The 56,690-nt window shown below is 69.4% G+C and carries 50 protein-coding genes and 5 tRNA genes (1 of these 55 running past the window's edge); 34 read left to right on the forward strand and 21 right to left on the reverse strand.

The features are described 5' to 3' along the window. The 3 genes from ACFPZ3_RS36795 to ACFPZ3_RS36805 form a co-directional block, all read left to right on the forward strand. Positions 1-1,699: ATP-binding cassette domain-containing protein (locus ACFPZ3_RS36795; RefSeq protein ID WP_379518938.1), on the forward strand; the 1,699-nt coding region annotated here is incomplete at its 5' end. Beyond that, positions 1,696-3,390: an ATP-binding cassette domain-containing protein gene (locus ACFPZ3_RS36800; RefSeq protein ID WP_379518939.1), complete on the forward strand. Its 1,695-nt coding sequence runs from the start codon at positions 1,696-1,698 to the stop codon at positions 3,388-3,390. The genes ACFPZ3_RS36795 and ACFPZ3_RS36800, both read left to right, overlap by 4 nt. After that, a complete protein-coding gene (locus ACFPZ3_RS36805) occupies positions 3,387-5,378 on the forward strand; it encodes a prolyl oligopeptidase family serine peptidase (protein ID WP_379518940.1) in 1,992 nt (663 codons plus the stop codon). Before ACFPZ3_RS36800 ends, ACFPZ3_RS36805 begins: the two co-directional genes overlap by 4 nt. Here ACFPZ3_RS36805 and ACFPZ3_RS36810 read toward each other — a convergent pair. Then, positions 5,364-5,972, reverse strand: coding sequence for a response regulator transcription factor (locus ACFPZ3_RS36810; RefSeq protein WP_379518941.1), 609 nt, complete (start codon positions 5,970-5,972; stop codon positions 5,364-5,366). The genes ACFPZ3_RS36805 and ACFPZ3_RS36810 overlap by 15 nt on opposite strands. A gap of 167 nt (positions 5,973-6,139) precedes the next feature. Here ACFPZ3_RS36810 and ACFPZ3_RS36815 point away from each other — a divergent pair, with 167 nt between their 5' ends. Beyond that, positions 6,140-6,628 carry a carboxymuconolactone decarboxylase family protein gene (locus ACFPZ3_RS36815; RefSeq protein WP_379518942.1) on the forward strand — a complete coding sequence of 163 codons (489 nt, stop codon included), beginning with the start codon at positions 6,140-6,142 and terminating at the stop codon, positions 6,626-6,628. Here the strand turns inward: ACFPZ3_RS36815 and ACFPZ3_RS36820 are convergent. Both ACFPZ3_RS36820 and ACFPZ3_RS36825 read right to left on the reverse strand, forming a co-directional pair. Then, positions 6,597-7,643 (reverse strand): zinc-dependent alcohol dehydrogenase family protein, encoded by a 1,047-nt coding sequence (locus ACFPZ3_RS36820; protein WP_379518943.1) that lies wholly within the window; start codon positions 7,641-7,643, stop codon positions 6,597-6,599. The two genes, ACFPZ3_RS36815 and ACFPZ3_RS36820, sit on opposite strands and share 32 nt — an antisense overlap. A gap of 1 nt (position 7,644) precedes the next feature. Continuing rightward, positions 7,645-8,475 carry a helix-turn-helix transcriptional regulator gene (locus ACFPZ3_RS36825; protein WP_379518944.1) on the reverse strand — a complete coding sequence of 277 codons (831 nt, stop codon included), beginning with the start codon at positions 8,473-8,475 and terminating at the stop codon, positions 7,645-7,647. Positions 8,476-8,576: 101 nt separating this feature from the next. Between ACFPZ3_RS36825 and ACFPZ3_RS36830 the strand changes: the two genes are divergently transcribed. From ACFPZ3_RS36830 to ACFPZ3_RS36840, 3 genes are all read left to right on the forward strand, one after another. After that, complete coding sequence (locus ACFPZ3_RS36830) at positions 8,577-9,287, forward strand: SDR family oxidoreductase (RefSeq protein ID WP_379518945.1); 711 nt, start codon at positions 8,577-8,579, stop codon at positions 9,285-9,287. 35 nt (positions 9,288-9,322) lie between these two features. Continuing rightward, complete coding sequence (locus ACFPZ3_RS36835; protein ID WP_379518946.1) at positions 9,323-10,720, forward strand: glutamate-cysteine ligase family protein; 1,398 nt, start codon at positions 9,323-9,325, stop codon at positions 10,718-10,720. Positions 10,721-10,898: 178 nt separating this feature from the next. Beyond that, the gene (locus ACFPZ3_RS36840; RefSeq protein WP_379518947.1) at positions 10,899-11,813 is read left to right on the forward strand and encodes a hypothetical protein; all 915 of its coding nucleotides are present in this window, start codon (positions 10,899-10,901) and stop codon (positions 11,811-11,813) included. On the opposite strand, the gene ACFPZ3_RS36845 is transcribed toward ACFPZ3_RS36840, so the two are convergent. Further along, entirely contained in the window at positions 11,803-12,552 is a 750-nt protein-coding gene (locus ACFPZ3_RS36845) for a PaaX family transcriptional regulator C-terminal domain-containing protein (RefSeq protein WP_379518948.1), read from the reverse strand. The two genes, ACFPZ3_RS36840 and ACFPZ3_RS36845, sit on opposite strands and share 11 nt — an antisense overlap. A 4-nt stretch (positions 12,553-12,556) precedes the next feature. Between ACFPZ3_RS36845 and ACFPZ3_RS36850 the strand changes: the two genes are divergently transcribed. The 3 genes from ACFPZ3_RS36850 (at position 12,557) to ligD (ending at position 16,359) form a co-directional block, all read left to right on the forward strand. Continuing rightward, positions 12,557-14,212 (forward strand): acyl-CoA dehydrogenase family protein, encoded by a 1,656-nt coding sequence (locus ACFPZ3_RS36850; RefSeq protein ID WP_379518949.1) that lies wholly within the window; start codon positions 12,557-12,559, stop codon positions 14,210-14,212. Positions 14,213-14,326: 114 nt separating this feature from the next. Next, a complete protein-coding gene (locus tag ACFPZ3_RS36855) occupies positions 14,327-15,076 on the forward strand; it encodes a crotonase/enoyl-CoA hydratase family protein (protein ID WP_379518950.1) in 750 nt (249 codons plus the stop codon). Positions 15,077-15,153: 77 nt separating this feature from the next. Further along, positions 15,154-16,359, forward strand: a complete 1,206-nt coding sequence (gene ligD / locus ACFPZ3_RS36860; RefSeq protein WP_379518951.1) for a non-homologous end-joining DNA ligase — start codon at positions 15,154-15,156, stop codon at positions 16,357-16,359. A 34-nt stretch (positions 16,360-16,393) separates the two neighbouring features. Here the strand turns inward: ligD and ACFPZ3_RS36865 are convergent, their stop codons facing one another. Beyond that, positions 16,394-17,812 (reverse strand): NAD(P)/FAD-dependent oxidoreductase, encoded by a 1,419-nt coding sequence (locus ACFPZ3_RS36865; protein ID WP_379519029.1) that lies wholly within the window; start codon positions 17,810-17,812, stop codon positions 16,394-16,396. 72 nt (positions 17,813-17,884) lie between these two features. After that, positions 17,885-18,778 carry an SDR family oxidoreductase gene (locus tag ACFPZ3_RS36870; protein ID WP_379518952.1) on the reverse strand — a complete coding sequence of 298 codons (894 nt, stop codon included), beginning with the start codon at positions 18,776-18,778 and terminating at the stop codon, positions 17,885-17,887. 87 nt (positions 18,779-18,865) lie between these two features. Here ACFPZ3_RS36870 and ACFPZ3_RS36875 point away from each other — a divergent pair, with 87 nt between their 5' ends. Beyond that, positions 18,866-20,632 carry a thiamine pyrophosphate-dependent enzyme gene (locus tag ACFPZ3_RS36875; protein ID WP_379518953.1) on the forward strand — a complete coding sequence of 589 codons (1,767 nt, stop codon included), beginning with the start codon at positions 18,866-18,868 and terminating at the stop codon, positions 20,630-20,632. A gap of 77 nt (positions 20,633-20,709) precedes the next feature. Here ACFPZ3_RS36875 and ACFPZ3_RS36880 read toward each other — a convergent pair whose 3' ends face one another. Next, positions 20,710-21,453 (reverse strand): IclR family transcriptional regulator, encoded by a 744-nt coding sequence (locus ACFPZ3_RS36880; RefSeq protein WP_379518954.1) that lies wholly within the window; start codon positions 21,451-21,453, stop codon positions 20,710-20,712. A 79-nt stretch (positions 21,454-21,532) separates the two neighbouring features. Between ACFPZ3_RS36880 and ACFPZ3_RS36885 the strand changes: the two genes are divergently transcribed. Further along, positions 21,533-22,690, forward strand: a complete 1,158-nt coding sequence (locus tag ACFPZ3_RS36885) for a 4-hydroxybenzoate 3-monooxygenase (protein ID WP_379518955.1) — start codon at positions 21,533-21,535, stop codon at positions 22,688-22,690. Between the two features lie 27 nt (positions 22,691-22,717). Continuing rightward, a complete protein-coding gene (locus tag ACFPZ3_RS36890) occupies positions 22,718-23,029 on the forward strand; it encodes a DUF6401 family natural product biosynthesis protein (protein WP_379518956.1) in 312 nt (103 codons plus the stop codon). A 98-nt stretch (positions 23,030-23,127) separates the two neighbouring features. On the opposite strand, the gene ACFPZ3_RS36895 is transcribed toward ACFPZ3_RS36890, so the two are convergent. Beyond that, positions 23,128-23,916 carry a mechanosensitive ion channel family protein gene (locus ACFPZ3_RS36895; protein ID WP_379518957.1) on the reverse strand — a complete coding sequence of 263 codons (789 nt, stop codon included), beginning with the start codon at positions 23,914-23,916 and terminating at the stop codon, positions 23,128-23,130. A 136-nt stretch (positions 23,917-24,052) separates the two neighbouring features. On the opposite strand from ACFPZ3_RS36895, the gene ACFPZ3_RS36900 reads away from it, so the two are divergent. Further along, positions 24,053-24,436, forward strand: coding sequence for a VOC family protein (locus ACFPZ3_RS36900; RefSeq protein ID WP_379518958.1), 384 nt, complete (start codon positions 24,053-24,055; stop codon positions 24,434-24,436). Positions 24,437-24,438: 2 nt separating this feature from the next. Here the strand turns inward: ACFPZ3_RS36900 and ACFPZ3_RS36905 are convergent, their stop codons facing one another. Then, entirely contained in the window at positions 24,439-26,547 is a 2,109-nt protein-coding gene (locus tag ACFPZ3_RS36905; RefSeq protein ID WP_379518959.1) for an AAA family ATPase, read from the reverse strand. A gap of 530 nt (positions 26,548-27,077) precedes the next feature. Here ACFPZ3_RS36905 and ACFPZ3_RS36910 point away from each other — a divergent pair. Beyond that, positions 27,078-27,704, forward strand: a complete 627-nt coding sequence (locus ACFPZ3_RS36910; RefSeq protein WP_379518960.1) for a GNAT family N-acetyltransferase — start codon at positions 27,078-27,080, stop codon at positions 27,702-27,704. Here the strand turns inward: ACFPZ3_RS36910 and ACFPZ3_RS36915 are convergent. After that, a complete protein-coding gene (locus ACFPZ3_RS36915) occupies positions 27,701-28,231 on the reverse strand; it encodes a hypothetical protein (protein WP_379518961.1) in 531 nt (176 codons plus the stop codon). The two genes, ACFPZ3_RS36910 and ACFPZ3_RS36915, sit on opposite strands and share 4 nt — an antisense overlap. Positions 28,232-28,459: 228 nt before the next feature. Here ACFPZ3_RS36915 and ACFPZ3_RS36920 point away from each other — a divergent pair, with 228 nt between their 5' ends. Then, positions 28,460-28,972 carry a S24/S26 family peptidase gene (locus ACFPZ3_RS36920; protein ID WP_379518962.1) on the forward strand — a complete coding sequence of 171 codons (513 nt, stop codon included), beginning with the start codon at positions 28,460-28,462 and terminating at the stop codon, positions 28,970-28,972. Between the two features lie 356 nt (positions 28,973-29,328). Here ACFPZ3_RS36920 and ACFPZ3_RS36925 read toward each other — a convergent pair. From ACFPZ3_RS36925 to ACFPZ3_RS36950, 6 genes are all read right to left on the reverse strand, one after another. After that, a tRNA-Val gene (locus ACFPZ3_RS36925) sits at positions 29,329-29,400 on the reverse strand. A 19-nt stretch (positions 29,401-29,419) separates the two neighbouring features. Then, a tRNA-Gly gene (locus ACFPZ3_RS36930) sits at positions 29,420-29,491 on the reverse strand. 50 nt (positions 29,492-29,541) lie between these two features. Further along, positions 29,542-29,612 (reverse strand) — tRNA-Cys (locus ACFPZ3_RS36935). 15 nt (positions 29,613-29,627) lie between these two features. Beyond that, positions 29,628-29,699, reverse strand: a tRNA-Gly gene (locus ACFPZ3_RS36940). A 93-nt stretch (positions 29,700-29,792) separates the two neighbouring features. After that, complete coding sequence (locus ACFPZ3_RS36945; RefSeq protein ID WP_379518963.1) at positions 29,793-31,874, reverse strand: N-acetylmuramoyl-L-alanine amidase; 2,082 nt, start codon at positions 31,872-31,874, stop codon at positions 29,793-29,795. A 64-nt stretch (positions 31,875-31,938) separates the two neighbouring features. Next, entirely contained in the window at positions 31,939-32,547 is a 609-nt protein-coding gene (locus ACFPZ3_RS36950; protein WP_379518964.1) for a TetR/AcrR family transcriptional regulator, read from the reverse strand. Between the two features lie 58 nt (positions 32,548-32,605). On the opposite strand from ACFPZ3_RS36950, the gene ACFPZ3_RS36955 reads away from it, so the two are divergent. The 11 genes from ACFPZ3_RS36955 to ACFPZ3_RS37005 all read left to right on the forward strand — a co-directional run bounded on the left by ACFPZ3_RS36955 (position 32,606) and on the right by ACFPZ3_RS37005 (position 41,710). Then, a complete protein-coding gene (locus ACFPZ3_RS36955) occupies positions 32,606-33,412 on the forward strand; it encodes an ABC transporter ATP-binding protein (protein ID WP_379518965.1) in 807 nt (268 codons plus the stop codon). Next, the gene (locus tag ACFPZ3_RS36960; RefSeq protein WP_379518966.1) at positions 33,402-34,142 is read left to right on the forward strand and encodes an ABC transporter permease; all 741 of its coding nucleotides are present in this window, start codon (positions 33,402-33,404) and stop codon (positions 34,140-34,142) included. The genes ACFPZ3_RS36955 and ACFPZ3_RS36960 overlap by 11 nt, the downstream gene beginning before the upstream one ends. Positions 34,143-34,211: 69 nt before the next feature. Continuing rightward, positions 34,212-34,487 (forward strand): hypothetical protein, encoded by a 276-nt coding sequence (locus ACFPZ3_RS36965; RefSeq protein WP_379518967.1) that lies wholly within the window; start codon positions 34,212-34,214, stop codon positions 34,485-34,487. A gap of 12 nt (positions 34,488-34,499) precedes the next feature. Beyond that, a complete protein-coding gene (glmS, locus tag ACFPZ3_RS36970) occupies positions 34,500-36,320 on the forward strand; it encodes a glutamine--fructose-6-phosphate transaminase (isomerizing) (RefSeq protein ID WP_379518968.1) in 1,821 nt (606 codons plus the stop codon). Positions 36,321-36,380: 60 nt separating this feature from the next. Next, a complete protein-coding gene (locus ACFPZ3_RS36975; protein WP_379518969.1) occupies positions 36,381-37,139 on the forward strand; it encodes an SAM-dependent methyltransferase in 759 nt (252 codons plus the stop codon). Positions 37,140-37,217: 78 nt separating this feature from the next. Then, positions 37,218-37,607, forward strand: a complete 390-nt coding sequence (locus ACFPZ3_RS36980) for a hypothetical protein (RefSeq protein ID WP_379518970.1) — start codon at positions 37,218-37,220, stop codon at positions 37,605-37,607. Positions 37,608-37,694: 87 nt separating this feature from the next. Next, positions 37,695-38,648: a Bug family tripartite tricarboxylate transporter substrate binding protein gene (locus ACFPZ3_RS36985; RefSeq protein WP_379518971.1), complete on the forward strand. Its 954-nt coding sequence runs from the start codon at positions 37,695-37,697 to the stop codon at positions 38,646-38,648. 130 nt (positions 38,649-38,778) lie between these two features. Next, positions 38,779-39,852 (forward strand): mechanosensitive ion channel family protein, encoded by a 1,074-nt coding sequence (locus ACFPZ3_RS36990; RefSeq protein ID WP_379518972.1) that lies wholly within the window; start codon positions 38,779-38,781, stop codon positions 39,850-39,852. Between the two features lie 163 nt (positions 39,853-40,015). After that, positions 40,016-40,091: transfer RNA gene (locus ACFPZ3_RS36995), tRNA-Pro, on the forward strand. 390 nt (positions 40,092-40,481) lie between these two features. Further along, a complete protein-coding gene (locus ACFPZ3_RS37000) occupies positions 40,482-40,754 on the forward strand; it encodes a DUF2637 domain-containing protein (RefSeq protein ID WP_379518973.1) in 273 nt (90 codons plus the stop codon). 206 nt (positions 40,755-40,960) lie between these two features. Next, the gene (locus ACFPZ3_RS37005; RefSeq protein ID WP_379518974.1) at positions 40,961-41,710 is read left to right on the forward strand and encodes a DUF4190 domain-containing protein; all 750 of its coding nucleotides are present in this window, start codon (positions 40,961-40,963) and stop codon (positions 41,708-41,710) included. Positions 41,711-41,949: 239 nt separating this feature from the next. Here the strand turns inward: ACFPZ3_RS37005 and ACFPZ3_RS37010 are convergent, their stop codons facing one another. After that, positions 41,950-42,237 carry an ASCH domain-containing protein gene (locus tag ACFPZ3_RS37010; protein WP_379518975.1) on the reverse strand — a complete coding sequence of 96 codons (288 nt, stop codon included), beginning with the start codon at positions 42,235-42,237 and terminating at the stop codon, positions 41,950-41,952. Positions 42,238-43,237: 1,000 nt separating this feature from the next. Here ACFPZ3_RS37010 and ACFPZ3_RS37015 point away from each other — a divergent pair. Next, complete coding sequence (locus tag ACFPZ3_RS37015; RefSeq protein ID WP_379518976.1) at positions 43,238-43,639, forward strand: hypothetical protein; 402 nt, start codon at positions 43,238-43,240, stop codon at positions 43,637-43,639. Positions 43,640-43,809: 170 nt separating this feature from the next. Here the strand turns inward: ACFPZ3_RS37015 and ACFPZ3_RS37020 are convergent, their stop codons facing one another. The 3 genes from ACFPZ3_RS37020 to ACFPZ3_RS37030 all read right to left on the reverse strand — a co-directional run bounded on the left by ACFPZ3_RS37020 (position 43,810) and on the right by ACFPZ3_RS37030 (position 45,905). After that, positions 43,810-44,052 (reverse strand): transposase, encoded by a 243-nt coding sequence (locus ACFPZ3_RS37020; protein WP_379518977.1) that lies wholly within the window; start codon positions 44,050-44,052, stop codon positions 43,810-43,812. A 101-nt stretch (positions 44,053-44,153) separates the two neighbouring features. Then, complete coding sequence (locus ACFPZ3_RS70260) at positions 44,154-44,327, reverse strand: transposase (RefSeq protein WP_417629170.1); 174 nt, start codon at positions 44,325-44,327, stop codon at positions 44,154-44,156. Between the two features lie 345 nt (positions 44,328-44,672). Next, positions 44,673-45,905, reverse strand: a complete 1,233-nt coding sequence (locus tag ACFPZ3_RS37030) for a hypothetical protein (RefSeq protein ID WP_379518978.1) — start codon at positions 45,903-45,905, stop codon at positions 44,673-44,675. Between the two features lie 463 nt (positions 45,906-46,368). On the opposite strand from ACFPZ3_RS37030, the gene ACFPZ3_RS37035 reads away from it, so the two are divergent. From ACFPZ3_RS37035 to ACFPZ3_RS37060, 6 genes are all read left to right on the forward strand, one after another. Then, positions 46,369-47,844 carry a UDP-N-acetylmuramoyl-L-alanyl-D-glutamate--2,6-diaminopimelate ligase gene (locus ACFPZ3_RS37035; protein WP_379518979.1) on the forward strand — a complete coding sequence of 492 codons (1,476 nt, stop codon included), beginning with the start codon at positions 46,369-46,371 and terminating at the stop codon, positions 47,842-47,844. 72 nt (positions 47,845-47,916) lie between these two features. Then, positions 47,917-49,311: a UDP-N-acetylmuramoyl-L-alanine--D-glutamate ligase gene (murD, locus tag ACFPZ3_RS37040; RefSeq protein ID WP_379518980.1), complete on the forward strand. Its 1,395-nt coding sequence runs from the start codon at positions 47,917-47,919 to the stop codon at positions 49,309-49,311. Positions 49,312-49,316: 5 nt separating this feature from the next. Beyond that, positions 49,317-50,441, forward strand: coding sequence for an alanine racemase (gene alr, locus ACFPZ3_RS37045; RefSeq protein ID WP_379518981.1), 1,125 nt, complete (start codon positions 49,317-49,319; stop codon positions 50,439-50,441). After that, positions 50,438-52,810, forward strand: coding sequence for a PEP/pyruvate-binding domain-containing protein (locus ACFPZ3_RS37050; protein ID WP_379518982.1), 2,373 nt, complete (start codon positions 50,438-50,440; stop codon positions 52,808-52,810). The genes alr and ACFPZ3_RS37050 overlap by 4 nt, the downstream gene beginning before the upstream one ends. Beyond that, entirely contained in the window at positions 52,807-53,064 is a 258-nt protein-coding gene (locus ACFPZ3_RS37055) for a serine hydrolase (RefSeq protein ID WP_379518983.1), read from the forward strand. Before ACFPZ3_RS37050 ends, ACFPZ3_RS37055 begins: the two co-directional genes overlap by 4 nt. 49 nt (positions 53,065-53,113) lie before the next feature. Further along, positions 53,114-53,845, forward strand: a complete 732-nt coding sequence (locus ACFPZ3_RS37060) for a serine hydrolase domain-containing protein (protein WP_379518984.1) — start codon at positions 53,114-53,116, stop codon at positions 53,843-53,845. Positions 53,846-55,982: 2,137 nt separating this feature from the next. On the opposite strand, the gene ACFPZ3_RS37065 is transcribed toward ACFPZ3_RS37060, so the two are convergent. Further along, positions 55,983-56,690, reverse strand: partial view of a helix-turn-helix domain-containing protein gene (locus ACFPZ3_RS37065; protein WP_379518985.1) — the 3' portion only. It continues 516 nt past the right edge of the window; the window shows 708 of its 1,224 coding nt (coding positions 517-1,224); the start codon falls outside the window, past its right edge; its stop codon occupies positions 55,983-55,985.

The following is a 56,690-nucleotide window of genomic DNA, read 5'->3' on the forward strand; positions in this document are numbered from 1 at the left end:
GCGGGGCCTCCCCATCAGCTACGCGAGGAGGCGCGGCGTGCTGGCAGGTGACCGGCTGGTGATCGGCACGGTACGGCGCGGTGGCCCCTGGCCCGCCGCGCTGGCCGTCACGGCAGTCGTGGGAGCGGCCGGCGAGCTGGCCATCCCCTACCTCATCGGCCGCACGGTCGACGCCCTCGTCGCGCGCCAGGCGGGCGGCCAGATGGACGGCACGCCCTGGCTCGCACTCTGCGCCTGCGCGATCGCCGCCGTGATGCTCTGCGAGAGCCTCGGTGTGTGGGCGCGCGGCGCCAGCGGCGCCTACGCCGCCGCCACCCTGCGCTCCGGCCTGCTGCGCCACGTACTCGGCACCGGTCACGCGGCCACCCGCCGCTTCCCCGCAGGCGAACTCGTCACCCGGGCCGGCCTGAACGCCGAGGAGGTAGGCCGCGCGCCGGAGACCGTGACCAGCGCGCTCGCCCTTCTCGTGCCCACGGCGGGCGCGCTGGTCGCGCTCACCCTCATCGCCCCCGTCCTGACGTTGACGCTCGCGGCCGGAATCGTGGTCATCCTGTTCGTCCTGCGGGCCTTCCTGCGCACGACGACCGTTCTCGCCGGCGGCTACCAGGAGGTGCAGGGCGAGATCGCGGCCCGGCTCGTGGACGCGATGGACGGCGCGCGCACGATCGCCGCCGCCGGCACCTCCGCCCAGGAGGCGCGGCGCGTGCTCACACCGCTGCCCTGGCTGCGCGCGCACGGGATGGATCTGTGGCGGGCCAACGCCTCCGCCGCGGTCCGGTCGGGGGTCGTGGTGCCGCTGCTGGAGGTCGCCGTGCTCGCCGCGGGCGGCTTCATGCTCGCCGCCGGCGACCTCACGATCGGGGAGTTGTACGCCGCCGCCCGCTACGCCGTGCTCGGGGCGGCGCTCAGCACGTCGCTCGGCCACATCGGCGGCCTGGCCAGGGCGCGGGCCGCCGCCGCCCGGGTGTCCGAGGTCCTCGACCTGACGCCCGTCACGCACGGCGCCCGCACACTCCCGCCCGGGACTGGGACCGTCGAGTTCAGGGACGTCGCCGCGAACGGCCTCACCGTCGGCGACCTCACCCTCCCAGGAGGCTCGGTGACCGCCGTGGTGGGGCGCTCCGGGGCGGGGAAGTCGCTGCTCGCGGCGCTGGCGGGGCGGCTGGCCGACCCCGAGCGAGGGAGCGTGCTGCTCGACGGGGTCCCGCTGGGGGAGTTGTCGTGGGAGGAGCTTCGGCGGGCCATCGGGTACGCGTTCGAACGCCCCGTCCTGGTCGGCGAGACGATCGGCGACGCCATCGGCGGCTCATCGGCGGAGGCGGCCAGGGCGGCGTGCGCGGACGCGTTCATCCGGCGGCTTCCGCTCGGCTACGCGACCCCGCTGCCCGACGCGCCCATGTCGGGTGGTGAGCGGCAGCGGATCGGCTTGGCCAGGGCGTTCGCGCAGGGAGAACGGCTGCTGGTGCTCGACGACGCCACCTCCAGCCTGGACACCGTGACAGAACGCCAGGTCGGCCAGGCTCTTACCACGGACCCCCGGGGCCGTACCCGGCTGATCGCGGCCCACCGGCTCGCCACGGCCGCCCGCGCGGACCGCGTCATCTGGCTCGACGACGGGACCCTGCGCGCGTGCGCACCCCATCACGTGTTGTGGCAGGACCCGGGCTACCGGGCGGTCTTCCAGGGGGACGCGACATGAACGCACCGAAGGAACGACGGACCGGGTTCTGGCAGGCTCTGCGGCGGGAGCCGCGGCAGCTCGTCAGGATCGGGTTGTGGTCGGTGCTGGAGTCGGCGCCCGCGTTCCTCATCGGGCACGCCGTCGCCCGGGCCATCGAGGACGGGTTCGCCGCGGCCGTGCCGCTGGTCGGGGTCGCGTGGCTGGCGGCCCTCGGCGTGACCTGGCTGGCGGGGGCCGTGGCCGCGCGGCAGGTCGTGCTGGCCGTGGCCGCGGTGGCGGAGCCGTTCAGGGACGATCTCCTGACGCACGTCGTCGAGGGCGCCCTGCGGCGGGAGCCGGGCACGCGCCGCGACAGCGCCGCGGTGGCCAGGGCAGGGCTGCAGGTCGAGCTGGCCAGGGACGCCTTCGCGGCCGTGGTCACCACCGTGCGGGGGTTCGTGTTCACCGTGGTCAGCGTCGTCCTGGGGCTGCTCACCCTGGCTCCCGACACGCTCGTGCTGGTGCTGCCGCCGTTCCTGGCCGGGCTCGGGCTGTTCCTGGCCTCGCTGCCCGCGCTGGCGCGGCGGCAACGCGCGTTCCTGCTGGCCGACGAGCACCTGGCCGAGGCGATGACCGAGACGGCGGGCGGTCTGCGCGACATCGAGGCGTGCGGCCTGCGGGAACGCGTGGAAGCTCACCTGGATCGCGACGTCCGGGCGCAGGCCGCCGCCGCCCGCGGCCTCGCCGGGGTCACCGCCGCCCGCACCGCCGCGCTCGCCGCCGGCGGCTGGCTTCCCGTCATCCTCGTCCTGGCCGGTACGCCCTGGTTGCTCGGCAGAGGCGTCGGCCCCGGCGTGATCGTCGGCACGCTCGCCTACGTCACCCAGTCCCTGGCTCCCGCGCTCGGCGGCCTCGTCCAGGGGCTCGGTGTCAGCGGCATCAGGCTCGCCGCCTCGCTGAACCGCATCCGCGCCATGGCCCCGCCCGCCCCACCGGCCCGCTCCCTGATCAGCCCCTTCACGACCGACGTACGGCTCGACGCCGTCACCTTCTCCTACGGCCCCCGCTCCGAGCCCGTCATCGAGGGCCTCGACCTGGCCATCCCCGAAGGCGATCACCTGGCCGTCGTGGGACCCAGCGGAGCGGGCAAGTCCACGCTCGCGTCCCTGATCAGCGGCCTGCTGCCGCCAGGCGGGGGAGAGGTGCTGATCGGCGGAGTGCCCGCCGACCAGGTCGATCCCGCCGCCCGCGTGCTGATCCCCCAGGAGGCGTACGTCTTCCGCGGCACGCTCATGGAGAACCTCGCCTACCACGTGAGCGGCGCTCACGAGGAGGGCATCGAGGCGGCGGTCGAGGCGGTCGGGGCCGCCGATCTGGTGGCCGGGCTGGGCGGATACGAGGCGGTGGTCGAGCCGGGCGCCCTGTCGGCCGGGCAACGGCAGCTCATCGCCCTCGTACGCGCCTACCTGGCCCCCGCCCCCCTCGTCATCCTCGACGAGGCCACCTGCCACCTCGACCCCGCCGCCGAGGCCAGGGCGGAGGAGGCGTTCGCGCGCCGCGACGGCACGCTCATCGTGATCGCCCACCGCCTGACCTCCGCCCTGCGTGCCCGCCGCATCCTGCTCATGGACGGCGCGCGGATCACGATCGGCACCCACGAGGAGCTGATCAAGCTCTCTCCCCTGTACGCCGACCTGGCCGGCCACTGGCACCCGGAGCCCGTGTCATGAAATTTCCAGACAGCTATCCGCCCGCCGACCGCCTCCCCCTCACCGACCACCACCACGGCCACGAGATCGACGACCCGTACCGCTGGCTGGAGGACCCCGCTGACTCCCGCACGCAAGCCTGGCTGACGGCCCAGGACGGTCTGTGGCGCGACAGCGCCGCCCGGCTGCCCCAGCGCGAGCGCTTCCTGGCCCGGCTGACCGAGCTCAGCGAGACGGGCCTGGTCACCCCGCCGGTGTGGCGCGGCCACAAGCGCTTCCACCTGCGGCAATCCACCTCCCAGGAACACCCGGTGCTCTACTGCGACGACCACGTCGTGCTGGACCCCACGGAACTCGACCCCACCGGGCTGACGACGCTGGACGACTGGCAGCCCGACCTGGAGGGGCGCCGGCTGGCCTACCAGCTCTCACGCAGCGGCGACGAGCGGGCCGACCTGTATGTCAGGGACCTCGACACCGGCACAGTCGTCGACGGGCCCATCGGCGGCTGCCGCTACTCGGCGGTCGCCTGGCTGCCGGGCGGCGAGGCGTTCTACTACGTACGTTTCCGGCAGGGCGTCCACCTGCACCGGATCGGCGCCCCGGGCTCCGACGTCCCCGTGTTCACCAGGGGCCCGATCTCGTACGGCGTGCAGATCAGCGCCGACGGCCGCTGGCTGACGATCTCCGCGGGCACCGCCTCGGGCAGTTCGCTCTGGCTGGCCGATCTGTCCCAGGGGGATCCGGCCGACCCGCGGCCCCGTCCCGTACAGGAGGGGTCGCACGCCCGCACGGTCGGCGCGGTGGCCTGCGACGGCCGCCTCTACCTCCTCACCGACCGCGACGCCCCCAGGCGCAGGCTCTGCGTGGCCGACCCGGAAGCCCCCACCGCCTGGCGCGAGCTGATCCCCGAGGACCGGGAGGCGGTGCTGGGCGCGTTCACCGTGCTCGACGGGGACCGGCTGCTGGTGTCCAGGACGCGGCACGCGGTCGGCGAGATCGCCGTGCACCACGCCCGTACAGGGGAGCGGCTGGGCACCGTGCCGCTGCCCGGCAGCGGCTCGATCGCCTCGCTCACCTCGCGCCCCGAGGGCGGCCCTGAGGCGTGGTTCGCCTACACCGACGCCGTCACCCCCGCCGAGATCTGGCGCTACGACGCCCGCACCGACGCCACCACCCTCTGGCTCTCCGCCCCCGGCCGCGTCTCGCTGCCCTCCGTGAGCAGCCACCACATCGAGTACGCCTCCGCCGACGGCACCCTCATCCGCATGGTCGTCGTCGCGCGCCCATGGCAGGGCGGCCCCCGCCCGGCGATACTCAGCGGGTACGGCGGCTTCGGCATCCCCCTCATGCCCGGCTACGCCGCCGACTCCCTGGCCTGGGTCGAGGCGGGCGGCGTGCTGGCCATCGCCAACCTGCGCGGCGGCGGCGAGGAGGGCGAGGCGTGGCACCGCGACGGCATGCTGGAACGCAAGCAGAACGTGTTCGACGACTTCGTGGCCGCCGCCGAGAAGCTGATCGCCGACGGCTGGACGACCCCGGAGCAACTAGGCATCTGGGGCGAGTCGAACGGCGGCCTGCTCGTCGGCGCGGTCCTCACCCAGCGGCCCGGCCTGTTCGCCGCGGCCGTGTGCTCGGCCGGGCTGCTCGACATGGCCCGCTACCACCTCAGCGGCCTCGGCCCCTCCTGGACCGGCGAGTACGGCGACCCCGACGACCCGGAACAGCTCGGCTGGCTGCTCGGTTACTCGCCCTACCACCACGCCGGCAAGGGCACCGACTACCCGGCCACGCTGTTCACCGTCTCGGCGGCCGACACGCGCGTGGATCCGATGCACGCCCGCAAGATGTGCGCCGCCCTGCAGTGGGCGACCGGCGGTGACCGGCCGATCCTGCTCAGGCACGAGCGGGACGTGGGACACGGCGCGCGTGCGGTCAGCCGGTCCGTCGGCCTTGCCGCCGACGTCCTGGCCTTCCTGGCCGCCCACACGGGCTCAGATCCAGCCTGATTCCCTGGCGATGCGGACGGCGTCGAGCTTGCTGCGCGCCCCCAGCTTGGCCGTGGACTTGGACAGGTAGTTCCGTACCGTGCCCTCGGCCAGGTACAACAAGGCCGCGATCTCCCCGATCGACGCGCCGTCCGCCGCCGCGCCGATCACGTCCAGCTCGCGCGGTGTCAGCGGCGCCTCGGCCGGCCGCATGGCCGCGATCGCCAGCTCGGAGTCGATGACCCGCTCGCCCTCGGCCACCCTGCGGATCCCGTCCGCCAGCCGTCCCGGGTGGGCGTCCTTGGCCATGAATCCGCGTACGTGCACGTCGAGCGCCTTCTTCAGCAGCCCGGGGGTGCCGACGCCGGTCAGGATGAGCACCCCGCACTCGGGTAACTCCTTGTGTAACTCGCCGGCGGCGGCGAGCCCGTCCTTGCCGGGGAGGGCGATGTCGATCACCGCGACGTCGGGGCGGCAGGCGCTGGCCGCTGCCAGGATGCGGTCGCCCCTTTCGACCTCGGCCACGACTTCGATGTCGTCTTCATACGCCAGCAGCGCCACGAGCGCCCCCCGTACCAGGTTCATGTCCTCAGCGAGCAACGTTCGAATCACCATGCGTCCTTGCGGTCGACCAGGCTTGCAACGTCTGCGGGCTCCCTCATATTGCCGTATTGACCCGAACGTGAAAAGTGCTTCGAACGAAGCGTCAAGAGTTTCTTGAGTCCGGCTCACACTAAGGACTGCCCTGTAAGGACTCGCCCATGTGAGGGATCCTGATGACCATGAACCCCCGCGTGCAGCCCTTGCCCCCCGAAGAGTGGGACGACTTCACGAAGGCCAATCCGTACAACGTGTTCGCCACCCTGGCCCGCCACCCCGGCCTGTACCGGGCGTGGCTGCGTTTCGGCGGCGCGCTGCTGGACGGCACGCTGCCCGCCCGCGACCGGGAGCTGGCCATCCTGCGCACCGCCTACCACTGCGACAGCCCCTACGAGTGGGCCCAGCACGCCCGCCTCGCGCACGAGGCGGGCCTCACCGGCCAGGAGATCGAGTCCGTGCGCCACCCGGACGCCCTCTGGTCGGTGGAGGACCAGCTCGTGCTCCAGGTAGCCGACGACCTGCACTACGCCGGCGACCTGACCGACGCGACGTGGGCAGCGCTGTGCGACCGCTACGACGAGGCGCGCAGGATCGAGCTGGTCATGCTCGTGGCCCACTACGGCATGCTGGCGATGGTGCTCAGAACGCTCCGGGTCCAGATCGAGGAGTGATCATCGTGACGCCCGGCACCGAGCCGATCGAGGCCAGCGCCTTACCCGCGTCCCCGAGCCCGATCGTGCGGGTGACGAGCTGGTCGGGGTGCAGGATCCCGGCCCTGATCAGCTCCAGCATCGGCGGGTAGGCATGCGCGGCCATGCCGTGGCTGCCCAGCAGCCGCAGCTCGTAGCCGATCACCCGGTCCATCGGCACCGGCGTCGCCGCGCCCGGCAGCAGCCCGACCTGGACGTGGCGGCCCCGGCGGCGCAGGCTCTCGATGGAGGCGGCGCACGTCTGGGCGCTGCCCAGCGCGTCGATCGACACGTGCGCGCCACCCCTGGTCAGCTCCCTGACCTGGGCCGCCGCGTCACCGGCAGAGCCGTTGACGAAGTGTGTGGCCCCCGCCTGCTCGGCCAGGTGCAGGGCGTCGCTGCTGATGTCCACGGCCACGACCCTGGCGCCGGCCGCGGTCGCGATCATCACGGCCGACAGGCCCACGCCGCCGCACCCGTGCACCGCCACCCACTCCCCGGGGCGTACCTCGCCCACCTGCGACACGGCGCGGAAGGCGGTGGCGAAGCGGCAGCCGAGCCCGGCCGCGGTGGCGTAGGCCATGTCCTCGGGCACGTCGACCAGGTTGACGTCGGCGTGGTCGATGGCGACGTAGTCGGCGAAGGAGCCCCAGTGGGTGAAGCCCGGCTGCGTCTGCCGCTCGCAGACCTGCTGGTCGCCTGCGGCGCACGCGGCGCACGTGCCGCAGGCGCAGATGAACGGCACGGTCACGCGCGCCCCCGGCCGCCAGCCGCGCACGTCGGAGCCGACCGCCTCGACCACGCCCGCCAGCTCGTGGCCCGGCACGTGGGGCAGGACCTTGATGTCGGGGTCGTGGCCCTGCCAGGCGTGCCAGTCGGAGCGGCACAGGCCCGTCGCCTCGACTCTGATCACCGCTCCGTGCGGGGCAGGGGAAGGGTCGGGCAGCTCGCGCACGTCGAGCTCTCCACCGAAGATGTCAAAGGCAACCGCTCGCATCTCATGAGCTTAGGGTCAATTGCCGCAGCTCGCGCAAGGCTTGGTGTGAGCGTGAACCAGGTTCGGTCGTGTAGAGCACCAAACGGAGGTCATCACGGTCGGGCACCGGCATGACCTGGCAGATCGTGTCGATCACGCCGACCACCGGGTGGATGATGCTCTTACGCTGCTCCCGGCGTATCTGGACCTCGTGCCTGGCCCACAACTCGGCGAACTCGGGGCTGAGCGCGATCATCTCGGCCACCAGCTCCTGGAGGGCGCGGTCCTCGGGGTAGCGGCCCGCCGCGGCGCGCAGGTCGGCGACCGAGGCGCGGGCGAAACGGCCCTTCTCCTCGTCGCCGAGGTGCTCGGCGATGTCGGGCGACATGAAGACCCAGCGGATGACATTGAGGGCGTCGGGCGGCTGGGCGCTCAGATCGCCCATGATCGCGCTGGCCAGAGGATTCCAGGCGCGGATGTCGTAGCGGGCGTCCAGGACGTACGCGGGGACCTCCTCCAGGAACGAGATCAGGTGCAGCAGGCTGCCCGGCACGTCGTCCCTGATCCGCGGCGGGTCCAGCGGCTGGCCCCCCAGGTGGAACAGGTGCGTGCGCTCGTCCTGGTTCAGGATGAGCGCCCTGGCCAGCGCGTTCAGCACCTGCCTCGACGGGTGCGGGCCCCGGCCCTGCTCAAGCCGGATGTAGTAGTCGATCGACATGCCCGCGAGCTGCGCCACCTCCTGCCTGCGCAGGCCCGGCGTGCGGCGCCGGTCGCCGCTGGGCAGGCCCACCTCCGGCGGGGTGACGCGGGCGCGCCTGACGCGGAGGAATTCGGCTAGTTCGTCGCGGTTCATGCCTCCATCTTCGGCGATGTCCCGGCGCCGTGGGTGGTACCGCTGATCCCAGCCTCTTCAGGTCTCTCCCGCCCCCCTCCGGCCTGCGCGAACGTGGAGACATGACGAAGATCGCCCTCATCACGGGTGCCAACAAGGGAATCGGCTACGAGATCGCGCGCCTGCTGGCCGGGCAGGGCGTCACCACGATCGTGGGAGCGCGCGACGAGGAGCGCGGCCGGGCTGCCGCCGGACGGCTGGGGCAGCCGTACGTGCGGCTCGACGTGACCGACGAGGAGAGCGCGTCCACCGCCGCGAAGTGGATCGACGCCGAGTACGGCCGGCTCGACATCCTGGTCAACAACGCCGGCATCAGCGGCGAGATGACAGACCTGCGGCCCAGCGGCGTCACGGCCGCGCGGGTCAGGGAGCTCTACGAGACGAACGTGTTCGGCGTCGTCACCGTGACCAACGCCATGTTGCCGCTGCTGCGCCGCGCCGAGTCCGGCCGGATCGTCAACATGTCGAGCGAGCTCGGCTCGCTGGCCATGGCGATCGACCCGGAAAGCCCCTTCAAGCAGTTCAACCACCTGCCCTACAACTCCTCCAAGGCCGCGCTCAACATGATCACCATCTGCTACGCCAAGGAGCTGATGGACACCCCGATCAAGGTGAACGCCGCCAACCCCGGCTACTGCGCCACCGATCTCAACGGGCACACCGGGTACCGCACGGCCGAGCAGGGGGCGGCGATCGCCGTACGGCTCGCGACGGTGGGCGAGGACGGTCCGACCGGGGCCTACCTGGAGGATGCCGGCCCTCTTCCCTGGTGAGGTGTCAAGACCTGCAAATAGGACAGAAGTTGGTGATGGGACGAGATCTGGATAAAGAGCGATTTACCGAAGCGGAGTTCGCGCGCTTCGGGGAACGCATCCAGGAGCAGCTCGCGGTGTTGCGCGAGCTGCTCGAAACCCCCGGCTTCGGCCAGGGCCCGGTCACGATCGGGGCCGAACTGGAGCTGTTCCTGATCGATGAGGAGGGGCGGCCCCTGCCGCACAACAGCCAGGTGCAGGAGACCCTGGACGACCCCCGGGTCGTGCTGGAGCTGGGCCGCTACAACATAGAGGTGAACCTGACCCCCACGCCCCTGGAGGGCAACCCTTTCGAGGTGCTGAGCTCGGAGGTGCAGGAGACGTTCACCAAGGTCGACGAGGCGGTGGAGGGCGGGGGCGCGCTGCCCATCGGCATCCTGCCCACGCTCGACACCGAGGACTTCACGATCGGCGCCATGAGCGACCAGAACCGTTACCGGGCCATGAGCAGGGGCATCAGGCGGCTCCGGCTGGAGCCGTTCCTGGTCAAGATCGACGACCTGGAGCTGTCGGTGGAGGACGTGATCCTCGAAAGCGCCAACACCTCCTGGCAGGTGCACATCCGCACCCCGCCCGAGCGCTTCGCCCGGTTGTTCAACGCCGCCCAGCTCGCCATCGGCCCGGTGCTCGCCGTGTGCGGCAACTCCCCGTTCTTCCTGGACAGGCAGTTGTGGGAGGAGACGCGGATCGCGCTGATGGAGGAGGCCGCCGACGACCGGGACGTGCAGCGGCGCGAGCGCAGGGACGGGCGGGTGACCTTCGGCTCCGACTGGGTGCGCGAGGGCGCCCACGAGCTGTTCGAGCGGTACGTACGCGACTACGACCCGATCGTGCCCGACCTCACCGAGGGGGCGAAGCGGCACGAGGTGCCGGAGCTGCGGCTGCACCAGGGCACCATCTGGCAGTGGAACCGCCCCGTCTACGACCCGGCCGACGGCGGCCACCTGCGGATCGAGATGCGCGCCCTGCCCGCCGGCCCCTCGTGCGCGGACATGGCGGCCAACACGGCCTTCCTGCTCGGGCTGACGTTGTCGCAGGCGGAGCGGGATCTGACCGGCTACAGGTTCGCGGAGGCCTACCAGAATTTCTACCGCGCGGCCATGCACGGGCTGGACGCCAAGCTCTCCTGGCCCGGCAGGGACGGCGAGCACGGGGCCGCCGAGCTGGTGCTCACCCTGCTGCCCGAAGCCAGGGAAGGGCTGCTCAAGGCCGGGGTGACGCCGCACGACGCGGACCGCGCGCTGGACGTCATCGAGCAGCGGACGCGGCTGCGGCGTACCGGCTCGGTGTGGCAGCGCGAGGCGCTGGCGCGCTTCGGCGGCGACCGGAGGCGGCTCGTGCGGGCCTACCGCGAGCTGGCGCTTTCGGGGACGCCCGTGCATTTGTGGAAGTAATTCGGCAACCTCAGCCGTCCTCCGTCCGTCAAACTGGTCAAGAGACGGAAAAGGTGAGGAAAAAATGGCGGCATCGGGCATGGTTCCCACCGATAAAGCGCCTTTTGCGCTGAAGCGGGCAACGGGAGACCTGACGGAGGGAGCGGCCAAACTGGCGGGCGAGGTCGGGAGCACGGCCGTGGAAGCCGTGCTCGCCAACGCCAACCGGACCGCGAAGAGGAAGGGCGCGGCCGGAACGATGGGCAGGATGAGCCCCAAACCGGCCGAGTGGTATGCCTTCGACGACAAGGACCAGGCCACCACCGACTGGTATCCGCAGGGCCTGACCGGCAGCGACGACTCGGGGAACATCGGGATCCCGGCGTTCCTGGTGAGCTGGTATTTCCGGCCTGAAGCCGGCGAGCGGGGGATCAGGGTGTCGTTCCTGAGCCCTCAGTCGCTCAAGTACCAGCACGCGCTGCTGGTCGTGGCCAAGCCGGACGGCTCCTACGGGCCGATCGACATCCACGCGGGCGGCATCGCCTGCTTCGGCGACCTGCTCTACGTCGCCGACACCGTACGCGGCCTGCGGGTCTTCGACCTGAACAACCTGCTCGACCTGCGTACCGTACAGAACGACCTGGGGGAGTCCGGCAGGATCGGCCGCCACGGCGGCAAGCTGCACGCCTTCGGCTACCGCTACATCGTCCCCCAGACCGACTTCTGGAAGGTGGCGCAGGCGGGGCCGCACTTCTCGTTCGTCTCGATCGACCGAGGCGGGGCCACGCCGCGGCTGATCACGGGCGAATACCGGGAGAGCGACCCCGGCGGGTGGGTGGCGCGCTGGGGCCTGGACCTGCGGGGCGGCGAGCCCGAGGACGCCTTCGTCCTGGGGCACCCCAAGATCCAGGGGGCGGCCTCGCGCGGCGGGAAGTGGTATCTGAGCCAGGCGGCCGACTCCGTCACCAACGGCAAGCTGCTGGTCCACGAGGGTGAGACGCTGAAGACCCGGCCGTTCCCGATCGGGCCGGAGGATCTGAGCGTGCAGGGCGGCAGGTTGTGGAGCGTCACCGAGTTCAAGAACAAGCGGACGATCTTCGGCGTCAGCCTCTGAGGTGCCGCTGGAGGACTTCCCTGTACCTGCGGTCGAAGTCGTCGTAACGGGCCCGTAGCCGCGCGCCCGGCCAGTCCCGCGGCAGCAGCTCCTCCGGGAGCAGCGGGTCGGCCAGCAGGTGGCGCAGCACGGCGGCGGAGACGAGGAAGCCCTCGGCCAGCCCTTCCGCGCGGTCGAGGGCCCGCTCCAGCGCGTGCGCCTCGGCCGCCCAGCCGTCGAGGTCCCACAGCAGGGGAGTGGGGTCGTCGTGCGGGCGGCCGTCGATCAGCGTGCACTGTGCCGTGACGACCTCCGGCCAGGCCCGCACCAGGTTCGCCGGGCGCAGCCAGGTGCCCTCGCGCAACTCGGCCAGGCGGAGCGTGAGCATCGTGTGCCGCAGCGTGGCCCGGTCGGCGGCCGCGCGCCGCTCGGCGGTGACCACGGCCACCTCCCAGGCGCCGTCCCACGGCCTGGTGTGCGGGTCGCGGCTCTCGTCCTGCCTGGCCTGGCGCTCGACGAGCCGCTCCGACAACGTGTACTGCCCGTTCACCTGCAGCAGGTCGCCGGCCGCCACCATGCGTGACAGCGCCACTCTGACGGTGCCCTCCGCGATGCCGAACAGGGCCCCGATGCTGACCAGGTGGCGGGCCGCGAGGCGGGGCGGATGGCTGCCGAGGAGCGCGCTCAAGACGGCCGACCGCGCGCTCAATGTCCTGCTATTACGCTCTTCCGTCACATGTCGAGTATATGTAACACTCACGAGTATGGACCGGTATCTCATAGAACCGTTCGACCGCAGCGACCGTTACGCCACCGAGCGCTACCAGGGCGCGGCCGGGCGGAACTGGTGGCACTGCGACCCCACGCTGCGCCTGCTCATGCGGCGGCACCTGGGGGAGGGCCTCGCCTGGGCGGAGCCGCACCTGGACCGGCTGGGCGAGGTGACGGGCGGGCTCGTCGCCGCGTGCGCCGAGGAGACCGACCGGAACCCGCCGCGGCTGGAGAAGTACGACAAGTGGGGCAGAGACGTCAGCCAGGTCATCATGCCGCCGTCGTTCCACACCGCCCGGCGGGCGCTCATGGACAACAACTTCACCTCTCCGTCCTTCGCCGAACAGGCCCGCGCGCACGGGGCGAATCCGGCCGTGCTGGGCGCCGCGTGGACATACCTGCTCGACCAGGCCGACGTCGGGATGGGCTGCGCGCTCGGCACGGGCGGGGACATGGTGGTCTCCCTCGCCGAGAAGCACGCGCCCGCGGACGTACGCGAACGGGTACGGGAGATCTTCGCCGACGGCTTCTATTCGGGCGAGGCCGCCCAGCTGTTCACCGAGCGGACGGGCGGCTCCGACCTGGCGGCGCTCGAAGCGTCGGCGGAGCCCGCGGGTGACGCGTGGTCGTTGTCCGGGTTCAAGTGGTTCGCCTCGAACGCCAACGGCTCGGCCTTCGTGGTGCTGGCCAGGCTGCCGGAAGGGGCCGTGGCGCCGTTCCTGGTGTTGTGGGAGCGGCGGGACGGCAACCGCAACGGGGTGCGCATCCGCCGCCTCAAGGACAAGCTCGGCACCAGGTCCGTCGCCTCGGCCGAGGTGGAATTCACCGAGGCCGAGGCGTTCCTGCTGGCCGGGCAGGGCTCAGGCTCGGGACTCGGCACGATGATGAAGCTCACCAACGCCTCCCGGCTCGGCGTCGCCATGATGGGCGTCGGCGTGGCCAGGCGCGCGCTGGTGGAGGCCGTCTGCTACGCCAGGGCACGCGAGGCGTTCGGCCGGCCGCTCATCGAAGCGCCGCTGATGCGCCGCAAGCTCGCCGAGCTGATCGTGGAGGTCGAGGCCGCGCAGGCCATGGTGTTCGACGGCTACGCCGGACACCGGCTGCGCCTCGGGCCCGCCCTCACCAAGCTGCGCGCCTCCCGGCTCGGAGTGACCGCCGCCAGCGACGCGATCGAGGTGCACGGCGGCAACGGCTACATCGAGCAGTGGCCGGTCGCCCGGCTGCTGCGCGACGCCCAGGTCAACCCGATCTGGGAGGGCGGCGACAACATCCTCTGCCTGGACGTGCGGCGGGCCATGCTCCGCGAGCAGGCCCATGTCCCCTTCCTCGACCACCTGCGTGCCCTGGCCACCTCCGACCTGGTCCGCACCCGCGTCGACGACCTGACCAAGGCGATCGCCGCCTGGTCCGCCCTGGACCACCCGGTGGCCGAGGAGCGGCTGTATCCGCTGGCCCAGTTCATGGCCGACGTCTACGCCGCCGCGCTCCTGGAGGACCAGGCCACGTGGGGGCTGGACGACGGCCGCAAGGCGCTCGTGGCCCGCCTGTACGTCGAGGCGCACCTCGTCGACCAGGGCCCGCTGCGCGGCATCGACCGTACGGCGGAGACGCCGTTCGACGAGCTGCTGGAGGGCGCCGTCGCCTTCTGAACCCGGGGGTTCCAAGCAGGCGTGAAGGCGGGTCGCTGGCCGAGGCCGGGGCGGGAGCGTACGCTCAGGCACGTTCCCCGAGGAGAATCCGCACTTCCCCCCGAGGAGGGTCGCATGACCGTACGCGTGGAGCGCCAGGGCCCCGTCACCACTGTGGTGATCAGCAGGCCGGAGGCGCGCAACGCGGTCGATCGCAAGACCGCCGACGCGCTGGCGGAGGCGTTCCGTGACTTCGAGGCCTCCGACGCCGCCGTGGCGGTGTTGTGGGGCGAGGGCGGCACGTTCTGCGCCGGGGCCGACCTCAAGGCGCTCGACAACCACGTCGGCGAGGAGGGCGACGGGCCGATGGGCCCCACCCGCCTGCGCCTGGCCAAGCCGGTCATCGCCGCCGTCTCCGGGCACGCCGTGGCGGGCGGGCTGGAGCTCGCCCTCTGGTGCGACCTGCGGGTGGCCGAGGAGGACGCGGTGTTCGGGGTGTTCTGCCGGAGGTGGGGCGTGCCGCTGATCGACGGCGGCACGGTACGCCTGCCGCGGCTCATCGGCTCCTCCCGCGCCATGGACATGATCCTCACCGGCCGGCCCGTGGAGGGGCCGGAGGCGTACGCGTGGGGGCTGGCCAACCGGCTCGTCCCCACCGGCGAGGCCAGGCGGCACGCCGAGTCCCTGGCCGGGGAGATCGCCCGGTTCCCCCAGGAATGCCTGCGTGGTGACCGCATGTCGGCGCTGGAGCAGGGCGGGCTGGGGGAGGAGGAGGCGATGCGGAACGAGCTGCGGCACGGACTGGTGTCGCTGCCGGACGCCTCCGAGGGCGCCGCCCGCTTCGCCGCGGGCGCTGGCCGCCACGGTTCCTTCGGGGACTCGTAGCCTCGCGCTTGTCAGGACCTGTGGCCGCTCGCGCACGGCTTCCGGAAGTTGTCGGTCGCCGTGCGTATCGTGACCTTATGCCTGACATCATCGAGGTCGCCGGGCGCGAGGTCCGTGTCACCAGCCCTGACAAGGTGGTCTTCCCGCAGTCCGGTCACACCAAGCTCGACCTGCTCCGCTTCTACCAGGCCGTGGGCGAGGCGGCGCTGCGTGGCGTGCACGGGCGGCCGATGGTGCTCAAGCGGTTCGTGCACGGCATCGAGCAGGAGGCGTTCTTCCAGAAGCGCGCCCCGGCCAAGCGACCCGACTGGATCGAGGTGGCCGAGCTGAAATACCGGTCGGGGCTCAGCGCGGAAGAGGTGGTGTGCACCGATCTGGCCCAGTTGTTGTGGGTGGTCAACCTCGGCTGCGTCGATCTCAACCCGCACCCGGTGCGCGCCGACGACCTGTCCAGACCCGACGAGTTGCGCATCGACCTCGATCCGGTGCCGGGCGTCGAGTGGGGCGACGTGCTGCGCACGGCGCAGGTGGCGCGGGAGGTGCTGGCCGATCACGGGCTGGTCGCCTGGCCCAAGACGTCCGGGTCGCGCGGGTTCCACGTCTACGCCCGGATCGAGCGGCGCTGGCCGTTCGCGAAGGTGCGCAAGGCGGCCGAGACGGTGGCCCGCGAGGTGGAGCGGCGCGCGCCCGACCTGGCCACCAGCCGGTGGTGGAAGGAGGAGCGGCACGGCGTGTTCGTCGACTTCAACCAGAATGCCTACGACCGCACTGTGGCCTCCGCCTACTCCGTCCGCGCGGTGCGGGATGCCCGCGTCTCCACGCCGCTGACCTGGGAGGAGGTGCCGGGCTGCCGTCCGGAGACGTTCACCGTCGACACCGTGCCCAAGCGGCTGGCGGAGCGCGGCGACCCGTGGGAGGACATGGATCTGCACCCGGGCTCGCTCGACGGGCTCCTTGAGCTGGCGGAGGAGCTGGGGCCCGCGCCCAAGGCGCCCAAGGGCAGCGGGCGCAGGCAGCAGACCATGCCGGTGATCGAGATCGCCAAGGCGGAGCACAAGGACGAGGCGATGGCCGGGTTCGAGCGGTGGAAGGCCCGCCATCCCGAGGTCGCCGCCCGGCTGGAGCCCGCCGACGTGCTGGTGGACGGGATGCGGGGGCGCAGCAGCGTGTGGTACCGGATCCGGGTCAACCTGCAGCACATTCCGGAGGGGGAGCGGCCCCAGCAGGAGCCGCTCGAGGTGGACTACGACCCGTGGAAGGGCGCGGGCCCGGCGACGGGCTGACCCGGGGTGTGGTCCCTCCTGAGCGCTCCTCCGGTCAGCGGCCCGAGATCAGGTTCGCCAGGTGGGCGTAGGCGGACGTCGTCGTGCCGCGTTCGTTCTCGTGCCGGTCGGCGGCCCTGAACAGGGCGTAGATGAGCTGGACCCCGGCCCACCGCAGCGGCTCCGGCTCCCACTGACGGACCTGACGCCCCACCCACGGCAGCCCCGTCAGGGGCGTGTCCTGCCGCAGGACCAGGTCGCGCAGGGTGCGGCCGGCGAGGTTCGTCGTGGTGACGCCGCTGCCGACATAGCCGCCGGCCCAGCCCAAGCCGGTGGCGTGGTCGAGGTGGACCGTCGAGCACCAGTCACGGGGCACGCCGAGCACGCCGCACCAGGCGTGCTGGATGCGCGCGTCGGCCGCGGCCGGGAAGAGCTTGACCAGCATGCGCCACAGCAGGGCGACCGTCGCCGGCTGGGTGGCGCCCAGGACATCGGTACGCGACCCGAACCGGTACGGCACCCCCCGCCCGCCGATCGCGATCCGGTCGTCGGCCGTCCGCTGCGTGTAGACGTAAGCGTGCGCCTCGTCCTCCAGCAGCTCGTTGCCCTGCCAGCCGATGTGCTTCCACACGTCGGAGGGGAGCGGCTCTGTGACGATCATGGAGCTGTTCATCGGCAGCCACTGGCGGTGCTGGCCGGCCAGAGTGGCGGTGAAGCCCTCGGTGGCGCGGATGACGTAGTCGGCCGAGACGACGCCGCGCGTGGTCACGGCAGCCGCCCTCCCGCTCTCCCCGCGGGGCCGGATCTCGGTCACCGTCGTGTCCTCGAAGATGTCCACGCCCAGCCGTTCCACCGTCGCCGCCAGCCCGACGGCCAGCTTGGCGGGCTGGATGCGGGCGCAGTGCGGTGAGTACGACGCCTCCAGCGCCCCCGCCACCTGCAGCCGCTCGCGCTGCTCGTCGCGGTCCAGCAACCGCAGGTCGCCCTCCCCGTACCCCCACGTGCGCAGGTCGGCGACCCCCGCGCGCAGGCGCCGCCGCTGGGCCGGGTTGGTGGCGACGTGGATCAGCCCGCCCTTGTGCACGTCGGCGTCGATGCCCTCCTCGCGGGCCACGGCGATGACCTCGTCCACGGACGCGAACATGGCGCGCTGGAGGTCGATCATGGACTGCCGCCCGCGCGCCTTGGCGTGCCTCTTGCGGGACCCGGCGAACTCGGCCGACAACCACCCGCCGTTGCGCCCCGACGCCCCGAACCCGGCGAACTCCTTCTCCAGGATCGCGATCCGCAGGCCGGGTTCGGCCCGCTTCAGGTAGTAAGCGGTCCACAGGCCGGTGTAGCCGCCGCCGACGATGGCGACGTCGTAGTCACGCGGCCCGGGCAGCGCCGGCCGCCGCGCGGGCCGGCCGATCTGCCGGTACCAGAAGGAGACGCCGCCGTTGGCGAAGTCCTTGGTCAGCGGAATGCCTTTCATCACCGAACACATTGTCTAGTAACAGGTCAGGAACCAACAAGTCGGCGAAGTGTAATGAAAGCGGGCTCCCGGCTAGCTTCGTGTCGGGCGCTCGTACCCCTCGTCGCCCCCGTATACGCGCAGGTCAGGATCCTGCTCCGGCTGGGTGGCCGGGCTGGTGGGGGAGGCGGTGTGCTCGGAGGCGAAGTCGTCCGACAGGACCGGTGGCGGCGGCAGCAGGTAGTCGTGCCAGGTGATCCCGCCCTTGGGCAGGGCGTCCGTGGTCAGGTCGCCGGCGCGCTGGGCCGCGTACAGACGGCCGGGATAGCGTACGGGCACGCGGAGGCGGCGCAGGCCGGAGGCGCGCAACCACGTCGTGACCAGCTCCTCGGTGCCGATCACCTGGGGGCCGCCGAACTCGATCTCCCGATGCTCGGGTCCGGCGCTCAGCAGCGCCGCCACGCGCGTGGCGACCTCGCCCGTGTGCACCGGCTGCCAGGGCAGCGAGCGGTCCACGGGCAGCGCGGGGAGCGCGGCGAAGTCGCCGAGCCTGCGCCGCAGCCACTGGTGGAACGTGGTGGCGCGGAGGATCGTCCAGTCCAGGCCGCTCTCCGCCACCAGGCGCTCGGCCTCCAGCTTGTGCCTGAGGTGGCCGTAGGCGGCGCGGTCGGCGCCGACCATCGAGGTGAGCAGCACATGCGGCGCCCCGGCCTGGCGGGCCAGGATGAGCAGCGTCCTGGTGCCGGGCACGTCCACGGCGCCGCGTCCCCTGCGGCCGCTGGTGGCCAGGTGGGCGATCGCGTCCACGCCGCGTACGGCCTCTTTGACGCCGTTGCCCGAGATGAGGTCGCCCCACATCCACTCGACGTTCCCGCTGCCGTCCCTCTTGGTACGGCTCAGCGCCCGCACCTCGTGACCCGCCTTGAGCAGGGCGGGAACGAGTGCGCCGCCGAGCGTGCCGGTGGCTCCCGTGACCAGAATGCGCATGCCGGGTCCCTACCCGCGAAATTCCAGAAATGTCAATGAATCTCGTACCGGCGTCTGCCCGCGGCAGAGCGGGGTAGAGCGGCTCACATGGCTCGAATCGCATCGGAAACTCTGATCGAACGGCTCGTGGCGTGGGGCGTCGACACCGTCTTCGGCCTGCCCGGCGACGGCATCAACGGCATCATGGAAGGGCTGCGGCGGCACCGTGACCGGGTGCGATTCGTCCTCGTCCACCACGAGGAGGCCGCGGCCTTCATGGCGACCGGCTACGCCAAGGCCACCGGGCGGATCGGCGTGTGCCTGGCCACCTCGGGGCCCGGCGGCATCCACCTGCTCAACGGCCTCTACGACGCCAAGCTCGACCACGTGCCCGTGCTGGCCATCACGGGTATGCAGGAGACGTCCGTGCTGGGCACCGGCTACCAGCAGGAGGTGCACCTGGACAAGCTGTTCGCGGACGTCGCCGAGTACAACATGATGATCACCAACCCGACGCAGTTGCCCTCGCTGGTGGACCTGGCGATCAGGACCTCCTACGCGCGGCGCGGGGTCTCCCACCTCACGTTGCCCAATGACATCCAGGTGGCGGAGGCGGGGGCGGACCCGTACAGGCACGTGGCGCCCGCTCGCGCGCCCCAGACCGCGCCCGTCTACCTGCCGTCGTCCGGCCTGCCCCGGCAGGAGGACGTCGAGTGGGCGGCCGAGGTGCTCAACCGGGCCGAGCGGCCCGCCATGCTGGTCGGGCAGGGGGCGCTGCACGCCAGGCGGGAGGTGCTGGCGGTGGCGGAGGCGCTCGGTGCGCCCGTGGTCAAGACGCTGCCGGGCAAGGCGGTCGTGCCGGACGACTCCCCGTACACGACGGGCGGGCTCGGGCTGCTCGGCACGCGGCCGAGCGAGGAGCTGATGGACGACGCCGACGTGTTGTTCATGGTGGGCACGAACTTCCCGTACTCGAAGTTCCTGCCGGAGGTGCGTGACACGCGGGTGGTGCAGTTCGAGGCGGATCCGACCAGGGCGGGGGCGCGGATCGCGACGGACGTGCCGGTGGTGTGCGACGCGAAGGAGGGGCTGCAGGCGCTGCTGCCGCTGCTGGCTCGCCGGGACGACAACGCCCATCTGGCGAAATATCAGAAGATGATGGCCAAGTGGCGCTCCGATATGGACGCACTGGAGAACGCGGACAGGGACCCCATCGCCCCGCAGTACGCCGTGTCCGTCCTCGACGAGCTCGCCTCCGACGACGCCATCCTGACCTGCGACAGCGGCACCATCGCCACCTGGGCGGCCCGGCACTGGACGATCCGCGGCGAGCGCGAGTTCTACCTGTCGGGGACGCTGGCCTCGATGGCGCCGGGGCTGCCGTACGCGATCGGCATGCAGCACGCCTTCCCGGGCCGTCAGGTCATCGCGTACGTCGGCGACGGCGGCTTCTCGATGCTGATGGCCGAGTTCCTCACCGCAGTGCAGCAAGAGCTGCCGATCAAGGTGGTCGTCAACAACAACAACTCGCTCGGCCAGATCCTCTGGGAGCAGATGGTGCTCGGCTACCCGGAGTACGGCGTGCGCTACGCCGCGCCCGAGGCCGACTTCTCGGCGTGGGCCAGGTCGTGCGGCGGTTTCGGAGCCAAGGTCACCAAGTCGGGCGACGTGGCCCCGGCGTTGCGGCAGGCACTCTCCCACGACGGGCCGGCGCTGGTGGACGTGGACGTCAACCCGAACGAGCCGCCCATGCCCGGCAAGGTCTCCTACGACCAGGCGAAGAGCTTCGCGCAGGCGTTCCTCAAGGGGCAGCCGCACAAGGCCGCCATCGCCACCACGCTGTTCAAGGACCGCATCCAGAAGCTGGGGGACTGACCTCTCAGAGCGCCCCTGGAGATCCCGGCGGCGCCGCTCAGCGGCTCACAGCCGCCGGGCGATCCCGGCGGTGGCGCTCAGAGCCCCCTGGCGATCCCGGCGGCGGCGCTCAGCAGTGGCTCGACCAGCCGGGGCAGCTCGCGGGAGCGCCGCGAGGAGACCACGACGCCCAGCGCCGCCACCGGCCGCCCGTCCACCAGGATCGGCGCCGCCGCCGAGCACGAGCCGAGCGTCATCTCCTCGTACGTGAGCGCATGCCCCTGGCTCCGCACCGCCGCCAGCTCCCTGGCCAGCCGTCCCGGCTCGGTGATCGTGTGCGGGGTGGGGCGTTCGAGCTTGCGTGCCAGGTACGACGTGACGAACCAGTCCGGCTCGTAGGCCAGCAGCGCCTTGCCCACCCCCGTCGGATGCATCGGCAGCCGTCCGCCGATCCTGGACACGATGGGCACCGCCCGCCTGCCGTACACCTTGTCCACGTACAGCACCTCGAGTCCGTCCCTCACCGCGAGGTGCACGTTCTCACCCGTGGAGCCGAACAGCTCCTGCAACCACGGGTGCGCCAGCTCCCGCAGCCGGTGCGGCGCGAGCTGGCCCAGCTCCCACAGCCGCAGCCCCACCCGCAGCCGCCCGTCGGGGGTACGGCTCAGCGCCTGCCACTCCTCCAGCTCGCCGACCAGCCGGTGCGCCGTGCTCAGCGGCAGCCCGCTCCGCCCGGCCAGCTCGGTCAGCGTGAGCTGCGGATGCGCCGCGTCGAACGCGCCCAGGATGGCCAGCACCTTGGACGTCACGGAGCGCCCCGGCTCCCGCGAACCGCCTGACATACGACAATCCTGCACAAATCTTCCGCCCAGTGGAAGGTGCCTATCGGCTAAATAACCCTCAAAGCAGGATGCTTCACCCATGCGAACTCAGGTCGGGATCATCGGGGCTGGCCCCGCTGGTCTGCTTCTGTCCCACTTGCTCCACCTGCGCGGCATCTCCTCCGTGGTGCTGGAGAAACGCGGCAGAGAGTACGTCGAGCGCCGCGTCCGGGCCGGGGTGCTGGAGCAGGGCACGGTGGACACCCTGGTCGAGGCCGGCGTCGGCGAGCGCATGTTGCGCGAGGGGCTGCCGCACCACGGCATCGAGCTCAGGTACGGCGGCGCGGGCCACCGCATCCCCTTCGAGAAGCTCGTGCCCGGCCGGGCCATCACCGTGTACGGGCAGCAGGAGGTGGTCAAGGACCTGATCGCGGCCAGGCTGGCGGCGGGCGGCGACGTGCGGTTCGAGGTCGAGGACGTGGCCGTGCACTCCCTGGAGTCCGAGCCGTACCTGACGTTCGGCGGCGAGCGGCTCGACTGCGACGTGATCGCGGGCTGCGACGGCTTCCACGGGGTGTCCCGGCCGTCCATCCCGGAGGGCGTTCTGAGCGTCTTCGAGCGCGAATATCCTTTCGCCTGGCTCGGCATCCTGGCCCGGGTGGCGCCGTCCTCCGAAGAGCTGATCTACACCAGGACCGAGCGCGGCTTCGCCCTGCACAGCATGCGCTCACCCACCGTCAGCCGCTTCTACCTGCAGGTTCCCGCCGACGCCCGGCTGGAGGACTGGCCCGGCGAGCGCATCTGGGCCGAGCTGAAGGCCCGGCTGGAGACCGTGCCCGGCTTCACGCTGGCCACCGGCGAGATCACGGAGCGGGGCATCACGCCGATGCGGGCCTTCGTGGCCGAGCCGATGCAGTACGGGCGGCTCTACCTGGCCGGGGACGCCGCCCACATCGTCCCGCCCACCGGCGCCAAGGGCCTCAACCTGGCCGTCGCCGACGTCCGCGTGCTCACCGACGCGCTGGTCGCCTACTTCCTGGACGGCTCGGCCGAACTGCTCGACGGGTATTCGCAAGCCTGCCTGAAGCGGGTGTGGCGGGCGCAGCACTTCTCGTGGTGGATGACGACGCTGCTGCACACGTTCGAGGAGGACGACCCGTACGCGCGGCGGTTGCAACTGTCGTACCTGGACTACGTGACCTCCTCCGAGGCGGCCGCCACGACGCTGGCCGAGAACTACGTGGGACTGGGCCGCTGACCTTGGGAGATGCTTTAAGGTTAGTTGGTGGTCTTCGAGGAGGGATGGGCGGCTTCGCCCCTGCGCTGGCTGATGAACGCACTGGGCGACGCCCAGCTCGCCCGCATGGGCGGGGACCCAGGACTGGTCGCGGCGGTCGACCAGCACGCGGCCGTGCTGCGTGATGCGATCCCGCTGAATCGGGAGACGCTGGGCGACTACCTGCTGGGCTTCCTCGACGAGCTCCGGCACCGCGGCTGGGCCTTCACCGGCGAGCCTGACGCGCCGTCCCTCCGGCTGACGGCGGTGTGCTGGCTCACCCGCGAACTCGGCCTCCTGGAAGACGGCCACCCCGCCTGACACCTCACCCGCCTTTCTCGACGCGCACGGCGACCAGCCGGTCGGCACGCGCGTCCCGGGCGGGCCGGGTGGCCCGCCCGGGGCAGGGCGCGGAAGGGTCAGCCCGGAGGCAGGTCCGAGCGGGTCGCCCCACCACCCTGGGTCGTCCGCATCGGTTCCGTTTCGTCCGCCATCGACCGAGCGTCCTCACGCCCCCGCTGGTACGCCTCCGCATGCGCCCTGGCAGCCGGCGCCTCCTGCTCGATCCGGCCCAGCCACCGCTCCCAGCGCTGCTGCATCGGCCGGATGAGCCCGCCCCCGAAACCGATCGCCGCGATCGCCCCGATGGTGGCGAGCACCGTGACCAGCACCGGCGTCGTGACCGTCGTGGCCACACCGATCTGGTTGAGCGCCGCGATGATGCCCAGCGCCCAGATGAACACCGAGGCCGCGGTGGCCAGCCAGCGCCCGTACGACAGCCCGCCGAGCGCCCCCGCCAAGATGTCCCTGACAGCCTTGGCCACGGCCCCGGCAACCACGATGATCACGATGGCCACGAGGGCCTTGGGCAGCCACGAGACCACTCCGGCCAGCAACGCCGAGACCGGATTGGGTCCGAAGACGTTGAAGGCTATCTGCAGGGTGATCAGCAGGATCGCATAGAAGACGATCTTGGCGATCAAGCTGCTGGCGTCGTACTTGCTGCGTGCCAGCCAGCGCCGCACACCGCTGCGCTCAGCCGCCCGGTCGAAGCCGACCCGCTCGAGCACCTTGTCGACGATCTTCTCGAGCGCCTTGGCGATGAGCCACCCGATGATGAGCACCACCACGAAGCCGATCAGCTTCGGGACGAACGTCGCTATATTCCGCCAGGCGTCCGAAATGCCTTGGCCTATGTTGATGTCCACGGTTTCCTCCTCCGAGGAGCCAATGCATCGGCGCTACCCGGACGGAAACGGTATATACACGCAGCGCAACCAAAAGTTCGCACAAGGCGACATATCTCCCATCCGGCACACCTGGCGGCGCACTAAGGTACGTGTCGTGCATCGCAGCCGTGTTTACGCCCTCCTGATCGACACCCCGACCTCCGAAGCAGCGCAGGCGGCGGCCTTCTGGGCGGCGGCGCTGGGCGCCACCGCCCGCCCCCTTCCGTCCGAGAAGCAGTTCACCACCCTGCACGACGCCATGCCGGGCCTGGTCGTGGCCGTCCAGGCGATCGACGACGACGCCGCGCGCTTCCACCTGGACATCGAGACCGACGACGTGGAAGCCGAGACCCAGCGCCTGCTCGCCCTCGGCGCGAAAGAGGTGTCGCGCTGGCAGGAGTGCCGCATCCTGCGCGTCCCCGGCGGGCAGCTGATGTGCGTGCTGCCCGTGGAGACGGACCGCGCGGTGTTCGAGGCAGAGGCCAGGACCTGGCCCTGACCTCACGTCGCGGGATAGGCCGCTCGGCGCTGGTACACCAGACGGGTCGGGGCCGGGGTGGTGGCGTAGAGGGTCTCGCGGGTCAGGGCGTTCGCGAACTCGTACGCACTACCGCACACCACCAGCAACCCCCTGCCGAGCGCCCGCTCACAGTGGCCGGCCACCTCCTGCGGCGGCAGGTCGAGCACCTTGCCCAGCACCACGGGATCGAACGCCCCGTTCAGCACACTCGCCGCCCGCAACACCCGCCGCGCCTGCTCATCCAGGCCCCGCAGCCGCGCGAGCACGATGACCCGCACCTCCTCGGGCACGCGCTCGCCGGCTCGTGACCCGTCCAGCAGGGCGGCGACGAGTTGGGGCTGGCCCTGCGTGCGCAGGAACACCTCCTCGGCCAGTCCAGGGCCGCCCGCCAGCTCCCGCACCGCCGCGCGCGTCAACGGTCCGGGCCGGAGCACCTCCGACACCCCGCGCAGGGCGTCGGCCACCCCGTACTCGCTGGTGAGCGTCGTGGCGAGGACCAGCAGCCGGACCTCGGAAACGCGCCTGGCCAGGTAGTGCACGAGCTCCACGGTGGCCGGGCCGGCGGCGTGCAGGTCGTCCAGCACCAGGAGCACCGGCTCACGGGCGGCCAGCGCGCGCGTGAACGCGGCCACGGCCTCGAAGGCGTACCGGCGTTCCATGGCTTGCCCCTGCTCCAGCGACCTCAGCGCCGGCGCCCAGCCGCCGACCAGGTCGCGCAGCGCCTCCTCCGGCAGGTGGGTGAGGCGCGGTCGCAGCGCGTCCACGAACGGCTGCAGGAACAGCGCCCGCTCGATCTCGTGGCAGCGCGCCCGCAGGACGATCCCGCCCGTCGCGACCGCCATCCGCTCCGCCTCCGCGGCCAGCCGCGACTTGCCGATCCCCGCCTCCCCGGCGACCAGCAGCACCCCGGTACGCCCCGACACGGCCCGCGCCCACGCACCCGAGATCCGCGCCACCTCCTCGGCCCGCCCGACGAGCACAGGCCTCGCCACGGTCACCAGCGAACCCAGCCCGGGGGCGACCCGCCATCCGGATACGTCCGCCAAAGCCGCTCTCCGTCCCGGCTCTCTCCGCAGCGCGCCCGTCTCTCCGCGATCCTCCGGCAGCGCGGCGGTCTCTCCGCGATCCTCCGGCGGTGCGCCCGTCTTTCGACGGTCCTCCGGCGGTGCGCCCGTCTTTCGACGGTCCTCCGGCGGTGCGGCAGTCTCTCGACGGTCCTCCGGCGATGCGGCTGCCTCTCCGCGATCCTCCGGCAGCGCGACCCTCCATCCGGCTTCGTCCCGAAGGGCGGCTTTTCTTCCCAGGCCGCCCATGGCGGATGGCTCGGTCACCGGCTCCTCGCGCAGGACGGCCACGTGTACGGCCCGGGTCTCGGCGGCCGGGTCCGTGCCCAGTTCCGCCACCAGCCGGCGCCGCAACTCCTCGTACACCAGCAGCGCCTTCGCCGGCTCTCCCGCCGCCGCGTGCGCCCGCATCAGCAACCGGTACGCCACTTCGTCGAACGGATCGGTCAGGATCGCCGCTTCCGCCGCCCGCCGCGCCCTGGCGAAATCGGCGCCGTGCAGTCCCGCCGAGGCGGCCACGTGCCGCGCCCGCCGTACCAGTCCCGCCGCCTCGTCCCTGGCCGCCGCCACCCACGGCGTGTCCGGCTCGCCCGCCAGCACCACCCCGTCGTGCAGCAGCTCCAGCGCCCGCCCGGCCGCCGTCCCCGCCGGCGCCGGATCCCCGGCGCCCAGACATCGCTCGGCCTCGTCGACCAGCCCCGCCGCCAGGTCCAGATCGACCCGTACGCCGGGCGCCCCGCCCAGCCGGTATCCGTCCCGGCCGCCGGTCACGATCCCGGCCCCCAGCGCTCCGCGTAACCTGCTGACCAGCGTCGCGACGTTCTGCACCGGTCGCTTCGGCGCGCCGTACGGCCATAACTCCTCGGCGACGCGATCGGCGGCCAGCAGCGCGTCCCGCTCGGCCGCGAGCAGCTTCAGCACCGTCCGCGCCTTGCCCCCGACCGCCCCCCGCGGGTACGGAACCCCGTTCCGCTCGATCGTGAAGGCCCCGGCCAGCCTGATGACTACCCCATTGGCATCGGTCATATCTCCCCCGGCATCGGCCCCTTGTCTTGTTGGCGTGACACGCACGTTCCATGGCCGTTCCATGGCGATGGCACGGAACTCAGCGACGTAGTTCCCCTGCCAGCGCAAGGAACGCCGGCGCGCCCACGATCACCCGCACGAGGCTGTCCCGGACCTCCCGCGACCGCCCCCGTTCCACGACCCCCGTTCCACCCACGACCCCCGTTCCACGAGGGCCACCGCCTCGGCCAGGGCGTCCAACGTCCTGTCGTCGTGGGCGGGCTGTCCGACCGACTCGTCTCCCCACCGCGTACGCCGGAACGACCGCGTCAGCTTGTCCTGTTCACCGGCGAAGCGATCCCACACCCACCCGTCGAGGGAAACGTTCGTGACGGCCTTGCGCGGCAGGTCGGCGTCCCAGGCCGGGTCCTTCCACCAGCGTGCTGGGCCGCGAGCGGCCGTCGAGTTTCCTGGTGGCTCATCCGGCGATAACCGCCTTGACCGTCGAGTTCGGCGTCGGCGAGGATAATCGTCGCCATGGGAGATATTCGATGAGTTTCGCGCTCGACGGGCCTGTGCTGGAAGGCTCACTCGTCCGCCTTGAGCCGTTGGGCCACCAGCACGCGCGTGATCTGGCCATGGCCGCGGAGGAGGACCGGAGCCCGTACACCTTCACCTGGGTCCCGAGGTCGGCCGAGGTCGGCGACTACATCGACGCGCAACTCGAGCGGGCGGCGACGGGCAGGCTGGCGCCGTACGCGCAGGTGGCCAGGGCGTCGGGGCGGGCGGTCGGGGTCACGGCCTTCTGGGATCCGCGCCTGTGGCCCGGGGGAGAACGTTTGTGCGCGGTCGAGGTCGGTTTCACCTGGCTGGCGAAATCGGCCCAGGGCACGGGGCTGAATACCGAGGCGAAACTCCTGCTGTTCGGCCACGCGTTCGAGGTATGGGACGTCGCCAGGGTCGATCTGAAGACGGACGCCCGCAACGGCCGCTCCCGCGCCGCGATCGAGAAGGTCGGCGCGCGATTTGAAGGCGTGCTCCGTAGTTGGTCGCAGTCGTGGGCGCCGGGGGAGGACGGCCGGTTGCGCGACTCCGCGATATTCTCGATCATCGCGGAAGAGTGGCCGCAATGCCGCGCGATGCTGGCGGCCCGGCTGGGCCTGGGCGCGACGCGTTAGAAGAGATAGTTGCTTTTGACGATCACAAATACCAGACAAACCGCCAGCCCCAAGAGCCCGCCGAGTGCCTGGAACCAGATGATGCCGCGCCGCGTCCTGCCGTAGAACAGCAGATCACCTTGGCGGAAGATCCCTGCGCTGATCAATAAACCTATCGACAGAACGCCGGTCAGAACCAGGCCGGCCCGCATCGCTCCTACGTACTCGGTTACGGATCCGCCGAATATCTCCATTTTGGACTCGGTGTCGAGGTAGGTCGTCTGAATGCTCGGCACGATCACCCCCCACCACGCCGCCACCCATGCGAAACCACCGGCCTCCGGAGGCTCGCCGTTGCCTTGCGCCTGGTCCCAGTGAGGTTGCCGCCAGGGGAGGGCGCTCGGCCTCTGCGTCTCCGGCCTCCTCACGTGAGCCGCCGCAGCGTCGTTCCTGCGAAACTCGCGCTCCGCGCGGGCGTGGGCTTTCCATTGGAAATAGAGCGCAGGCGCGCCGAGCACCAGCGTCACGATGAGAGCGGCCAGTTCCATGGCTCTGACGATGGGCCCGCAAAGGGCATCACGCAAGCGGCGGACCGCGGTAAATCGGGCACCCCGCGCTGGTGTCGCGCTAGTGCCGCGCTAACACGGAGCAGAAACATATCCCGGCATGGCTCTAGTGGTGGTGGCCTGCCAGGTCTCGCTCGCCGTGTCGGCTTTCACGAAACCGCGTAGCCGCGCGGCGCCGCGGCGCGCGTTCAGGGCCGGCGGATTCTCGTGGTGACCGCCTCGATCCTGCTCGCCGCCGGGTGCGCTGTGGTTGTTCTCCTCGCGCTGATCGCGTGGCTGCGCCGGGCGTACTCGATCATTCGTGTGGACGGCTACAGCATGGCGCCCACTCTGGCCGACGGCGACCGGCTCCTGGCCCGGCGCGTGGCCCCGTCGGCTCTGCGGAACGGCCATATCGCCGTGGTGCTCAGCCCGCTGCCGATGGGCGGCCGGTTCCTCATCAAGCGCATCGCCGCGTTGCCCGGCGATCCTGTCCCCCCGCCCGTGCGGCCACTCGTCCCCGATGCCCGTGTACCCGACGGACAACTCATCCTGATCGGCGACAACACCGACGCCAGCTTCGACTCCCGCGACCACGGCTATTTCCCCGTCGCCGACATCTACGCCATCACCATTCGAAAGCTGAACCGGCCTGGGACCCCCAGCAGAATGGAGAGCGAGCCAGTAGAAGAATTTTTGCGACAGAAATCGAATGGCACCATAGAAAGGGAACAAACGAAGTGATGCGATCCATCGGTAATATCGGCGATCGTCTTCTGGCGCTGGTCGTTCCAGAGCACCGCGCCGCGGCGGACGAGTGCTCCACCGAAACCCGCTGCAGCTCGACCGTCTGTGTCCCCGGGCGATCGGTCAGGAGGCAGATCAGGACCGTCTGCCGGCTGGCCGGCGTCGGGCCGTGGCGGAACACGACCAGTTGCTGCGCCCTCTGATCTGAGCTCCGACAGGCGAGTGAGGTGCTCTTCGAGCTGGGCGGAATCGCCCGCTCCAAGGGCACCTCGTGCGGAACGGGGAAACAACAAGAAGCCCCAGGCTCCTGGCGTGCGCCATGAGCTGGGGCTGGGTTTCTTGCGATGGAGCGGTGGACGATACTGGGATTGAACCAGTGACCTCTTCCGTGTCAGGGAAGCGCTCTCCCGCTGAGCTAATCGTCCGTATTGAGTTGGCACTCAGAGCGGAAGACGGGATTCGAACCCGCGACCCTCACCTTGGCAAGGTGATGCTCTACCACTGAGCCACTTCCGCATTGCGTCGCACTTTACTTTACCGGATCCCGGAGGGTCCGCCGGTCATCGAGGTGGAGACGGGATTTGAACCCGTGTAGACGGCTTTGCAGGCCGCTGCCTCGCCTCTCGGCCACTCCACCAGGAGTTGTGCTCCGAGCGGAAGACGGGATTCGAACCCGCGACCCTCACCTTGGCAAGGTGATGCTCTACCACTGAGCCACTTCCGCGTGAATCTTCCGGCCACATGTGCCGGGTCACGGGAAAACCATATCGCCTCCCGAGAGTGCACGCGCGCACTGTGCGGCCGGTGCGGACGAAAATCAGCTGATCATCCGGACGTCCTTGGCCATCACGAACATCACCCGGTGCCCGAGCTGGATCTGGTGGTAACGGGTCGTGCCGGTCGTGGTGACGTGCCTGGACGGGCTGAAGGCGTTGGCGGCGTAGTAGGAGCCGGTGATCGTGTCGCCCACCGTGTACGTCTGGCCGGGGGCGATCTTGTACTTGAGCGGTGTCAGGCTCTGGTATGCGGCGCTCTTGTAGGCCGGTTTCTCCGGGTACGCCCGCCCGTACACCTTCACGTTCCCCGACAGCGGCGTCACCGTCGGGCCCTTGGCCGGGATGGCGGTCGGGTTCGAGGCAGGGTTGCGGAACCACGCCTTCTGCCCGAGGTACCAGATCGCCGTCCAGTCTCCCTGCCTGCCCGCGACGGCGTAGCGCTGGCCGGTCGAGGCGCGGGCGCTGTGGTCGTACACGCTGTACGTGCTGGGCTTGCCCGGATGTTTGCCCATGTCGCTGACCAGGGGAGCGGTGTCGCTGGGCTCCTTGTGCAGCCACACGGTGGCGGCCCCGTGCGCGGGACAGGGCTGCTCCGGCTTGGTGGTCTGGCAGCCGGTGAAGCGGGGCTTGTTGCCGGCGTACGAGGGGTTGATGATGACCGAACTGCCGTCCTTGACGGCCTTGAAGGGCCTGTTCATGAGGTCGAAGTAGTGGCCCCAGTCCCAGTACGGGCCGGGATCCTCATGCATGCCGGCGACCGTCTGCGGGGTCGTCCCCGGTACGTTGTCGTGGCCGAGGATGTGGGCCCGGTTGAGGGGGATGTGGTGTTTGTCGGCCAGGAACTTGACGAGCCTGGCCGATGACCGGTACATCGCCTCGGTGTACCAGGTGCCCCCCTTGGCCAGGTAGCCCTCGTGCTCGATGCCGATCGAACGGGTGTTGACGTCCCAGTTGCCCGCGTGCCAGGCGATGTCATTCGTCGGCACGTGCTGGGCGACATGTCCGTCGCGGGAGCGGATCGTGTAGTGCCAGCTCACGTACTTCGGGTTGCGGACCAGCGCGGGGATGCCCTGGTAGGCGCCCTCGGTGTCGTGGATGACGATGTAGTCGATCGAGCGGGTACGCGCCAGATGGTCGTGGTTGCCGTAGTCGCGGTTCTTCTTCTTGCCGAAGCGTTTGTAGGCGGCGGGCATCCATTCGCAGGTGAGCGAGGAAGGACACTCCGCCCGCCCCGCCGCCTGCCCCTTCGGCCCGGCCTCCCACGCGATCGAGGGCACGGCGTCGGTGTCCGTCTGATCGTCCATGGCGTCGGCCTGCTCGTTCGTGGTGGGCTGGACGTCAGGGTCGGCCTGCGTGACCGCCTCCGCCTGCTCGCCGTCGGGCCGGGCGTCCGGATCGGCCTGGGCGCTCTCCTCCGCCTGCTCGCCTTCGTTCGCGACGGGCAGATCCGATACGGGATCGAGCCGCACCTCCTGCCCATCGTCCGTACGCCGCTGCGCCCCCTCCCGCATCACCGAGAACACCTCGTCCGCGAACGCCCGGGAAGCCACCGGATCCTCCGTACCCGCGTACCGCGCGACGGCCCCGTGCCAGTCGGCCGGTACGGAGCTGGGACGGTCCTGGTAGGAGGCGAGGAGGGCGGCGCCGGCGCGGATGTTGGCGGCCGGGTCGTCCCGCAGCCGGGCGGCCGCCACGCCGCTCAACCGGCCGGCCTCGGGGAGCGTCGTCCGGGGCGCCGACGCCGACGTGCGCAGCGCCGACCGGGAAAGGACCTCGGTGAGTGAACGGGACATCGGCCGGGCGTCGTCTCCCCGTGGATCCCCGAGCGCGTCGTAGAACCCGGTGCGGGTGTCGGCGGGGAAGGCGTCCACCAGGTGCATCGGCCCGTAGCCGCCCGCCGTGCTCGGCCGCCCCCCGTTCGCGTCCCACCGCGACTCCAGGTAGGAGACCCCGAGCAGCACGCTCTCCGGCACCCCGTACTCACGGGCGGCCGCGGCGAAGTCGGCCTGCCGCCCGGAGGCGCCCGGCACGGAGGGCGGCACAGGGGGCGCCTGATGCCCGGGAACGACGGACGGCGCTGTGAGGGTGCCGGCGGCCAGGGCTGCGGCGAGCCAGAGGTGCATGAACATCTCCCCAGGAATGTCACGATACGACTACTCACCGTAACCATTCCCAGAAAGGGATGTGTCAGACGGGTCGGATGATACGCATGAGATCCGCTAGATCCGCTGCGAACTCGGCATCCCAGTCATCGGCCGTCAGATGCCCCGCCAGCCGCCGATGTGCCGGAGCATCGCCTCCTCGCCGCACCCGCGACTCGTTCGATGCGGCGGAGAAGCGCCCGTTCGACTCCGAGATCGCGAACCCGATCACGAACGTGCTCACCAGCCGCTCGATCCTGGGCACGTCCGCCTCCGGCACCCCGGCGTCGAGCAGCGCCTGGTAGACCAGGTCCACCACGCCCACCCCGTCGGAGGTCACCGAGGCCCGGAAGAGCAGCAGCGGGAAGACCGACGGATGCTCCCGGGCGACGCGGCGGGTCGCCCACGCGATCGCGGACAGCCGCTCCTCCCAGGTCCGCCCGGGATCCGAGGGGGCCAGCTCGGTCAGCAGGCGCCCCACCAGGCCGTCGAGCAGCTCATCCTTGTTGCGGAAATATCCGTAGAGCGCCATGGGCGTCACCCCGACCCGCTGCGCCACGGCCCGCATGGACAGGCTGTCGAGCCCGCGCTCGTCGGCGATGGCGAGCGCCGCGTCGAGGATCTCCGGCTGCCGGGAGGTCTTGAGTTTCCGCACGGGCTGAGTCTACAGTGTAGAGCAGTCTACATCGTAGACTGACAAGGAGCTGATCGTCATGCTGATAGCGGACGGCCTGATCAAGCGGTACGGCGACGTCACCGCGCTGGACGGCTTCGACCTGCGGGTGGCGCCGGGAGAGGTCGCGGGCCTGGTCGGGCACAACGGCGCGGGCAAGACGACGTTCTTCGAGATCGCGGCGAAACTGACCGCGCCGGATGCCGGCCAGGTCCGGATCGAAGGTGACGTGGGGATGGCGCCACAACAACTGGCGCTCTACCCCAGCGTCACCGTACGGGAGACACTGCGGCTCTTCGGCGGCCTCGCCGGTCTGCGGGGCAGGGCGCTGACCAGGGCCATCGAGACGACGGCTGAGGAGCTGGCGCTCACGGGGGTGCTCGACCGGCGGGTGGGCGTGTTGTCCGGCGGCCAGCAGCGCCGTACCCAGGCCGCCACCGCCCTTCTCCCCAGCCCCGGCGTGCTGCTCCTCGACGAGCCCACGGCGGGCGCCGACCCCGAGACGCGCGCCGCGCTGCTGGCGGCCGTGCGGCGCCGGGCCGACGGCGGCGCGACCGTCGTCTACTGCACCCACTACCTGCCGGAGCTGACCGAGCTGGCGGCCACGATCGCCGTCGCCAGGAACGGCCGGGTGATCGCCAGGGGCACCGGCGCCGAGCTGCTCAAGGACCTGCCGGGGGAGGTGCGGATCACCGTGGAGGGCGAGCCGGAGATCGCCGTGGCCACCACCGACCCCACCGCCACCCTGGCCGCCCTGCTGCGCGACCTCGACCGCCCGGTGCGCGGCATCGACATCCGCCAGCCGTCCCTCGACGACCTCTACAGGGAGTTGTCCCATGTCAGGTGAGTCGTTACGCCGGATCGCCGTGCTGGCCGGGCACAACGTGCTGCTGCGCAGGCGCGATCCGGCCCACTTCGTCAGCTACCTCGTCATGCCGATGGTGCTCATGCTCATCTTCAAGGGCATGCTCGGGGAGGCCACCCAGGCGGTCACGGGCCTGCTGGTGATGTTCTCGGTGTTGTCGATGGCCGACGTCGCCACCGCCTCCCTCACCGAACGCACCTGGCACACCTGGGAGCGCCTCCGGGCGACCAGGGCCAGGATCCCCGAGATCCTGATCGGCAAGGCGCTGCCCGTCTTCGGCGTGCTCGTCGTCCAGCAGGCCGTGCTGCTCGTCTTCGGCGTGCTCGCGGTCGGCATGCGCCCCGCGGGGCCGCTCTGGCCGCTGGCGCTGGCCGTGGTGGCGTGGTGCTTCGCCCTGCTCTGCGTGGGTACGGCCATCGCCGCTGTCGTACGCAGCCAGGGAGAGCTCAGCACCCTGTGCAACATCGCCGCCCTGTCGGTCAGCGCGCTGGGCGGGGCGCTGGTGCCGTACGCGCTGATGCCGTCCTGGGCGCAGGCCGTCGCGCCGATCTCGCCCGGCTACTGGGCGACCACCATGTTGCAGGCCGCCGTGAGGGGCGACGTCGCGGGCACGGCGGGCCCCGCGGCGGTGCTCGCGGGGCTCGGACTGGTCGCCGGAGCCTTCGCCTGCTGGCGATTCGGCAGGGGTTGGAGCCGTACTGTCGCGCTGTAGCGTTAATTCCTGCCCGATATCGGGCAGGATATTGGCGTGTCTCGTTCCAGAGCCGTAGTGTCCTCGTCTGTGTCCACGGCACGGCATCCGTACGAAGATCTCATCACGCACCTCACGAGGACGAGCCCGCTCGGCCCCGGCGAGGCGGCCCGCGTGGTCGCCGACGTGCTGTCGTACTTCTCAGAGTCCGTCGAGGAGTTCGTCAACCGGCGTCACGGCGAGCTGAAAGCGCGCGGCTTCACCAACGACGAGATCTTCCCCCGGATCGCCGGCGAATTACGGAACCGCCGGGTCGCGGCGCCGGAGCTGTCCCTGCGGCAGCTACGCAGGATCGTTTACGGATAAGAGGAGAGCTCGATGTGCGGAATCGTGGCTTACGTCGGCCCCAAGGACGCCGCGCCCATCCTGCTGGAGGGCCTGCAGCGCCTCGAATACCGGGGCTATGACTCGGCCGGGGTCGTGGTGTCCAACAAGGGGCTGAAGGTACGCAAGGTCAAGGGGCGGGTGGCCGACCTGGCCAAGGTCGTTCCTGTGCGGTTCAAGGGCAGCCTCGGCATCGGGCACACCCGATGGGCCACGCACGGTGTGCCCAGCGACGTCAACGCCCATCCGCATTTGTCCGCCGACGAGCGCATCGCGGTCGTGCACAACGGCATCATCGAGAACGCCGGCGAGTTGCGCGCCAAGCTCGAGGCCGACGGCGTGGTGTTCGCCTCCGAGACCGACACCGAGGTGCTCGCCCACCTGATCGCCGGCGCGGTCGACGAGAACGACACGCTGGAGGAGGCCGTCAGGAAGACGCTCAAGAGCATCGTGGGCACCTACGGCATCGCCGTCATCGACTCCGAGCGGCCCGGCGAGGTCGTCGTGGCGCGCAACGGCAGCCCCATCGTGCTGGGCATCGGCGAGAAGGAGATGTTCGCCGCCTCCGACGTGTCCGCGCTGGTCCGCTACACGCGTCAGGTCGTGCACCTGGAGGACGGCGAGCTGGCCGTGCTCAAGGCCGACGGCTTCCACACCTTCGCCAGCGACGCCCGCGAGACGGCCAAGGAGCCGCTGACCGTCGACTGGGACGCCGGTCAGTACGACACCGGCGGCTACGAGCACTACCTGCTCAAGGAGATCTCCGAGCAGCCCGAGACGATCACCCGCACGCTGAGCGGCCGCCTCGACGAACGTTTCCACGTCGCCCACCTGGGCGGGCTCAACATGGACGCCCGTGAGACGCGCGGCTTCCGGCGAGTGAAGATCATCGGGTGCGGGTCGGCGTACTATTCCGGACAGATCGGGGCGCAGCTCATCGAGGAGCTGGCGCGCATCCCGTCCGACGCCGAGCCGGCCAGCGAGTTCCGCTACCGCAACCCCGTCGTCGACCCCGACACCCTCTACGTCGCGATCAGCCAGTCGGGGGAGACCTACGACACGCTCGCCGCCGTGCAGGAGCTCAAGCGCAAGGGCGGCCGGGTCATCGGCATCGTCAACGCCGTGGGCAGCGCCATCGCCCGCGAGGTGGACGGCGGCATCTACCTGCACGCGGGGCCGGAGGTCTCGGTGGCCTCGACCAAGGCGTTCACCTCGACCTCGCTGGCCTTCGCGCTGCTCGCGCTGCACCTGGGCCGGGTGCGCGACCTGTCGCCCGCCGACGGGCGGCGCATCGTGGAGGGCCTGCGCCGGCTGCCCGGTCAGATCGAGCAGATCCTCGGGCAGGGCGAGGCGATCGCCGAGCTGGCCAAGAAGTACGCCCCGCACCCGAGCATGATGTTCGTGGGCCGCGTGCGCGGCTACCCGGTGGCCCGCGAGGGGGCGCAGAAGCTCAAGGAGATCTCGTACGTGCACGCCGAGGCGTACCCGGCCAGCGAGCTCAAGCACGGCCCGCTCGCGCTCATCGGCCCCGACATGCCGACGGTCGCGATCGTGCCCGACGACGAACTGCTCGACAAGAACCTCACCACGCTCGGCGAGATCCGCGCCCGGGGCGGCCAGGTGCTCATGGTGGGTCACCGCGAGCCCGACGCCAAGCTGGCTGACGACGTGATCGTGATCCCCAAGAACGAGATCGAGCTCGACCCGATCCTGCTCACGATCCCGCTGCAGCTGCTCGCGTACCACGCCGCCGTGGCGCTCGGCCGCGATGTCGACAAGCCGCGCAACCTCGCGAAGAGCGTAACCGTCGAGTGACCGACTCCAATTCCGTCAGGGCTATCGTTATTCGGGCGCTGACGACATAAATTCGATAGTGTGCGGCAGTTCGACCATCAGAGGCCCAATCCCGCACGCATGTACGACTACATGCTCGGTGGGAAGGACAACTTCGCGGTCGACCGCCTGGCCATCGATCAGCTCACCGAGCTGATCCCGGAGGCGGTCGCGCTGGCCCGCGCGAACCGGGCCTTCCTCCAGCGTGCCGTACGCTATGTCGCCCGCGCCGGGATCGTCCAGTTCCTCGACCTCGGCAGCGGGCTGCCGACCCAGGGCAGCGCACATGAGGTGGCGCCCGAGGCCAGGGTCGTCTACGTCGATCACGACCCGGTGGTCGCCGCCCACGCCACGAACCTGCTCCGGCGCTCGCCCGGCAGGGCCCGCTTCGTCCATGCCGACCTGCTCGATCCCGAGAACGTGCTGGCCAGGGCCGGTGACTTCCTGGACCTGGACCGGCCGATCGCCGTGCTGCTGGTGTCGATCCTGCACTTCCTGCCCGACTCCGCGCAGCCTCAGCGGGCGGTGGCTGGCCTGCGCGAGCGGTTGGCGCCGGGCGGCTTCCTGGTGATCTCGCACGCCACCACCATGGGATACCTGGAGGACGAGACCAGGGGAGAGTCCCCCAGCGGCGGGACCGACCGGAGCCCGGCCCAGATCCGCGCCTTCTTCGGCGGCTTCCCACTGGAGCCGCCCGGCCTCGTGCAGGCCACCGACTGGCGCCCCGACCGCCCCAAACTGGTGGGCGACTGGTCGCTGCCGTCGTCGCTCATGGCCGGGGTCGGCAAGAAGATCGGCTGAACCATTCTTCATCCCGGCACGTGATGAAGGCGAACCAAGCACGTGTTGTTGTCTTCATCGGCAGATGGGAATCAGCCAATGTACCGCCGCACGATCGCCCTGGTTTCCGGCGCCTTACTCGGCGCCTCCTTGGTCACCGGGCCCGCCTCGGCCACCACCGACACCACTCCGCCCAGCACGCCGGCCATTCTGTCGGCGTTCGAGCAGCCGTTCCTCGAGTTGATGTTCTCTTACTCGCTCTCGACGGACGATGTCACGCCGAAGGCCGGCATCACGTACGAGCTGTATCTCGACGGCGAATTCGAGAGCGACATCGACCCGCGCATCCGCCCCGAATTCCCGAACATCTCCGTGGCCTTCGCCTACGCCGACGAGCCCGGCCCCGTCACGCTCACGCTGCTGGCGGTGGACGCGGCGGGCAACAAGTCCGCCTTGAGCAACGCGATTACGGTGACCGCAGTCCAATAATGTCCCGAAAAATCGGGATATTCGCGGTTGTGGTGTGTCGCAAACCCCGATGTGTAACCGAGCGACATGCGTGAATAATCTAGAGTAATGAAAGGCTCGGGGGAGCAGTTTCTACGCCGCAGGCGGTTCTTCGCGCTGGGGCTGGCCGCCTGCGTGGCCGGATGCGGGACGCGGCACGTCGGAAGGGGCGTGCCGCGTGCCCGCTTTTCGATCGAGCCGGGCGGGCAGCAGTGGATCAGGGTCGGGCAGGCGTTCGCCGGAGCGGCCCGCGCGACCGGCTTCGCCGTGGGCGCGGGGCCGGCGATCACCGTGACGGGGCTGCCCGCGCTGTCCGCCGCCGAGTTGAACAACGACCAGAGCCTGCTCGACACCGGGACCCCGCTGGCCAGGCTCAGCGGCGAGGCCGTGGTCGTGGTCGTGCCCGACGGCTCGCCGGTGAAGGACTTCGACGACTTCGGCGCCCGGCTCCTCACCCAGCCCGGACGGACGCTGCTGACGGGCGGGCCGCAGGGCGAGCCCGACCACCTGCTGTTCGGCCTGATCGCCAAGGCGCTCGGCGCGGACACCCGGCAGGTCGACTACACCGGCTACCCCAGCAGCGGCGAGGCCGTGGCCGCGCTGCTGGCCGGGCGCGCGGTGGCCGCCGCCGGGCCGCTGGCCGACTGGCGGGCCGGGATCGGCAGGGGCCGGGTCAGGGCGCTCGCGGTGTCCTCGGCTGCCCGCGTACCGGATCTGGACGTGCCGACGCTGCTGGAGTGCGGCGTGCGGGTGGACTTCGCCAACTGGGTGGCCGCGTTCGGGCCGGGCGGCATGTCCGACGAGAGCCGCGAGAGGGCCGTGCGCATGTGCGGCGAGGTGCTCGGCTCCGGCGCGTGGGAGGCCGCCTGCCGGGCCGCGGGCTGGCTTCCGATCCCGCTGGCCGGTGACGATTTCGCGCGATGGCTGGGCACGGAGATCGACAGAACGCGCGCGGTGCTGCGCGACCTCGGACTGCTCGACACGATCAAAGCCACCACCTGCTGGGGCAGATGCGGCCACTGAACGGACGTCTCCGGTTCTCCTCCCCAGAGCCGGAACGGCCGCCTGGGTTGGTGGAGTCGCGTGTCTCTGCTTACCAAGTGGCGGTTGGGGGCAATGTGACCTTGATGAGACGTTCTACGACATTGGGGGCATGAGCGTGCGGTCTCCAGGCGACTGGCCGATCCTCGTAATCTCGGTGATCGGGTCGATCCTCCTGGTGGAAGTGGCCCGACGGGTGCTGAACAGGGTGGGGCGAAAATGGGCGCTCGCCCGGCATCTGGTGGAGCATTGCACATGGGCGGCGTTCTCGGTGGCCGCCGTGGTGGCGTTCAACGTGGCGTTCCAGCCGGGCATGTTCGGCGATTCGGCGTCCGATCGCAGCGTGGCGGGGACCGTGGAGCGGATCCTCGGCCTCGTCACGATCATCGCCGTCACCTGGCTGATCGTGCAGGCCACGTACGCGCTGACGGACGTCGTACTCGATCGGCTGGTGCTGGTCGAAGGGGAGCGCAACCGGCGGGCGCGGCGGATCATGACGCAGATCGCGCTGGTCCGCCGCATCGCCGCCGCGGGCATCATCGTGATCGCGGTCGGCGCCATGCTCTTCTCCTTCCCCCAGGTACGCGCCCTCGGCGCCGGCCTGCTCGCCTCCGCCGGCATCGCGGGCGCCGTCGTCGGCATCGCCGCCCAGCCCACCATCGGCAACGTGCTGGCCGGTCTGCAACTCGCCTTCAGCGACGCGCTCCGGCTCGACGACGTGGTCGTGGTGGAGGACGAGTGGGGCCGGATCGAGGAGCTCACGCTCACGTACGTCGTGATCCGCCTCTGGGACGAGCGCCGGCTCGTGCTGCCGGTGTCGTACTTCACCCAGAACCCGTTCGAGAACTGGACCCGCCACGGCAGCCGCGTGCTCGCCGTCGTCTATCTGCGCGTGGACTGGTCGGTGCCGGTCCCCAAACTACGCGACGGCCTGTACGAGTTCCTCCAGGCCAATCCCCTGTGGGACCAGAAGGACTGGACGCTGCAGGTCACCGACGTGCTGCCGAACGGCCTGGTCGAACTGCGGGCCCTGATGAGCGCCGCCGACGCGCCGTCCTCCTGGGACCTCAAGTGCGACGTACGCGAATTCCTGGTCGACTTCGTCAGGGACAACTACCCCGACTCCCTGCCCCGCTTCCGCGTCGAAACCCCGGAAAGCCGCCTGGGCGTCCCGGACAATAAATAGGTGGCACCCGCTTTGATCACGGGTCTATCGTGGACATTGTCCAGCGACGAACAGAAAGGCGGCGAAGTGAACGACCTGAGCACCCCGCCCGCCTTGCTTTCCGGATAATCCTCGACTTCACCGGAAAGCCGTCTCGAGCCTTTTGAGGCGGCTTCTTTCATGACCGAGTGTGGGGCAGTTTGGTCAGCCCGCCTGCTTTGGGAGCAGGAACACCGCAGGTTCGAATCCTGCCACTCGGACGACGGCCCTGAAAGAAAAGGGCCGCGGGCAACGGCCTCGCCGACGGGAATGGCGCCCCCCGGCCGGACCACGCCCTCGCCCCGGGCCGGCCCACGCCAGCCAAGCCCGGGGCCCAGCCGCTCTGGCCCAACTGGCAGAGGCGCCGTCTTCAGGAGGCGGAGGTTCAGGGTTCGAATCCCTGGGGGGACACACAGAACCCCCTGAACTTTCGACTGCCCTCTGCGAGGGAGCTCAGAAGAAGGGAACGCATCGATACGCCGTCTGAGCAGGGGTTCTTTGGCGATGGAGGGCGCGACCGGAGTCGGCAGGCGAGTATCGAGGCTCTGAGGCTGCTCCGGCGGCGTCAGGCGAGGTCAGCATCGTCGGGAGGCGGGTGATGACTTTGATCGATGGTCTGGCCGAGGGAGTTGGCGTTTTCGAGGTGCGGCAGGGCTCTGGTGGGCTGTCGGTGTCGGGCGCGGGTGCGGGCACTTGCGGGGGCGGTGTCGTTTCGGCATATGAGCGAGCCGGCGATCGCGCATGGTGAGGATGAGTTGGCTGCGGCTCTGATCCCGTTGGCGGTGGATGGCACGATCGTGGCGGCGTCGATGTCGCTGCTGCGGGCCAGTCGGCATGGTGCTCGGGGTGGTGCGCTGCCGTGGGTGATGTCAATCGTCCGCTAGGCGTCACCTGGTGGGCGGTTTGGCTGCGCGGATGATGGTCGAGTGCGTGCCGTCGGCGACCTGGTAGTGATCGTGATGTCGATGTTGACGAAGCCGGCGATGGTGAGCCCATTGCGGTGTCCGGATGTGGACACCCGAATCGCGTCAACCAGAGGAATGCTTGGAACGTCCCACAGCGTCCGTTCACCGTCTCTGGAGCCGCTCCCATGGGCTACCCGCCTCAACAGCCGCAGGATTCGTTCGGCCAGCAGCCTTTCGAGCACTCCGGCCCGCAGTATCAGCCGCAGTCGTACAGTCAGCCCGGCCCGCCGTATGGCCAGCCGCAGCGTAAGACCAACGGGCTCGCCATCGCGGCGCTCGTCACTGGGCTCACCGGGTTCATTACCTGCGGATTCACCAGTATCCTCGCCGTCATCTTCGGGCACGTCTCGTTGGCACAGATCCGTCGCGACAGGACCGACGGGCGCGGCATGGCACTGGCCGGCACAATTCTGGGCTGGTTCCTTACGGGCGCGTGGCTGCTGTTCTGGGGCTTGTCGTGGGCGGGGGTCGTCTCGACCGCTCTGTACTCCGCCGCCGGTGGCGCCACTGCCCAGGCCGGGCCGGAGCGGACACGGCTCGATGTGGACGAGCAGCCGGGCCAGGCCACCGATGCACCGCCCGCGAGCGGTGAGCACAAGGTGGTACTCGAGGCCGTCGGTGCGGACGGGGCGACGTCCGCGGGCAACGTCACCTACAGCCAGGATTTCAGTATCAAGCAGGAGCAGGGCGTCAAGCTCCCATACACCAAGGACCTCGCCTACGACGGCGACCAGCCGCACCTCTATTTGTGGGTGCAGAACGCGGGCACAGATGGCGTGGTGGAGTGCCGGATCAAAATCGACGGTGCGGTGGTGCGGGAGGCGAAGAGCAGCGGCCCTTACGGGGTGTGCACCGTGACGGCAGACAAACCGTAGGACGACCTCGCGGGTTGAACCCGGAGTGCCGCCCGCGAGCACCCTCATCAGCGAACGGCACCGGCAAGGGATCAAGCAGGCGCTCCAGATGCACGGCCTTCAACACCGCCGCGCACTGCTAATTAGCCCCGAGGTGTCCAAGCCCGACGGAAGAGGTCTTCGCCAGTATCAGCTGATCACTTCGACAGCGATGGCGAGGACTCCCAGGTTTTCCTTCTCCGGTGGGTAGATACCTCGGATCACTGCCAGCAACTCGTCGGTGTTCTTGCCGAGATCTCCACCGATGGCGATCGGTCCTCGTGTTCCAGCATGTCCTCGAAGGACGCGTACTCCGACATCCGCAGGACGCGGGTGGCCAGCCTTTGATCGCGGGAGATGAAGTCGAGTTGCTGGCCGGGCTGGATCTTCCGCATGCTCGGGTACCCGACGCGCACTTCGACCGTTTTGATGCCCGCGACGATGAGATCGAAGTACGGCTTACGGATATTGAGCTCCCGCCGTGGCGGGGCGTGGTCATGCTCACTCACGGTGTGGCCCTTCCAGATGGGGTGGCGGTCATGCCGGCCTGGAACTCCGCAGCCTGGCTCGTTCTGGGGTAAGTGCTGGTCGGGACGGTGTTGAACGTGGCCGCCCGGGCGTTGACCGAGGCGACCATTCGCGGGGTGGCGAGGGCTTTGAGGCCATACGTCACTGCTTCTGTGGCGGAACCGAGGAAGGCCGTGGCCAGGTCTAGCTGAGCGATCGCTTCGCGGCCCAGGGAACGCTGGTGGGCCGGGGTTGCCGCGTGCGTTTCGACGGCGCGTTCGGCGTGATGGCGGGCCTGTTCGTAGTCGCCGAGCTAGAGGTAGGAGGAAGCGGTGTAGGTGGTCATGGCGTAGACGGCCAACGGGTCGGTGTCGGTGCCGTCTGGGCGGCGGGGGTGTGCGGCTTGGCAGTGCGTTCCACAACCGGTCAGCCTGCTGGTAACTGGCGTGGAAGGCGTCATGGTCGCCCAGTCGGGCATGGCCGCGCGAGGCCTGGGCGTGTAGCCGTACGGCCAGGGGATGATCGGTGGGGGAGGCGCAGACCTCGCTGAGCCGCGTTGATGGCTTACTTGGGCCGGTCGGCGTGCAGGGCGATGGAGGCCATGGCGTCGGCCGCCCAGGCGCACAACTCGTCATGGAAGTATCATGCAGCCCCTACAATTTCGAGCCGCTGTTGCGAGTCGATTATGACACTTTGAATGCCAGAGGCGGGTCCGAGAGCAAGTCCGCGATGATCGCGGTGATGATCACCCACTTCAACAGGGGGTGCCCCCGCGATTTGGGACGTTTGTGTCTGCTGTATGCGTACGTCCATCTGTGCTAGAGGATAAAAGATCTAGGGATGGTTCGTTAAATATCTATCAGTATGTGCGACCTGACTTTTTATGTCTTATTTTCGATTTGTTGCAGAACCGAGAGCGATCGATTTTGACTATCTCCTTGACGTAATCGAGCTGCTACTTAAAGTTGGCATCCTCGTTTCGCGAAGAGAGGGAAGATCACCATGGTTTCACGTGTGGGTAAGGCAGTCGTCTGGCTGAGTGCTGGACTTCTGCTGAGCGCCGCCGTACCAGCATCAGCGCAGGCATCAGGCTGGCAGGCAAGCTATCAGGACGGCATCGTTAGGGTGCCTGCCGACAGGTCCGGCATCAAGGTCTGCGACGGTAGGGCGGATGGTCGCGTCTACCAGGCGCGGTGGGCTCACGACAACAAAGTTCCTGTAGGTGGAGTGTTCGAGGTGCGGGCGCCGCAGGGTGGCTGCGCCGGCGACGACTCGATCTGGGGGAAGGTCATGGTCTTCAAGCTGTGCTGGGGCCATCTCGGCCATAACAAGCGAGTCGTCTGGGAACGCTGTGGGGCACCTCAGTGGCTGACGGCGAAGCCAAGCTGGTGGAAGAAGAAATAGAAGGACTCTGAGAGGCGATTGCCTCGCCAAACTAGAGACAATTGCCTAAGCATTAGCCTCGCTGGTCCTCGGTACGTGTGATTGCTGGGGGCCAGCTTGATTTCGTCCTGTGCCCTCCAGGCAACTTGTCAAGCTAAGTGCGCTTCGGCCACTTGATCTGCCCACGCCGTCTACGGCCCGGCGGCTTGTTCCGGCCAGCGACCCGCTCGATGATGCGTTTGACGATCTTGTGCGTGATGCCGCACATCTCGGGGCCCGTGATAGGTGCCTACCTCGTGGTCGGTGGCGATGATCTCCCCGCTCTCGACGGTCTGAGGCAGGCCATTCAGCCCATCGGGGACCACCATCAGCGCTTCACCGACACCACGGTTCTTGATCTCGGTCAGTACATGCAGCCAGAACTTCGCGGTCACACCACCGTCGCCGGCCCACCTTGGCGGTGATGCTGGAGATGGTCTACCTGGATACGTGCACACCGTAGACCTCGGCCAGGTGCGCCGAGATCTCCCGGTCGTCAAGCCTTGGCGGCCAGCGAGATGACCATCTCATCGATGCTGGACAGCCGCCGCCGCTTACGCACGATCTTCGGCTCGAAGCTGCCGTCCCGGCCCCGCGGCACACTGATCTCGACTGGCCCCGCATCGGTGCTGACCGTATTGGAGCGGGTGCCGTTATGGCTGTTGGTCATCTCGCCGCCGGAGCGTTGACGCTTGTCGCAGCCGAGATGGTCGGTGATTCCCAGCCACGCGATTCCCGCACCAGCTTGGCCAGTCGGCCAGCAGTCCGTTCTAGCCCACCAGTTCCACGCCCCCAGGCGCGAGCCTGATCGACGAGTCGGGCCACCAACCCCCGGTTCGACTTCTTGGCCCTAACCGCCACGCCGGTGTTCTCCAGGTTGATGTCCGTTGATGGCTGGATCACAGCACGCATCAGGTGTACTCCTGATCCGGAGTACACCTGTGACTGAACAGTTCCGAGCGAACGAGAACGGGTGCCGTTGACCTCGGGAGCACGACGCTCAGGTGCGACCGTGCTATCGACCGGTTGCTCTGGGCTGCTTGCTTAGAACCGATTGCGCCATCGTATGGCGGAACTCTGCGACTATGACGGCCTTGGGGTGGGTGCGTTCCAGGGTGTGGCGCAGGGCGCTGCTGCGGGTGGTGATGACGGCCGCGTGTCGTGGGGTGGACAGCGCGATCATGCCGTGCGCGACGGCTTGTTCCGGGTTGCCGAGTCGGGCATAGGCCAAGCCGGCGTCCAGGGCAGTGAGGGCTCGTCTGGTCGGGGACGCGTTCGGATCTTGGTCGTAGATCTGCATGGCTTTGGTGGCCAGTTCCTGGGCTTGATGGTTGTCTCCCAGCCAGAGGCTGGAGGTCGCAGCAACGGACCATATGCGGACGGCGTCGGCTGTGAAGAGCCCCCTGGCGTGGGGTGGATGGTGTTCGGCCTGGCGGCGCAGGCGAGTGAGGGCTTCCTGCGCGGGTGCCTCATGGCCCAGGCGGGCGAGGGCGCGGGCGAGTTGGCCGGTAAGCCGGGTGTGAGCCGGGTTCTGAGCGGGTGCGATGATCAGGCCGCGGTGGGCAGCGGTCAGGGCTGAATCGGGGTGGTCATGGTAGAGCCAGGTTGTTGCTTCTACGTCCCAGGACCAGGCGGTCGCTTCGGTGTGGTCGGCTTGTTCGGCGTGGTGGCGGGCGTCGGCTGCGTAGGCGAGGGCGCCGCGGGGGTCGCCGCGGTCGTGGGCGGCCCAGGCCAGCACCAGGGACAGCCAGGCCGCGGTGACGTACAGTTCGCGGCGTAGCTTAAGCGTCATGCGTCCTTCGAGCAGGTGCGCGACGTGGTGGCGGTTGCGGCGGGCATCTCGCCAGAGGTCATCGGCGCTGTAGGTGGCGTAGTTGAGTCCGTAGTCGCTGATGGCCTGGTGTATCTGGGTGAGGCTGGCCGGTACGAGGTCGGTGTGTTCGCTGCGGCGGGTCAGCTCGTGTGCCTCGCCTTCAGCGCTGGGTAGTACGCCACTGGCGACGAGGGCGGTGGCGCCCAGCCGAAGAGCGTCACGGCGGTTCGTACGATCACCTCCTGGCGAGTTCGGGGGCGGTGTGTGATCCACAGCGAACCCGAGTTGAACCGGCCCGGTCTGGAACAACCGACACAGCCGACCTTGGTAGTCGGGGTCGGGGGGCTGGCCGGCTTCCCAGCGCCGCCAGCGCCGCTCGTCGGCGCCGCGCTCGGGGAGCTCGGCGGCTGCGCCGGTGGCGGTCAGCTCGTCCACCGCTCGAGGCACGCTCCATCCCCGGGCCAGCCGGGCGCTTTTGACGCGGCTGTGCCCGCAGCAGGCGTGGAGGGCCTCGGCGATCTCGTTCAAGATCGGCAGTGGCAGTGGCTCGCCGTGGTCGGCCAGCGCGAGGGTGCGGAGTTCAGTGGCGTGGCCCGTATGAGCTGCCGGCACTGAGGCCTCCGTGCGATGTTCCGCCAATCGGTCCTTTCAGGGTTGCGTGATTGCCTGGTTCCCGCAAGGGCGCGGAACGCCCGGCTTCCGTGGCCGCGGGAGCCTGTCATCAGGGCCCGAGGTGCCACTGGCGAGGCCGCGTACGACAGCGCACAGTGATCCTAGCGGGGCTCTGAGTGAGTTTCCGCCCCTGAGAACCGTGGGGCAGGCCGAACGCCTCGGCGCGTTTCTCGTGCTCAAGGCCATCGGCCACGGCAAGCTGGCAGCAAAAGGGAGAGCAGCGGCGATGAACCTGAGTGATCTACTGGCTGGACACGACTTCCAGGTCCTGTACGGCGACCCGGACAAGGCCGATGTCAGCGCCGGCATCGCCTACGACTCGCGGCGTATGACCGCGGGGTCGATGTACATCGCCATGCGCGGCTCGCGGGCCGACGGTCACCAGTTCATCGCCGACGCTGTCGAGCGCGGAGCGGGGGCCGTGCTGGTCGAGCGCCCGGCGCTCGGTGATCTCCCGCCGTCGCAGGTGTGCGTGGTGCGGGTGGCCGACACCCGGGCGGTGGCTCCTCTGGTGGCTTCGCGTTACTTCGGGGAGCCGTCGCGGGAGATGCAGGTGGTGGCGGTCACTGGCACCAATGGCAAGAGCTCCATCTCCTACATGATCGAGTCCGTGCTGCGGGGAGCGGCGCGGGCGCGGGTAGGAGTGATCGGCACCGATGGGAGCCGTGTCGGGGATGAGCCGATCAGGATCGACCAGACGACGCCGACCACTCCGGAGGCGGTGGAGCTTCAGCACATCCTGCGTACCATGCGTGATCGCGGAGCAGGTGCGGTGGTGCTGGAAGCGTCGTCGATGGCGTTGAAGCTGCGCCGGGTGGATCACACCGACATCGATGTCGGTGTGTTCACCAACCTCAGCCCCGATCACCTGGACAATCACGGCAGCATGGAGGCCTACAAGCAGGCCAAGTTGTTGCTGTTCAGCGGGCTGTGCCGGCATGCGGTGGCCAACGCCGACGACCCGGTCAGCGGCGACATCGCCGCGCTGATGCCTGGCGCGGTGACAACGTACGGCCTGGACGGCACAAGCGCGCAGGTTCGGGCGACGGACCTGCAGGTGGATGCCACCGGCACCCGGTTCGTCCTGCACCACGCCGGCCGCAGCAGGCCTGCCCGGGTGCCGATACCTGGTCGGTTCGCCGTCTACAACGCGCTGGCCACGCTCGCCACCGGTCATCTGCTGGGCCACGACATGGACGCCATGCTCGGGGCGATGGAGGAGTTGCCCGCGATCCCGGGCCGGTTCCAGACCTACCAGACCCCGGCCGGAGTGTCGGTGATCGTGGACTACGCCCACTCCTCCGACTCACTGCGGCAGGTGCTCACCACGATCCGGGGGTTCGCCGAGCGTCGGGTGGTCACGGTGTTCGGGTGCGGCGGGGATCGAGACCCCAGCAAGCGCGCCCCAATGGGGGAGATCGCCGGTACCTACTCCGACGTCGTGGTGGTCACCAGCGACAACCCGCGCAGCGAGAACCCGGATGCGATCATTGACGCGATCATGCCGGGCGTGAGCGCCAGCACCGCCAGGGTGGAGCGGATCACCGACCGGCGGCAGGCCATCGCCCGGGCGCTGGAGATCGCGGAACCCGGGGACGTCGTCCTGGTCGCGGGCAAGGGCGCCGAGCCGTACCAAATCATCGGAGATCGCAAGCTGCCGTTCGGCGACATGCGCACCGTACGGACCCTGGCCAGCGCATAGCGGCATCCCCTGCATACCTAGCCGTAGCACCGCGCACGGCCTTTCCCACCCCTCACTCCGTTGGGAGCCATCGTGTCACTTCACCATGCCCGCGTTCTGATCGTTGGGCTCGGCGTGAGCGGCGAAGCCGCCGCAGTCCTGTGCGCCTCCCGCGGCGCTTCGGTGACCATCAGCGACACCCGTGGCCCTGACGAACTGGCCCCGGCGATCGAGCGGCTCGCCCACTTGCCGATCTCCTACCGCCTCGGTACGGAACCACCGCGCAGCACAGACGACACCTTGATCATCCGAAGCCCGGGAGTGCCCCGCGAACTGCCCGTCTTCCTCGACGCTCACCAGCGAGGGGTACCGGTGTGGAGCGAGATCGAACTCGGCGCCGTCATCTGCCCAGGCCGGATCACGACAGCCATCACCGGCACGAACGGCAAGTCGACCACCACCATCCTGATCGGCGACCTGATGCGAGCCGCGGGCCACACCGTGCACGTCGCCGGGAACATCGGCCACCCATTCACCGCGGCAATCCAGCACATGGCAGCCGCAGACGCCGCGGTGATCGAGGTCAGCGCCGCCCAACTGCAGGACTGCCACCGCTTCGCCCCACGCATCGCGGTGCTCACCAACATCCGCCACGAGCACATGAACCGATACACCTGGGATCAGTACGTCGCCGCCAAGGCACGCATCGTGCACAATCACACCGACGCGAACGCCACCGTCGCCAACCACGACGACGAAGTGTGCCGCCAGATCGCCGGCCCTGCCCCCGGCCGAACCCTGTACTTCAGCACGCAGGGCGCGCTGCCCGCTGGAAAGGAAGGCGTGTTCTGCGAACGCGGTGCGGTGGTGGCGCTCCTCAACGATGTCCGGACCGTCGTGTGTCAGCGGCGTGAAGTGGAGGTGCCCGGCGCCCTCCCCAACGTCATGGTCATGGTGGCGGTGGGCCTGCTCGAAGGCATCCCCATGGACGTGATCCGTGGCGTCGCCACCACCTACGCCGGGCGCGAGCACGTCATCGAGTACGTCACCACCGGAGCTGGCGTCGACTATTACAACGACAGCAAGGCCACCAACCCGTGGTCCACGATCCACGCCCTGGACGCCCTCAGCGAACGTCCCATCGTGCTGATCACCGGCGGCAAGGACGACAAGCAGGCCGACATCGGCCCCCTGGCCGCGGCCCTCCCCGATCGGGTACGGCATCTCATCACCCTGGGACAAACCGGGCCGCGTACCGCAGCGACAGCGGCAGCGCACGGCATGACCGCCATCACCGGGACGACCGGTCTGGCCGAGGCGGTCGCCTGCGCTGCCGGACTCGCCAAGCCAGGCGACGTCGTCCTGTTCAGCCCCGGCGCGAACAGCAAGGACATGTTCCTCGACCACCGCACCCGAGGAACACTGTTCAAGCAGCAGGTGTACCGGCTCCTCGCCCCCGAGCGCGAGCCGAGCCCCACAGGCAGGTGAGCCAGGTGGAGCGTCTACGAGTACACCTGAATGAGGCCGCCCTACGCGACAACCTGCGCACCATTAGGCGGCTCACCGGCCCAGAACCGGCGGTGATGGGCGTGGTCAAAGCCAACGCCTACGGGCACGGCCTGATCACGGCCTCGAAGCTACTGATCCGCCACGGCGTCCAGCAACTGGCCGTAGCCACCCTGGACGAGGCCTGCCACCTGCGCGACGCAGGTCTGCTCCTGCCGATCACCATCCTGGCGCCCACGCCGGCAGATGGCGCACGCGAGGTCGTCGCACGCCGCCTGCGCGCCTCGCTGTCCGATCTGGCCACCGCCTGGGACCTGCACCGGGCCGCAGTCCGGCACGGTCAGCGGGTGCCAGTCCACATCGAGATCGACACCGGGCTCGGCCGGTACGGGTGGCCTCCCGCAACAGCCGAAATCGAGCGCTTGGCCGCGCTGGACCGGCTGGTAGTGGCCGGCGTCTACACCCACCTGAACGGGAGCGGCCATGCCGAGCTGGTCGACCAGCTGCGCGTGTTCGAGCACGCCTACGCCCGGATCGTCACCGCGCTGGGGCATCGGCCCGCACGGCACGCGCTCGCCAGCACGGCTCTCGCCGCCGGCCTGCATGACCGCACTCGGTGGGAGATCGTCCGACCTGGCGCCCTGCTGTACGGGCTGGCTCCCCGCGACAAGTCTGTGCCCGCCCCGGCCGGGCTGCGGCCAGGGCTGTCCCTGACCTCGTACATCCAGCTTCTGAGATCGCTGCCCGCCGGGGCGAGCATCGGCTACGGCGGTGCGTACCGCACCAGCGCCCCCACGCTCATAGCCGTGGTGCCGGCCGGGTTCGCCGACGGCATCCCCCGGCAACTCGCCGGCACCGGCCGAGTCCTGATCCGCGGCCACGACGCCCCGATCATCGGCAGCGTCGGCATGTCGCACCTGACCGTCGACGTCACCGGCATCCCGCAGGTGACTGTAGGCGACACCGTCACCCTGATCGGCGGCTCCATCGACGTACAGGAATGGGCAGACCTGGCCGGCACGGTCAACACCGACGTCCTCACCCGCATCGCCCCCGCCCTGCCGCGCACCGTCATACCCACCCCGCACGCGCGAGGAGAACGCTCCGCATGACGCCGATCATCCTGGGTACGAAGGCACAAACCCTCCGGCGACTACGTGGACGACTGACCACCGCCGAGGTCGCCGACCAGCTCACCATCACCGTCGGACAATGGCGTACGGACCGGCAAGACTGCCTGGACGCCCTCCAGCGCACCTTCCCCGGCCAGCACGTGATCGTGCGCAGCAGCGCGCCCGGAGAAGACAGCCCCGACTATTCATGCGCTGGCGTCTACACCAGCGTCCCGCAGGTGGACGTCGACTCCTCTGATGCCGTGGCGTCCGCCGTCGCAGCGGTCATCGCCAGCTTCACCCATCGCCACGGCCCCGACGTCTACCACTTCGAAATACTCATCCAGCCGATGCTGGCTGACGTGACCTGCAGCGGCGTCGCCTTCACCCGCGACCTCGTCACCAGGGCCCCGTACCTGGTGATCAACTATGACGAAAGCGGCCGCACCGACACTGTCACCAGCGGAACCGGCACCATCCCCCGCATCGCGCGCATCCACCACCAGGCCCGCACCGCAGACCTTCAACCCCCGCTCGATCAGGTGGCAGCCACCGTGGCCGAGCTCACCCACCTGCTCGACCGATCCGCGCTCGACGTGGAGTTCGCCATCAGCCGCGGCCGCCTGTACGTCCTCCAGGTCCGCCCGCTGCCCGGCGGAGAACGCGACCACCGAGCCAACGACGCCCGCGTGGCCGAGGAGATCGCTCGCGTCAAGGCGACGCTACGTCTCCGCGGCCGGCCCATACACGGTCTGTTCGGACGCCACAGCCTCTACAGCAACATGGCCGACTGGAACCCCGCCGAAATGATCGGCGCTCACCCCCGGCCACTGGCCCTGTCCCTCTACCAGAAGCTGATCACTCGCGAGGTCTGGCGAGAGGCACGCCACCGCCTCGGCTATCACCACCCCGCACCCCACCAGCTCATGGTCACCCTCGCCGGCCGCCCGTACGTCGACCTGCGCGCCGACTTCAACTCCTACCTGCCTGCCACCTTGGACGAGGCGCTGTGCCACAAGCTGATCGACTTCTACCTGGCCCGCCTCGCCGCTGCTCCCGAGACTCACGACAAGGTCGAGTTCCGCATCTGCCCGAGCGCCCTGGACTTCGACTTCCCCCAGCACGCCACCGCCCTGGCCGACGCCGGTCTCACCGCCAGTGAAATCGATCAGCTCCGCACCAGCCTGCTTCAACTGACCACGAACGTGGTGCACGACCGCGACGGCCAGCTCGCCGCGATGCATCAGCGCATCGGCCAGCTCGCTGCACGGCGGCAGCAACTCACCGCGAGCTCGTACGACCCGCTGTCACTCGCCGACGCCCTCCTGTACGACGCGCGGCACCTGGGCACGATGCCGTTCGCCGTCGCCGTGCGCGGTACGTTCATCGCCACCGCGCTGTGGCGGTCCCTGCGCACCACGGGCGTCATCACCCAGGCCCAGCACGACGAGTTCCTCACCGGTATCCACACCGTGGCCACCGAGTTCACCACCGACCTCGCCCACTGCCAGCAGGGTGGCCTGCCCCTCAAGGAATTCCTGGCCCGCTACGGACACCTACGGCCGGGCACGTACGACATCACCGTCCCCAGTTACGCCGCCGCACCCGACCTCTATCTCGGATCAGCCCACACCACGCCCGCGCGACGCTCACTCGCCACTCCGGGCAAGCTGCCGCCCACAACAATGCGCGACATCGACTGGCACTTGGCCAGGACGGGCTTCGACTTCACCGCTCAGACCCTGCTGGACTTCGTCCGCGACATGCAGACCCGTCGCGAAGCGTACAAGTTCCAGTTCACCGCCACCATCAGCCGCGTACTCGAACTCTTCACGGCCTTCGGGCGACAGCACGACATGGACACCGACTGCCTGTCCTATCTGACTGTGGAAGACCTCCTTGGCTGCGCACACAGCAGCGTCACCAGCGAGGACATCGACCGCCTCCGAGCCCTCGCCCACGCTCGGCGCCACACGCACACCGCGCAGAGCCTCCTTCACCTCCCCGACGTGATCATCGAGGAGGCCGACGCCGACATCATCACCAACCGGCACCTGCCGAACTTCATCACCACCCGGAAGATCACCGCACCGGCCGTGCAGCTCGCCCGCCCTCAACTCGCCAAGAACCTCGATCTGGCAGGGCAGATCGTGCTCACCGAGCACGCCGACCCAGGCTTCGAGTTTCTCTTCTGCCGGGGGATCGCCGGACTCATCACCCAGTACGGTGGCGCCGCCTCCCACATGGCGATCAGATGCACCGAAACCGATACCCCAGCAGCCATCGGATGCGGCCACGACACCTTCGCCCACCTCACCCATGCGCGCAACATCACCCTCGACTGCGCACAACAACGGATCACGGCATGAGCAAGGGACTTGAGCAGCGGATCAGCCAACTCCTACATCAGGGCGTGCGAGAGCAGGTCTTCCCTGGAGCCGTGTGGGCCATCGGCAGGCGGGGCGAGATCACGCTTCGTGGAACCGTCGGAGTACTCGATCCCGAACGACCAGCTGAGCCGATGTCTTTGGCGAGCATCTTCGACATGGCCAGCCTGACGAAGATCATGTCGGTGTGGGCGGCGGCCGGGGTCCTCTGGGAGCAGGGGCGAATGGCTGGATGAGCCGCTCGAATCGGTGATGCCCGACGCTGCCGGATATCCATTGGCGCCCGTGACGATCCATCAGTTGCTCACGCACACCGCTGGTCTCCCGCTGCGGGCCAACCTCCGGGCTCTGTACGGCACCGAACGCGACGCCATTCATCGCGGAGTGCTGCGAGAACAGCTGCACCGCCACCCGGGCACCGCCGTGGAGTACACCAACCGGGCAGCCATGATCATGGGGATGGTCGTGGAGCACCTCAACGGCGCCACCCTGGACAAGATCTGTGAAGAGACGGTGTGGCGGCCCCTCGGGATGAACCAAACCAGGTTCGGACCGCTCGCCGCCCGAATCGACCACGTGGCTCCCACGGAATTCGATCCTGAATCGGGTAAACGGCTCAGGGGCATCGCTCACGACTTCTCGGCCCGGCTGCTGGGTGGGGTCTGTGGCATCGCCGGCGTCTTCTCCACCTTGGGAGATGTCGAGATGTTCCTGCGACACATGATCGCGGACAACGGCATGGCGGAGGCGGGCTTCGGGGGCAAATGGGTGGAGAAATCTCTCCAGATCCACACCGGAGTTCTGCAGCCGGCCCGCGGCTTGTTCTGGTTCCCCGCTCCAGGCACCAACCCGAGCGACGGCGTCTTCGTCCACCACGGGTTCACCGGGACCGCCATGTGGGTGAACCGTGAACGAGGCCGCTGGGCAGCGCTGCTGACCAACAAGCTGTACTACAGCCGAGATCGCGAGCCGATCGCGCGCTTCCGCGACGTGTTCCGCGCCCTGGCCTTCAGCTGATCCTGTTGTCCCCTGCTCGGTGTGGCTGATCGTCTGCGACATCGACGCGATGGAGTCCATCTCTCATCATGCGGGCGTGGGACGTACTCACCTGGTTAACAGGAATGAGACCAGGCGCCGACGATCGTGCCGACGCCTGGGGGGGAATCCTTGCCCGTGATCTGTGATTCCCGAAAACGTTTGCTGCGGTTTCCTCGACACCCCGGTATCCATGACCGATCGGGTGCACTAACCGGCGACTCTGGAGATTTCGTAGAGTTTGACCGCCGAGCGCGAAGTTAGTTCTTGGGCATCTTCACAGACGGATAGCACGGGCCATCGTAAGGGTAGACGCGGCGTCCTTCCGGTATGATCCGAAATCCATATGATTCCGTATTTGTGGAATATGGGAGTACGTCGACTATTGGATCCCGATAGAAGGGCACGTCAACGTAGACGCACTCGGTGGTTGGGCATGAGTTCTCAACCGTCACGAACCGCTCTATTCCTTTAGAGAACCACTTTGTAGCGGTAACGCATGTCCGTGCGATGGCCTGGGCAGGTGTGCTCATTGCAACAGGGGTGGCGAGCCCGATGCCTATAGCCAGGGCCACGCCTTCTACGATCTTCCACGATGAAGTGTCCACTGATGAACCTCCGAGCTGGGGAACGATCGGACTTCACCGGCATCTGCCCAACTGTTCGAGTTGCCAGTGAAAGCCCTATTTTCCGAGAGTCTGAGATCTCCTGCTTTTGCGGAGTCAGAGTGTTAACTTTAAGTAATTGCTCGGATACGTCAAGGGCCTGCCGGGGGGACGGCATCCTGTAGCCCTACTCGGAGCACCAATTCGGGCATTTTCAGCCAATCCCTCAAAGTTCGGAAGGTCCGCCGTGTGCCCTTGGGTTGACTATTTGCGGATAAAGCTGGCCATGCGTATTCAACAGGCCAGAAGCGCCCCAACGAGAGGTGCCTCTGCGGTTGAATGGGTGATCATTACTGCGGTCGTCGCCGTAGCTGTTCTGGGCGTCGCTGCTCTGTTCAAGTCGCTTGTAGCCGATTGGATGGGCAAGCTCGAGAACGTCGGTGGAGAGTCAGTCCCCGAGCCCTAACGAAGCTCATCTCTTGCTCAACGGGGTATGCGTGTCGGTCTCTGCCTGAGCAAAGAGCGCTGGCTTTCGTCTCGTTCGTCGCAGACGCGGCGTGACTCTCACGTGACAGTGATTCGAGAGGGTGTCCGCCAAAGTTTGGTGGGGTGTCCTGGCTTCCAGCAGCCGAGTTACGAGAGGTGCTGGCCGCGTTAGTCGAACGAGACGAGGCCATTGCCGTCTTGCTGGCCGAGATTGAGGAGCCGAAACGGCGCCGGTTGAGACCTCTCACGGGGGAGATCAGGGCTGAAGCGTTCTCAGGTCGTGAGTCCGATTAGCTGAAGACCATCGGCTGGGTGGCTGCGGTAGTGGTCGGTGGCGGAGGCGATGTTGGTCCAGCCGAGCAGGCGTGCCAGACCGATGGCCAGGTTGCGCAGGCTAAGGGCCTGCCGAAGAATAACTTGCTGGTTCGCAGCCGCCTGACCTGGAGATACGTCGCTGGAACCGATGATTTATTGATCGGCGGGCCCTTAGCCAGGACGCGGGGAGTTGCTCCGGTCGGGGCTCGGCAGGCGTCTTCCCGGTAGGTGACGTCGCGGATGTGGTGCAAGGGCCTCTTTGCTCCAGTGGCCGCAGATCAGTGCGGCGAGCTGGGCGTGGGTGATCCGGCCCGGTGGCAGGCTGGTGATCGCGTAGATCGTGACGATGGTGGTCTTGCCGGTCCTGCGGTCGGTACGGCGGCGCTTGGCCTGGATGGCCTGGACGGCGTGAGGAAAGGGCAGCGCGGTTTCAGGTCCGGCAGAAGGCGGGACGATTAGACGACCCGAGCCTGGTGGTCCTCGACACCCAAAGCGTGCGCGCCGCGGCCGGGGTGCCCGCACAGCCCGGCGATATCCCGTCGGCGGGCAGGTTCGCCTGCTGCCGCTTCGGCTACCACACTGGACCGTCGAACTACGCTTCGTCTACCTGCCGCCAATGCCGACCACCCAGGCATTCCCGTCCTGCTCGACGCTCTGCCCGGCATCCGCGCCTAGTTCTGAACCGCCTCCATCGGCCAGTGAAGCCGATGCGGTCAGGCGGCCGGCAATGTGAGGTAGAGGCGTTGGAGAGCTGCTGCGCCGGCCTCCTCGATTTCTGGCAGGGCTCCTCTTGCGGCTCGTATGGCGCGTTGGATCTGATGGGGTAGGCGTGTGCTTTCCGCGGTCGCGATCGACTGTAGAAGTGCTTGGGAGGCTGCGGCCTTGTCGCCCGTGGCGCGGAAGACTTCGGCGACCGTGACGCGTTCGATCGTCTGCCATTGCGGTGCGACACCGGCCGCATCCGGTGTGTCCGCTTCTGCGAGACGTGTCGCCTCATGGAGACGACCTGTGGCGAGCAAGCCCCGGAGGTGGACTTCTCGTAGGACGAAGGGATTGACCAGTGGCGTGCCGTGGTGGGAGTCCACGAAGCGTCGCAGGTCGATGATCGCGTTGTCGAAGTGCTCGACGTTGCCGAGTTCGGCGAGGGTACGAGCCAGGGGGATGAGGACTGCGCCGCGTTCGGATGCCGGAGCGATGTCGGCTGCTCGCTGCAGTCGGGCTGCGGCTGCCGGCTTCTTTCCGATCTTGCGTAGTTCGTTGCCGTGGACGCGTAGAGCGCGGGCAAGCAGGGCGACGTCGTCGAGGCGATGGGCGATGAGGAGTGCGCGGCCGGTCCAGCGCGCAGCGGCTGCGAGGCTTTCCTCGGGAAGAACGTCACCGAGGGCGACGCCGAGCATGGCGCGGGCTTGCCCGAGGAGTTG

The sequence above is a fragment of the Nonomuraea insulae genome (assembly GCF_042656245.1).

Bases quoted from the DNA above. Each gene is read 5' to 3' on its own strand.
- ACFPZ3_RS36800 (WP_379518939.1), top strand. From the start codon at position 1,696: ATGAACGCACCGAAGGAACGACGGACCGGGTTCTGGCAGGCTCTGCGG.
- ACFPZ3_RS36805 (WP_379518940.1), top strand. From the start codon at position 3,387: ATGAAATTTCCAGACAGCTATCCGCCCGCCGACCGCCTCCCCCTCACC.
- ACFPZ3_RS36810 (WP_379518941.1), bottom strand. From the start codon at position 5,972: ATGGTGATTCGAACGTTGCTCGCTGAGGACATGAACCTGGTACGGGGG.
- ACFPZ3_RS36815 (WP_379518942.1), top strand. From the start codon at position 6,140: ATGAACCCCCGCGTGCAGCCCTTGCCCCCCGAAGAGTGGGACGACTTC.
- ACFPZ3_RS36820 (WP_379518943.1), bottom strand. From the start codon at position 7,643: ATGCGAGCGGTTGCCTTTGACATCTTCGGTGGAGAGCTCGACGTGCGC.
- ACFPZ3_RS36825 (WP_379518944.1), bottom strand. From the start codon at position 8,475: ATGAACCGCGACGAACTAGCCGAATTCCTCCGCGTCAGGCGCGCCCGC.
- ACFPZ3_RS36830 (WP_379518945.1), top strand. From the start codon at position 8,577: ATGACGAAGATCGCCCTCATCACGGGTGCCAACAAGGGAATCGGCTAC.
- ACFPZ3_RS36835 (WP_379518946.1), top strand. From the start codon at position 9,323: ATGGGACGAGATCTGGATAAAGAGCGATTTACCGAAGCGGAGTTCGCG.
- ACFPZ3_RS36850 (WP_379518949.1), top strand. From the start codon at position 12,557: ATGGACCGGTATCTCATAGAACCGTTCGACCGCAGCGACCGTTACGCC.
- ACFPZ3_RS36855 (WP_379518950.1), top strand. From the start codon at position 14,327: ATGACCGTACGCGTGGAGCGCCAGGGCCCCGTCACCACTGTGGTGATC.
- ligD (WP_379518951.1), top strand. From the start codon at position 15,154: ATGCCTGACATCATCGAGGTCGCCGGGCGCGAGGTCCGTGTCACCAGC.
- ACFPZ3_RS36865 (WP_379519029.1), bottom strand. From the start codon at position 17,812: ATGAAAGGCATTCCGCTGACCAAGGACTTCGCCAACGGCGGCGTCTCC.
- ACFPZ3_RS36870 (WP_379518952.1), bottom strand. From the start codon at position 18,778: ATGCGCATTCTGGTCACGGGAGCCACCGGCACGCTCGGCGGCGCACTC.
- ACFPZ3_RS36875 (WP_379518953.1), top strand. From the start codon at position 18,866: ATGGCTCGAATCGCATCGGAAACTCTGATCGAACGGCTCGTGGCGTGG.
- ACFPZ3_RS36880 (WP_379518954.1), bottom strand. From the start codon at position 21,453: ATGTCAGGCGGTTCGCGGGAGCCGGGGCGCTCCGTGACGTCCAAGGTG.
- ACFPZ3_RS36885 (WP_379518955.1), top strand. From the start codon at position 21,533: ATGCGAACTCAGGTCGGGATCATCGGGGCTGGCCCCGCTGGTCTGCTT.
- ACFPZ3_RS36905 (WP_379518959.1), bottom strand. From the start codon at position 26,547: ATGACCGATGCCAATGGGGTAGTCATCAGGCTGGCCGGGGCCTTCACG.
- ACFPZ3_RS36910 (WP_379518960.1), top strand. From the start codon at position 27,078: ATGAGTTTCGCGCTCGACGGGCCTGTGCTGGAAGGCTCACTCGTCCGC.
- ACFPZ3_RS36915 (WP_379518961.1), bottom strand. From the start codon at position 28,231: ATGGAACTGGCCGCTCTCATCGTGACGCTGGTGCTCGGCGCGCCTGCG.
- ACFPZ3_RS36945 (WP_379518963.1), bottom strand. From the start codon at position 31,874: ATGCACCTCTGGCTCGCCGCAGCCCTGGCCGCCGGCACCCTCACAGCG.
- ACFPZ3_RS36955 (WP_379518965.1), top strand. From the start codon at position 32,606: ATGCTGATAGCGGACGGCCTGATCAAGCGGTACGGCGACGTCACCGCG.
- ACFPZ3_RS36960 (WP_379518966.1), top strand. From the start codon at position 33,402: ATGTCAGGTGAGTCGTTACGCCGGATCGCCGTGCTGGCCGGGCACAAC.
- glmS (WP_379518968.1), top strand. From the start codon at position 34,500: ATGTGCGGAATCGTGGCTTACGTCGGCCCCAAGGACGCCGCGCCCATC.
- ACFPZ3_RS36980 (WP_379518970.1), top strand. From the start codon at position 37,218: ATGTACCGCCGCACGATCGCCCTGGTTTCCGGCGCCTTACTCGGCGCC.
- ACFPZ3_RS36985 (WP_379518971.1), top strand. From the start codon at position 37,695: ATGAAAGGCTCGGGGGAGCAGTTTCTACGCCGCAGGCGGTTCTTCGCG.
- ACFPZ3_RS36990 (WP_379518972.1), top strand. From the start codon at position 38,779: ATGAGCGTGCGGTCTCCAGGCGACTGGCCGATCCTCGTAATCTCGGTG.
- ACFPZ3_RS37000 (WP_379518973.1), top strand. From the start codon at position 40,482: ATGGTCTGGCCGAGGGAGTTGGCGTTTTCGAGGTGCGGCAGGGCTCTG.
- ACFPZ3_RS37005 (WP_379518974.1), top strand. From the start codon at position 40,961: ATGGGCTACCCGCCTCAACAGCCGCAGGATTCGTTCGGCCAGCAGCCT.
- ACFPZ3_RS37015 (WP_379518976.1), top strand. From the start codon at position 43,238: ATGGTTTCACGTGTGGGTAAGGCAGTCGTCTGGCTGAGTGCTGGACTT.
- ACFPZ3_RS70260 (WP_417629170.1), bottom strand. From the start codon at position 44,327: ATGACCAACAGCCATAACGGCACCCGCTCCAATACGGTCAGCACCGAT.
- ACFPZ3_RS37035 (WP_379518979.1), top strand. From the start codon at position 46,369: ATGAACCTGAGTGATCTACTGGCTGGACACGACTTCCAGGTCCTGTAC.
- ACFPZ3_RS37050 (WP_379518982.1), top strand. From the start codon at position 50,438: ATGACGCCGATCATCCTGGGTACGAAGGCACAAACCCTCCGGCGACTA.
- ACFPZ3_RS37055 (WP_379518983.1), top strand. From the start codon at position 52,807: ATGAGCAAGGGACTTGAGCAGCGGATCAGCCAACTCCTACATCAGGGC.